Source organism: Bacillus sp. JJ783, assembly GCF_036963225.1.
GTDB lineage: Bacteria > Bacillota > Bacilli > Bacillales > Bacillaceae_G > Bacillus_A > Bacillus_A cereus_U.
Window position 1 is genome coordinate 1 of record NZ_JBALMG010000086.1, and the last position, 56,626, is coordinate 56,626.

Sequence of the window (56,626 nt, forward strand, 5' to 3'; positions counted from 1 at the left end):
ATACAAACAATAAAAAGTCTTATTTCATTAGTAGCACCTATAATTTAAATATTAATTATACAAGACTCATCACTTTCGTCTTTGCAATTAAATCATGGAAGCCACAATTATCTTTGCGGAATAACATCATATATACATTGCATATTAATGGAACTCCAAGTAATAATATGCTTGGTAATAATAATACCAAAAATCGTATTATTAATGTTTGTAACGTTAGTTTTTCACTTGTTAACGAGATTATTTTTGTTCTTGTTACCTTTTTACCAAGTGTAGAACCGTTCCAAAGAAAAGGTAACACAATAAAATTTATAGCCATTAATACGAAAACAAGTGTAAGGTCATATCTATAGTCACCTAAACTTATATTAAAACGATTGAAAATAGCACTATAGTTCCCGGTAATAATAGCTACTACTGCACCGTACGTAACTGAGATTAAAAACATGTCAATAAGGGAAGCACCTATGCGATTCATTACAAGCGCTGGACGATGCATCTTTAACTTCATTTTGTGTCGACTCCTTCATATCCTTCTTTACCCGTTTCATCGTACCACTTCTAAAAAACATTGTAAACTGGCGTTTCGCTTACTTTTCTTGTACAATGTGTTACAACAGCATTGTAAAGGAGGTTCCCATATTGAAAAGATGGATAATCCTATTTGCCGCACTCTTATTAACAGGTTGTACAGGCAATACAAACCATTTAACTTATACAATTAACGATGAATATGAACTCATACATACTTCTGGAGATGCATTTGAACTTTTCCCCTCTCAGGATGCTGTATATGCTACACAATACATCCCTGCAAAAATTACAGAAATTGCTTGGGACGATAAATACATTATCACAAAACAAATTGAGGAAAAATCAGATCCAAATAATCCTGACGCAGCAATTACAAATAAAAAAAGTGAACATTATTGGATTATCGATGTAAAGCATAATAAACGATTCGGTCCTTATAATGAAAAACAATTTAACGAGCAAAAAGATGCTTTTAAAATTACAGTACCTTTCCAAAGTGTAGATTCATATGTGAAAGAGCTAAAAAAACAGTCAGCATAACTTTTTATGCTGACTGTTTTCGTTTAAGTACACACCTTACTTAGAAAATGAGATATTGAAAGTTTGTGGCTCTTTAACAGCTTCATGAGTATCTCCCACTGCTAAATCATCTGTTGTAAACTTAATATCCTTTACCTTCTCTTTTCCATCATCGAGTATTAAACCGATAATTCCTTCTCGTGTCTCACCAGGCTTATAATCTTCCCTTGATACACTCTTTGTGCCTACAAGTGTGTCTTCTTCATATAAAAAGTTTTGAGTCGCTACATTAAAATGCTGTTTGTCATTAATAATAACATCATTCATAGAGAAGAATTGCATGTTCTTATTTCCACTATTCTCTACCTTATATGTAATTTCAACATACCGAATCGTATCGCTAATCTCTGTTCCACTTAACGATGCATATAATTCAGCGTCTTCTTGACTCACTTTATCTCCTAATCTACGCTTTACTTCTTCAGGAGTTAATGCAGTATACACTTTCAATGTATTTTTTGCATCTTTGCTCATTTGTGATAATGAGATAACTTTAACGTCTTGTACGTGAATTTTCATTGGGGCTACTTCAAATGTCTGATTCACAGAATGAATCTGTTCTAATTCAAATGTCCCCCACCCTTTTTCTTTCACTTTTTGTCCTACTTTTTTAAGCTCACGCCCACCATACTCTTTTGTTTCTGGAATAGATTCTTTCTTCTTAGGTTCTGCCTTCTTTTCTTCTTGATGGAAGCAACCACTTAACATAAGAAGAAAACTACATAAAACAAAAATACTTTTCCATGCTTTCATCATTTAATTTCTCCTAACACTATCATTCATTAAAATATATTAGTCCCTTGATTTGTAAACTATAGAAACAATAAGAAGTCCACAAAACGAACTTGTCAGTCCAGATACTATTATACCTCCTATTTGGAAAATATGAAAATAGGGATCTAATAAGGCGTGCACGATAAATATAATGGCCGCCACAATGATAGCTGAAGCCCAATATTTCTTTTTTTCCGAAGTTAAACTAGTATCTTGATCAGTTTCCCTCCTATATTTCCATAGTACATATATTAGTAATAGTAGACCAAAACATGTACTCCCATGCTGTAAAAATTTATACATCGGAATACTATATACTTCTTGCTGTAACAGCGGCATTTTCATAACAAAATAGCCTGTCTTATGGGTAAAAGCATCCCAAACGACATGCGTCACCATACCGAATAAAGCAGAATAGCAAAATACAAAAAAATCTTTCCAAGTATAAAGCCCCCACTTCTCATCTACTACATATTTATAGTAACTAGCAAAAGGCTTAGGTAAATGGGTTATAAATGGTCCTTTTAAAATACGATGATATGCATATGCTAATAAAAAAACGAGTGGTAAATTCAAATATAAGAAACCAGCCCATGTATGGCCAATAATACCGTATGGCCTAAAATGTAAAAAATATTCAAAATCAGGTGCCATACTACCTAATATAAGAGCCGTCACTGAAATATAACTAGAATGTTTCTTAGCAAAAGGGAGAACAGCTGCTGGATGCGCAAATGTAAACGGCATATTTTAACTGCTACAAAAAATATAGACAAATGTATATTCTTAGAGTATTCCTGCTTCTACGTGTCCTGTCTCGCCAATCACTCGCTACTACAGTTTGCTGTAACACTCCACAGGCGTAAATTCCGATGTAGCCCACCGTACATATATACAATCTATTCACGTTAGTATTGTATATTTTTTTGCTTGTAAAAGATTGATTGACGCGTTCAAATCTCTATCCATTACATTTCCACAGTCACATATATATACTCGGTCAGATAGCTTTACATTCGCTTTCTTTTGACCGCAACATGAACATAGCTTTGAAGATGGATAGAACCTGCCTACTTGACGTAGTTCAATTCCATATTCCTCACATTTCGTCAATAACCATGTTTTAAATGTATAAAAGCACTGCTTAGTAACTGCTTTAGATAGATGTTTATTCTTCATCATACCTTTCACATTCAAATCTTCCACTGTAATAAACGTTGGTTTGGTTTTCGCCACATCATTTACAATAGACTTTACATACGCTAATCGAATATTTGCTAGCCTGGCATGTAGTTTTTGCACTCTAAGAATATTTTTATCTATATTCGCTCTTTTTTTAGTAACAGGTTGTTCACCTCTCTTTTTTATATTTTCAAATTTACGCGATAAAGAACGTTGCTCACGTCTTAACCGTTTTTCTATTTTTTTTACTTGTATTGTTTTGTTGATGTTTTCATGAACGATACCGTCGCTACGTATAGCGAAATCCTTCACCCCTAAATCAATACCTAAACCTGTTTGATTGAGAGGTGGCTTCTTTTCTGTTTCTTCCAATTCGCAAAGCACAGATACAAAATATCTTCCTGCTCTTTTACCTATCGTTCCACTTTTTACAATCGCGTTTTTGGGGATATACCCATATTCTTTTAACCTCATCCAACCAATCGTTGGGACTTTTACTCTATGTCTTTCTACTGTCCAATCTGTTTTGTTGTTTTTAGGAAAATAGCATTTCACATCTTGATTCTTCTTTTTCTTATAACATGGAAATCCAGATAAACCCTTAAAAAATCTTTTAAAAGCTTTATCTCCATTCATAATTGCCTGTTTTACCGCTTTACTAGATACCTTTTTAATCCATTGGCTACATTCTTTTGTATAGACATTGTTTAGCCATTTAGAAAAATCATATCCACTCAAAAACTTTCCCTCTGATTCATACATCTCTTTGTTTTTGGAGAGGTACAGATTGTAAACGTACCTACACACTCCAATTGTTTGATTAATCTTGGTTATTTGTTCATTTGTCGGTTTTATCTCTATAAAATATGCTCTTCTCATATCTCTTTATCCCTCGACATTTTTTATATTTTCTCAATCATATATCTCACGACTACATACATGAATGATAGATAGCAAATCTTGAACAAGTTCTTCTTGTGGAGAGCGTTTTTCATTTTTTTTGATTTCGATAAACAGTTAAAATAAAACACCTGGATTATCCCATCTTTCCAATGTTTCAATAGACATATGAATCATCCCCAAAAATTCTTTCAACATATACAAGTTCATAATTACATTTTAATACATATGTCTATGATGGTTTACTTTTTTGATTACTGTTTAATACTCCTCTTCCTATTTCCAATAGAATACATATTATCATAACGATATGAACAATCTCTATGCAATATTTATTTTCACATTGGAATATGATAGTTTAAATGTTATAATCCACATGAAATATTCAGAAAATAAGGGAGGATCACGTGTCGTTAACACTTGTCTTTTTTCTTGTTCTGTTTACCTTGTTTTTAAGTACATACATTGTCTTCTTTCTATGGAAGCACTTGAAAATTATAAAATATATGCCTGCTCTCTTTAGCTTTATGAGCGTTCTTTTCATTTTTATATGGAAGAGAATGACTTTCGGCTGGGAAGGTCTCGGTTTTGGCATGCTTCAATATACATTATTATTCGCAAGTTGTCTTACACTTGTATTCGCTGCTTTTTTAGAAACAAAATCCCTTATGAATTGAGGTTTATATATTGATTGACGTACCCTTTTTAAAAAGTGTCACATTAAAAAAAGAAGATATCCCTAGCTTTTCCGCATATCCTTACTGTTTACCCGCCATTCGAACATTACAATCGCTCCTTTTCCATCCAAATGTAACATTCATTATTGGAGAAAATGGAACGGGTAAATCAACATTACTCGAAGCGATTGCAGTTGCTTTAGGTTTTAATGCAGAAGGTGGAACGAAGAACTTCCATTTTAACACGTACGATTCACACTCATCTTTACATAAATACATTCGAATTTCAAAAAGTTTTAATACCCCAAAAGACGGCTTTTTTCTACGTGCTGAATCATTTTATAACGTTGCTTCTTACATTGATGAAATAGATGCTATAAAATCTTATGGTGGTATCTCACTACACAAACAATCACACGGCGAATCATTCTTCTCATTATTTATGAACCGCTTTTCAGGACAAGGTTTATACATTTTAGATGAGCCTGAGGCAGCTTTATCACCGATGAGGCAACTTTCAATGCTCATTCGCATGCACGAGCTAGCTGAACAAGGTTCACAATTTGTTATCGCAACGCATTCTCCCATTTTAATGGCTTATCCTGAATCTACTATATACTCTTTAACCCAAGAAGGGATTCACGAATCGACATTAGAAGAAACAGAGCATTATCAAACGACGAAACTTTTCTTTGAAAATCGCGATCGATTATTTCATCACTTATTTGAGTCATAAAAAAGAGGCAGCAATCGCTGCCTCTTTTTTATAATGCTTCTATAAATAAAGCTACTCCAATACCGCCTCCAACGCATAGAGAGGCAATACCTTTCTCTAATCCACGTCTTTTTAATTCGTGAATTAAACTCACCGTAATACGAGCTCCTGTACAACCGATTGGATGTCCAAGTCCTACACCACTACCGTTTACATTCACTTTCTCACGGTCTAACCCTAACTCTTTCTCTACAGCAAGGTATTGTGCAGCGAAAGCTTCATTGATTTCAAGTAAATCTGCATCTTCTAATGACCAATCTACTTTTTCTAACCCTTTGCGAATTGCTGGTGCTGGTCCAATACCCATAATTTTCGGATCTACACCTGCTACTGAATATCCAACAATTCGAGCTAACGGTTGTAAACCTTTTTCTTTCGCCTTTTCTTCACTCATTAATACTAAAACGGCACTTCCGTCATTAAGACCAGATGAATTCCCTGCAGTTACTGATCCATCTTTACGGAAAGCTGGTTTTAATCCTGCTAACTTTTCAGCTGTAATATCTGCACGTGGATGTTCATCCTTCGAAAATACAACTTCTTTTCTACGTTCTTTTATCGAAATAGGAACAATTTGATCGTCAAAGTATCCAGACTCAATCGCTTGCAACGCTAATGTGTGGCTACGAAGCGCAACTTCATCTTGTTCCTCTCTTGTAATTTCATATTGTTCAACTAAATTTTCCGCTGTTTCACCCATCATAATATGGTGAATCGGATCTTCTAAAACTTCCCACACCGTATCACGAATTTCTCCGTGCTGTAGACGTTGTCCCCAGCGGTGTTGTTTTAATGCATAAGGGCTTGAGCTCATTGCCTCTACTCCACCTGCAACAACAATATCACTTACACCTAATTGAATTTGCATTGCAGCAGACATAATTGCTTGCATACCTGAAGAACATTGACGTTGAATTGTATAACCAGTAACTGTATCAGGAAATCCTGCCGCTAATGCAGCTGTTCTTGCCGTATTTGCTTCATCAGTTCTTTGAATACAATGACCTAAAATTACTTCATCAACTTCATGTGGCTCTACTCCGCCTCTTTTTACAGCTTCCTGAAGTACAGGAACAGCTAATTCTACTGGTGTTATATTTTTTAGTGCTCCTCCGAAAGTTCCAATTGGTGAACGAACTGCAGCTGTAATGACAACATTATGCATTTTGTACTTGCCCCTCTCTTATGTAACCTAGTAAGTTTTTAGGTGAAATTCCATAAGTTGTATGTCTACAATTATCATACTATAAACATACCAAAAAATCAAAATATTTAATATAATAAAAATAGAAGGAATTAACCTTCTATTCTGTCAATGCATATAAGAATTTTTGTAATATCTTCTCTGTCGTTTCATTCAATTTCGGTAACTTGTCTACTGGAAAATATTGAAGTTGTAACCCTTCATGATCGAGCTTTAATTCTCCGCTTACATGATGTGCCTGATATAGATGAATCACATTAAAAATTTCATCTCCATTTGGATAACGGAAATAAACTTCCTTTCCTGAAAGAACACCAAGAAATTGCATTATTTTTGCACTTAGCCCCGTCTCCTCGAATAATTCTCTACGAGCAGTTTCTTCTGTCGTTTCTCCCAGTTCCATTGCCCCGCCAGGCACACCCCAATCATATGTATCTGAACGATATTGAAGCAATACTTCTTGATTATCATTTAATATAATAATTGCTGATCCTACTAAAATAAGTGGTCTCGTACCAACTACTTTGCGTAACTCTTCAATATACCCCAATATGTAAACTCCCCTTTCCTCACCCTTCCTTATCATAACAAAATTCTCTTCCTTTTGTTGCTGTAATTTTCAATAAAAAAAGGAAGCTTCCGCTTCCTTTTTTTACCGTTATCCCGCTATTTGCGGGCAGTAAGACCCCTACCTCAAAATTCAGCGAAAATAAAGAAGTTAGGTGGGGGTCGGGCTGCCCGTAAAAGCCCGATTGGTGAGGGCTAATAATCAGCGGAGGATGAAAAACCACCCCACTGATTAAAGTTTCACTTTATTTCTTAAAGCTTTCGTATTTTACAGCTTCAAAAGCTTCTTCAATTTCCTCATTGCTATAATGGACATATGTAAAACGCCCTAATTCTACTAATCTAGCTATTTCTTGTAACGCTTTATGCTGATCATATGTTTCTTCAATTGTAATATGTACATAAAACTTCATTAATGGATGTTCATATAAAGGTTCTCCCACCTCTACAAATACACCTTCAACCCCTTGCACAACTCTTACATAGCTCGCAAATTGATACAGAGCTTCTCTGTCTGAAACGATTTTTAATGTATACATATATTCTCCCCCTTTTCTTTACTATATCAAAAAGATGACCATACTACGTTATAGAACTATGAAATTTTTTCGACTTGTAGTCTATATATTCGTGTAATAAACAAGGCGTTTATCCATACATAGGACCTTTTCCCCACATATATTATAGAAAGAATTTTTTCATTTGAGGTGTTCCTTATGGATTCATACATTAACATATGTGTTTGCATTACTCCAGGCGCCGATATTTCTGACGACCGTATTGCAAAAGATTTAGCAGTTGCAGAATCAATTTGGCATCCCATTACATTTCAAATTAAAGAAGTAATTGTACTAAACGAGCTTTTCCGTTTTTCTAATCGGGAAATTAGTTATAAAAACTCCATTCAAAGTCAGGAAAAATTATCATCCTTTTTTCAAACTTGTGTTAACGAAGCTCCTGAATGTGACCTTTATATTTGTTATATTGGCAGTGATTATTTCAAAGAAACCGCAGTAATCGCTTGCGCTTACTCTCTAGCGAAACAACAACAACTTACTGGTTACATCGTTCTAACAAACTCAGCTGCTCCAATGAAAAATATATACACCCTCGCTCACGAAATTGGTCATATTTTATTCACAAGACGAATTCATGGAAAACTTACGCACGCAGATCCCCACTCTCCAACCGGTTCTGAACATCACCATTCACCATCGAACCTTATGTACCCTATAGTCCCTAGCCCTAATAAAGTTCACATCAATTCATTATTAACAAATGAACAAAAAGCGCTCTCTTTACAAAGTCCCTTATTACAAAGAAAAAAACAGTAACGATATTGTTACTGTTCAAAACAATATATTCCAATCAACAAACCAAATACCGGCTGCGAGAAATAAAAACATACAACTAAAAGTAAATGTAATCCCTCTAAAAATCCCAATATAATATTTCTTTGGAAATACTTTTTTGCATATCCAAAGCAGCCCTTTTCCTATTAAACCGAAAAACAAAACATATCCTGATGTATCATCTAATAAAGTATTAAAATATTCATCATGTATTCTTTTGGTGAAAGCAGTATAGATCCCTAAAATTGCTAATCCTAGAAACATAATAGTTAATATACATATAAATATATTTTGCACATTTGTACCCCACTTAATAGAAAATTCCGTTTGCTAATTATTTGCTCGTTACTTTCGTATCGTACAGCTAGTTTATACTTTTTCTCTCTTCAATTTTTAAATACCATCGCATTAATCCATATATACTTCCATACATAAGTAAAATCTTTGCAATTCCCCAAAATACATTTCTTTCTTCTAAGTCTTTAAATATAAACATAATTGCCAAAGGAACAATTAGCACCAAAACGCCCATCCAACCAAGAACATACACTTCTCCAATGAAAAGTAATAAAAAGATACTTGCTGCTAATATATATGTTTGTATTGTCGACAATTGCAAAATAGGTGTACCGTACCATTTATCAATAAACATCAATAATACTAATAATAAGATAGGAACCATTACTATTACGTAAATAATCCCAAACTCTACAAACTTATTTTTAAAAGAAGACATTCTAAAGGCAACAATTGTTCCAATAATCGTAATGATTAAGACGATAGGATAGCCAATTAACTGTATATTTGTTAGCGTAAATTGCTGATTCGGATTATTAAACAAAATATGTGTTAATATCCAGTACCCGCCAACCCCAATTATCATCGCAAGAATACTCTTTATAATCCCGCTTTTATCCTTCTCCATTTCTTTCGCCAATTCTTCCGCATACGCTTTTGGCGAATCACCAAATATGTCACTTACCGTCTTTCCCTCTTGCTCACCTTCTATTAAATGCAGTTCTGCATCCTCTAGAAAAGTATCCACATCTTCTTCTTTAATTCCCTTCGTTATTAAATACACTTTCGTATCGATTAAAAACTTTCCCCCTTCTTTAGAAACCTTCATTATTATCCCTCCCTTATTTAACAGTTTCTCTTCTATTCGCCTTCATCATAATTTCAAGGAAAATTAAAATAAATAAACTTCCATACAAGCATACAATTTGAAATAACATTGGCATAAGATCTTCCGATGTAAATGTTTTAAACACTAACATAATAGAAAGCGGAATAATTAAATATAAGTTTTTAAACCATCCTTCAAAATATATATTTATAGCTACCGTGAGGATAAAGATCCCTCCAGCTAATATATAACTTTGGACTAGAGTCAACGTAAACATCGTTGTAGGATATATCACATCTAATATCGTAACTGCTCCTAATAAAAACATTGGCGCGATCATGACTAAAAACCACATGGAAAACCACGTTTTTGTAAGACTTGTTACAAATGTCATTTTACGAAGCAGAAAATTAGGACCCACAACAGCTAAAATCAATGTAAAACTATAGCCAATACACTGAATAAGCGAAATCTGTAAAATCCCATTATTAACTATTAAAATAGAAGCAATAATCCAAAACGAAACGATATTCATTACCGTAAACCCAATTTGCTTCCATGTTTCCTGTCTATCCCTTTCCATCACTTTTACAAGTTCATTCGCGTATTCTTTCGGTGAACTTCCGAAAATATCTTCTACACTTTTCCCTTCACCCTCACCTTCTATTAAATGCAACTCTGCATCTTCTAAAAAGCTTTCAATATCGCTTTCTTTCACACTCTTTGCAGTTAAAAATAATCTCATATCCAATAAAAAATTTCGCGCTTCATTTGATAGCATTATTTTTTTCTCCCCTTCCCTTCAAGTAGACGCTCTACACTACTTTGCATCGCTTCCCAGCGATCCATAAATTCATCCAGTGCTTCCTCGCCTTTTTCTGTTAATGTATAATATTTTCGCTTTGGACCAGATGGAGATTCCTTCATCACACTTGTTATTAATCCTTCCTTTTGCATTCGTATTAATAACGGATAAATACTTCCCTCACTCGCCATTGTGAAACCATATTTCGCTAGTTTTTCACTCATTTCATAACCATATATTTCACCTTCAGAAATAATAGCAAGTAAGCAACCTTCTAAAATCCCTTTTAGCATTTGACTTGTCGACATATTTCAAATCCTCCCACTATCTTGTTTTACAAGATAGATAAGCGTAAGTATCTTGCTTTACAAAATAGTATAGCAGAGACTATTTTGCAAAACAAGATAGCTAAATATATTTTTCCAAATGTTTGCAGGAATTTCATTATCACCTCTCTAAATAGAGCAATAAGAGAACTTTTATTATGAAGGAGTGTTTTTCATCATGGTTACAAATCGAGTTGTCTTTTTAACAGGTGCTGCGAGCGGTATTGGTTATGAAATGGGAAGTGCTTTCGCAAAAGAAGGTGCTAAAGTTGTCATTAGTGATCGTCTTGAAGATCGTGCAAAAGAAGCTGCTGAACAATTGCAAAAAGAAGGCTATCAAGCTATCGGTTTAAAATGTGACGTTACAGCTGAAGAAGAAATTGCAGCAGCAATTTCTCAAACAGTTACTCACTTCGGTTCATTAGACGTATTAATTAACAACGCAGGCATGCAACACGTCTCACCAATTGAAGATTTTCCAACGGATAAGTTCGAACTTCTTATTAAAATTATGCAAATTGCTCCATTTATTGCAACCAAGCTTGCCTTTCCTATTATGAAGAAACAACAGTATGGACGAATTATTAATATCGCTTCTATTAACGGCCTTGTCGGATTTGCTGGAAAAGCTGCTTATAATAGTGCGAAACATGGCGTAATCGGATTAACAAAAGTGGCTGCTTTAGAGGGAGCAACTCATGGAATTACTGTAAACGCTCTTTGTCCCGGATATGTTGATACTCCCCTTGTACGAAATCAACTACAAGATTTAGCAACTACACGAAATGTACCACTTGAAAATGTTTTAGAAGATATTATTTATCCTCTTGTACCGCAGAAGCGCTTGTTGCAAGTACAAGAAATTGCAGATTATGCTATGTTTTTAGCAAGTGAAAAGGCAAAAGGCATAACTGGTCAAGCTGTTGTTATCGATGGTGGATATACTGCTCAATAAAGTGAAACTTTAATCAGTGGGGGTTTTGTTCATCCCCCACTGATTATTAGCCTTCACCAATCGGACTTTTACGGGCAGTTAATGCGGGATAAAAAATAAAGTTTGCTCACGAAGAGCAAACTTTATTTTACTTTCTATCGCGAGGATCTTCCTACTTTAGTAATTGTTTAGGGAGTTTCTCAATTGCAACAATCACTCCGTCTAATTTACTTTCAATGCGATGTAGTAAATATAGCGTTACAACAATTGGAAACCCCACATTACCTATCATCCTGATCCACTCTTCCATCTTTCTCTCCTCCCTTCATTACATAAATAAGAGGAAAAGAGAATCTTAGGCATAAAAAAACAAGCTATTTGTGATTAGCTTGTTTTTTCAAATAATGACGTAATTTCTTGCTTATATTCTCCACGTAAAATACCTTTCTCAGTTATAATTCCTGTAATTAATTCATGCGGTGTTACGTCAAATGCAGGGTTAAATACAGGCGTTCCAAGTGGCGCCACTTGTTTCCCAAAAATTTTCGTAACTTCTGTTTCATCTCTTTCTTCAATGACAATTTCAGCACCTGTTTGTTTCGTAGTATCAAATGTAGATAACGGTGCTGCAACGTAAAATGGGATACCGAAATACTTTGCTAATATAGCTAAATTTAATGTTCCTATTTTATTAGCAGTATCACCGTTTTCAACGATTCGATCTGCCCCTACGATAATCGCATTAATTTCTTTCGTTCGAATTGCATGTGCTGCAGTATTATCCGTAATAAGCGTTACATCAATGTCTGCTTGCTTCAATTCCCATGTCGTTAAACGACCACCTTGTAAAACCGGTCTCGTTTCACACGCATAAGCATGTAAACGTACACCCTTCTCTTTCCCAATATAAAATGGGGCTAATGCTGTTCCATATCTAGCAGTTGCAATACTTCCAGCGTTACAAATTGTTAAAATTTTATCACCGTCTTTAAAACATGTTAAAGCATGTTCTCCAATACTTCGGCACACCACTTCATCCTCTTGCTGAATACGAAGTGCTTCCTCTTCTAATATTTTTTGTGCTTCTTTTATTGTAGAAATCCCTCGTATAGCTTCTCTCATGCGATCAATTGCCCAAAATAAATTGACTGCCGTCGGACGTGATGTCCCTAAATAGTTACAATCTCTATTAAACTTCTTTTGAAATTCATCGATATTTGTAGCATCGTATTTCTTTGCCGCAAGCGCCAAACCAAACGCAGCTACAATTCCAATTGCAGGTGCTCCGCGTACTTCTAACATAATGATACTTTTCCATACCTCTTCAATAGTCGTTAACGTTTTGTATTCTGTACTATGAGGCAGCTTTGTTTGATTTAATACCGCAATTGCATCACCTTTCCAACTTACAGACCTCGGAACAGTTACAATTGTACTCATGCTTTTATGCCTCCTGAAATTGTATGTTGAAATAATGTTCGGAACAGTTGTATATCTGCGCTCTTTGATTCATATTTTAATAGTTCTTTCCCTAAATAAAGTGCTTGTTTTTTAGCTTGAATTCTTCTTTCTTTATCTGATATTTCATCTAAATCTGCCACGTGTGCTAGACCAATTGTTCTACGAATAAGTTCACATCCGGCAAACCCGACGGCATCAGTAAAGATATTTTGCAAAATAATTGGTAACCATTGTTTTTCTTTCGTATATGCTTCTACACCTTCTCCAATCCATAACTTCGTAAAAGTTTCTACAAAATAACTCCATGTCTTTTCTATATGGAAAAATAGTACACTTCTCTTTTCTTCTTCTCTAGATAAAGCATTTAATAATAGATTTGCAATAAATTGACCGATATCAAATCCAAATGGACCGTACGTTGCAAATTCTGGATCAATCACTTTCGTTTCAGAAGGTGATGAAAAAATACTACCAGTATGTAAATCACCATGAATAAGCGCTTCTTTTCTCGTTAAAAACTTATATTTATATTGTGCTACTTTTAGTTTTAAAGTTTTATCACTCCAAAGTTCATCAATCACTGACTGTAAATCTGACTCATAATCATTCGTATCGTAATGTCCAAACGGATCTGTAAACACTAAATCTTCTGTGATTTTACTAAGATCTGGATTAACAAATTCACTATCTAACACTCTTTTCTCTTCTGAACGTACGCCGAAATCTGAAGTGTAAAATAAAACATGTGCTAGAAAGCGACCAATATGCTGGGATAAAAGAGGATACTCTTCTCCGTCTATTAATCCTTTTCTTGTAATCGTTAGCCTTGATAAATCTTCTATTACTGTCAATGCCAACTCCTCATCATGACTGTATACTTCTGGAACGTATTCCGGTACATACTTCGCGAAAATTTGTAGTGCTTTACTTTCAATCGTTGCTCTTTTTATTGACAATGGCCAGCTCTCACCAACTACTTTTGCATATGGAAGTGCTTGTTTTAATATAATTGTCTTCTCTCCATCATCTAATTTGAATACGTAATTTAAATTGCCATCTCCAATTTCATGGCAGATTACATTCGCTTTCTTATCAAAGTATCCATGTTCTTTTGCGTAGTGTACAGCTGTTACTTCTGTTAATGAATAATATCCCATCGTCTTCTCCCCCTTTTAATTCAGAGGTTTTTCTAGCACAGAAAAACCTCTTCCCACAAAGAAAGAGGTTTGAAGTTTATCTTCTCCCCTCTTATCTGCCAGAAAGTTTACTTTCTGCTGGAATTAGCACCGTGCCTTTTGACGTCATAAACGCCCCATTTCACAATGGTATTGCGGTCGGTTGCTGGGCTTCATCGGGCCAAATCCCTCCACCTGCTCTTGATAAGAGTTTTATAATTTTTTGAATTTTTAACTTTATGATGAAGACTATACCAAGAATAAAAATCACTTGTCAACATTTTATTTGTATAATTCTGGACGACGATCTGCAAAAACTGGAATTCCTTTGCGAACCTCTTTAATTTTCTCGAATTTAAGCTCTCCAAATAAAATAGATTCCTCTTCATTTGCCTCTACTACAACTTCACCCCACGGATCGACAATTAAAGAATGACCTGCAAACTCATTATTTGGATCCTTTCCCGCCCTATTACATGCTACAACATAACACTGGTTTTCAACTGCTCTCGCCTGTAAAAGCAAACGCCAATGCGCTAAACGTACTAATGGCCATTCTGCTACAACAAATAAAACTTTTGCACCTTTAGCAGTATGAACACGCATCCACTCCGGAAAACGAATATCATAGCAAATTGTGCCAGCGCACTCTACATCATCTAGCTTAAATTCACCTGTCTCATTACCAGCTACTAAATATTTATGTTCATCCATAAGCTGAAATAAATGTACTTTACTATATTCATTGACTAGATTCCCTTCATTGTTTACAACATACATTGTATTTGTAACACCTTGCTCTGTTTGCTTCGCTATGGAACCACCAACAATATGTACACCATATTGTTTCGACCATTCTTTCAACTTTTCTTTCGTTTCCAATCCATCCCTATCTGCAATTTCAGAAAGTCTTGTTAAATCATATCCTGTTGTCCATAATTCTGGTAAGACGATAACATCTGGTCTTTCCTTCATCGCTTCGCTTATTTTATTTTTAGCGTTCTCAATATTTTTTTCTACATCACCAAAGACAATATCCATTTGAATACATGCGACTTTCATTTTGTCCGCCCCATTCCTAATTTTTTCTTTACAAAATACTGGAAAGATTATATCATTTGTCACTAGAATTGTAACAACTTTCAAAAGAGGTGAAAAGTATGAAAAATTTCCAACCTTCCGAAGTAGTAACATCATTGCCGACACAATTTTTCGCTTCACTTGTTGCAAAAGTTAACAAAGTCGTTGCAGCTGGTCACGATGTTATTAATCTAGGTCAAGGTAATCCAGATCAACCAACACCACAGCATATCGTAAAAGCTTTACAAGATGCTGCTGAAAAGGCCATTCATCATAAATATCCGCCATTTCGCGGACATGAAAGCTTAAAAGAAGCCGTGGCAACATTCTATCAACGTGAATATGATGTAGTAGTAAATCCAAAAACTGAAGTTGCTATTTTGTTTGGTGGAAAGGCTGGATTAGTAGAATTACCAATTTGTTTTACAAACCCTGGTGATACCATTCTCGTTCCAGATCCAGGCTATCCAGATTATTTATCCGGAGTTGCTTTAGCAAAAGCGCACTTTGAAACAATGCCGCTTATTGCAGAAAATAATTTTTTACCAGATTATACAAAAATTGATGACTCTATTGCCAAGAAATCCAAGTTAATGTTTTTAAACTATCCTAATAATCCTACCGGTGCTACTGCATCAAAAGAATTCTTTGATGAAACCATTCATTTTGCTAGTAAACATAATATATTAGTTGTTCATGATTTTGCTTACGGTGCTATCGGATTTGATGGTCAAAAGCCTGTTAGTTTCTTGCAAGCAGACGGCGCCAAAGATACAGGAATTGAAATTTACACTTTATCAAAAACTTTCAATATGGCTGGCTGGCGTATTGCTTTTGCAGTGGGGAATGAAAGTGTCATCGAAACAATTAACCTATTGCAAGATCATATGTATGTTAGTATTTTTGGTGCAGTTCAAGATGCTGCCCGCGAAGCACTATTAGGCTCGCAGTCTTGTGTGGTAGAACTTGTTAATAGTTATGAATCTCGGAGAAACGCTCTTATTTCAGCTTGTCACTCAATTGGTTGGAATGTAGATATTCCAACAGGATCATTCTTTGCATGGCTTCCTGTACCAGAAGGATATACATCTGAGCAATTTTCTGATATTTTGCTAGAAAAAGCACACGTTGCAGTTGCTCCTGGTGTTGGATTTGGTGAGCACGGCGAAGGGTATGTCCGTGTTGGTCTCTTGCATACAGAAGATAGATTACGAGAAGCTATTAATCGAATTGATAAATTAAATTTTTTCAAAAAGTAATTGACAACATGAAAAATATCTGACAAAATTCAGTTATCTTAAAAATTTAAACATTTCTAAATACTTCTTATCAAGAGCAGGTGGAGGGACGAGCCCGACGAAACCCGGCAACCGATCTACAATTGTAGACACGGTGCTAATTCTCGCAGCGTTACGCTGACAGATAAGGAGCTGGTTGTAAAAAAACCTCTCCTTAGCTGAGAGGTTTTTTTATTTAACTAGGAGGTTTTAACAATGAGCGGAATTATAGCGACATATTTAATCCACGATGATTCTCACAACTTAGAAAAGAAAGCGGAACAAATTGCAATTGGTTTAACAATTGGCTCTTGGACTCATTTGCCACACTTATTGCAAGAACAATTAAAACAGCATAAAGGCAACGTCATTCATATTGAAGCGTTAGACGAACAAGAACATATTAACTCTTACCTTGGCAAAAAAGTATCACGTGGACTCATTAAAATTCATTATCCATCGCTGAACTTTAGCCCCGACTTACCAGCCATTTTGACAACAACATTTGGAAAACTTTCGTTAGATGGAGAAATTAAACTAATTGATTTAACATTCTCAGACGAATTAAAGAAACATTTTCCTGGACCAAAATTTGGAATCGAAGGCATTCGAAACCTGTTACAAGTTCAAGATCGCCCTCTTCTAATGAGTATTTTCAAAGGGATGATAGGACGGAATATTGGATATTTAAAAACTCAACTACGCGATCAGGCAATTGGAGGCGTAGATATTGTAAAAGATGATGAAATTTTATTCGAAAACTCATTAACACCACTTACAAAAAGAATTGAATCTGGGAAAGAAGTTTTACAATCTGTATACGAAACTTACGGACATAAAACTTTATACGCAGTAAATTTAACAGGGCGAACTTATGATTTAAAAGAGAACGCGAAACGTGCGGTGGTAGCTGGAGCAGACATTCTTTTATTTAATGTATTTTCTTATGGATTAGATGTACTGCAATCACTTGTAGAAGACGATGAAATTCCAATTCCTATTATGGCACACCCTGCTGTAAGTGGCGCATATTCGTCATCGAAACTATACGGGTTCTCTTCTCCATTACTACTTGGAAAATTACTACGTTACGCTGGTGCTGATTTCTCTTTATTCCCATCACCATACGGCAACGTTGCATTAGAAAAAGAGGAAGCTCTTCTCATTACAGAAGCATTAACTGAGGAAGACCACTATTTCAAGAAAAGTTTTTCTGTTCCATCTGCTGGAATTCATCCTGGTTTCGTTCCCTTTATTCTACGAGATTTTGGTAAGGATGTTGTTATTAATGCCGGCGGCGGGATTCATGGGCATCCAAATGGAGCTCAAGGTGGTGGCAAAGCTTTCCGTGCTGCAATTGAAGCTACTTTACAAGGTAAACCACTCCATGAGGTGGATGAAATAAATTTGCATAGCGCACTACAAATATGGGGAAATCCTTCTCATGAGGTGAAATTATGAGCATTCAAGTATTTTGTGATTTCGATGGTACGATTACAAATAACGATAATATCATGTCCATTATGGAAAAATTCGCACCACCAGAAGCAGAGGAAATAAAGCAAAAAATTTTATCGCAAGAACTTTCTATTCAAGAAGGTGTTTCTCAATTATTTCGATTAATACCTATTAATCTACACGATGATATTATTCAGTTTTTACAAGAAACTGCTGAAATCCGTACAGGTTTTCATGAATTCATACAATTCATTAATGAAAATAACATTTCCTTTTACGTTATATCAGGTGGAATGGATTTCTTCGTCTATCCACTCTTACAAGAAATAATCCCTAAAGAACAAATTTATTGTAATGCAACTGACTTTTCAGGAGAATTTGTTGAAGTTAAATGGCCGCACCCTTGTGACGAGCAATGTCAGCATAGTTGCGGTCTCTGTAAATCATCATTAATTCGGAAACTAAGCTCTAAAGATGATTTTCATATTGTGATAGGAGATTCCATTACTGATTTACAAGCAGCAAAACAAGCAGATAAAGTATTTGCCCGTGACTTCCTTATTACAAAATGTGAAGAAAATCATATTGCTTATACATCCTTTAACACATTTCACGATATTCAAGTCGAATTACAACATTTGTTGGAGGTGAAATCATGAAACAACTTTTTCGTCAATGGTATGACTTAAGTGAAATAAAAAAAGAATTAACAACTCGGAATTGGTTTCCAGCAACAAGTGGAAATATTTCTATAAAAGTCAGTCATGATCCCCTTACTTTTCTTATTACAGCAAGTGGCAAAGATAAAACAAAAACCACTCCAGATGATTTTCTATTAGTAAATCATCAAGGAGTTCCCGTTTTAGAAACTGAGTTACGCCCTTCAGCAGAAACAATATTGCATACACATATTTATAACAGTACGAATGCTGGGTGCGTACTTCATGTTCATACAACTGATAATAATGTCATCACAAATTTGTATAGCGATAAAGTCACCCTTCAAAATCAAGAGATTATTAAAGCTCTTGATATTTGGGAAGAAGGTGCAACGATTAACATTCCTATTATAGAAAATGATGCTCATATCCCAACGCTTGGAGAGAAATTTCGAAAGCATATACAAGGAGATTCAGGAGCAGTATTAATTCGAAACCATGGCATTACCGTATGGGGCCGTGATAGCTTTGATGCAAAAAAAAGATTAGAAGCTTATGAGTTTTTATTCCAATTTCATATAAAATTATTATCAATTCAAGGAGGCGTTTCTAATGGCGCAAATTCGTATTCATGAGGAAAATACTCGTATTGAGAATGAAGTAGAAGTATCAAACTTTCTACAAGGAGAAGATGTTTTATATGAGAAATGGAATATTTCTAAACTTCCTACTCATTTAAAAGAAAATTACTCCTTAACAGATGAAAATAAAGCTGAAATATTAACGTTGTTTTCAAAAGAAATTGCGGATGTTTCAGAGCGCAGAGGTTATAAAGCATATGATGTGATTTCACTTTCAAATAGCACACCTAACCTTGACGAGTTATTAATTAATTTTCAAAAAGAACACCATCATACTGACGATGAAGTTCGCTTTATTGTCAGCGGTCATGGCATCTTCGCTATTGAAGGAAAAGATGGTCGATTCTTTGACGTTGAACTTGAGCCTGGTGATCTTATATCTGTACCTGAAAATGCAAGACACTATTTTACTTTACAAGATGATCGCCAAGTTGTAGCTATTCGTATTTTTGTTACAACAGAAGGTTGGGTTCCAATTTATTAAGGTAGCTAGTTGAATAAAAGAACTTGGAACCCCTTTTCCAACCTTTTATTCACTCTACATATATACATCCTCCTATGGAACAGGCTTATTTCATAACATTGAAGTAAGCCTGATTTTTTATTTATTAAAATGATTTGTCCCTTTCGTTTGTTTAAATCAAATATCTCGAATCGTAATTTCACTTTATCAAGTACATTTCGGAATACTTTTTGAACATTTATTGAACTTTTTTTGAATTTTTTCTGAAAATTCTGTTTTGTGTATGATATACTACAACTAATAAGAAGGAAAATAATATTGCAAACAGAGGGGGATAATCATGAGTTTACTTATCGCACTTATACTAGGAGTTATATGCGGAGCTATTCCTGTCATTTTAGGAGCTATTATGGAAGAATTAGAAGTTGGTGTTTTAGGTTTTGCTGCATCGTGTGTAAGCGCTTTATTTTTCGGTTTATATGGTGCTATTCCTGTTGCTATTCTGTGCGCATTTTATATACTACGCCATGCTCGCGCGAAACAGTTGGGTCCTAATCACATTGCACAAGTTATTCCATTCCCAATTGAAAGATGCCGTCGCGCTTCCAGCCTATAGATTATCCAACTTAAATATTATGCCTGCCTAAATAAATAAAAAGTCCTCAAATGAGGACTTTTTATTTATTTTCTTCTAGAAATTGAAACAATTCTTGCAAATGAAGTGCATCTTCGCTATAGCTAACGGATACATGACATGTCCCTTCAATCTCAGCATGCATATAAAGGGCAATTCCATCCCGATCATATTTCAATGCCATATAAAACTCCATTTCCTCTAACATCTTTTTCGAGGTTCGGATAACATAATGCCCTTTCTCATCTCTTCCATATTCAAAATTTGGTTCAAAATCGTATTTTTGTTTAAAAGCTTCTTTTTGCTTATCATTAATCTGTACACAAGTTGCTCGCTGCACAGCATCAATCATTTCGTCAAACTTTTGGAGATCCATTTCATTTACCCCCTTATATACTTTTTGTATAATACTTGTGTTCCGCTATTCTCTTTTCCATCTACGATTAGCTCTTCATACAATTCCTTCGCTAGGGTTAAACCCGGTACTGGTAATTGTAATTTTTCAGCTTCATCTAAAGCAATCTTCATATCTTTCATAAAATGCTTTACATAAAAGCCAGGTTCAAAATCTCCTTTTAACATTCGAGGAGCTAAATTACTTAATGACCAGCTACCTGCAGCTCCTGTCGAAATACTCTCTAATACTTTATCTGCATTAAGTCCAGCCTTTTTCGCATACGCTACCGCTTCACATACTCCTATCATGTTAGAAGCAATTGCAATTTGATTGCACATTTTTGTATGTTGTCCACTCCCAGCAGGGCCTTGCAACTGAATATTTGTTCCTAGTTTTTCAAATAGAGGTAAGCAAATATCATATATTCTGTTCTCTCCACCGACCATAATTGCTAGTCTAGCTTCTTTAGCTCCAACATCCCCTCCAGATACTGGTGCATCTAATGTATATATATTCTTGCTTTTCGCAACTTCATTAATACGTTTTGCCAATGTTGGTGTCGATGTTGTAAAGTCAATTGCTATCGTACCTTCATTTGCATGTTCTAAAATTCCATCTATCCCAAAGTACACTTCTTCTACATCATGAGGATAACCAACCATCGTCATAACAACATCAACTTGCTTTACTAACGCTTTCGGTGTATCACACCAAGTCGCACCCTCTCGCACTAAAGAATCCGCTTTTTCCTTCGTTCTATTATATACATATACTTTATAACCACTTTGCATTAAATGGTTAACCATACTTTTTCCCATCACACCAATACCAATAAAACCTATTGATAAATTTTTATTTTCCATCTTCTCATCCCCTTTGTTCTAATAAATCATTTACCATCTTCCGAAATTCCTTATTAAAATCATCATCCAAACTATTCTTCACATTTGAAAATAAAATAACAAACGTTCCTTTTTCTTTATTGAAATTATTAAACGTATTCCAACCAGATAGTACACCATGGTTATGGAAAAAATCAGGATATATGTAAAAGCTAAATGCATATTTTCTTTCTTGTGAAGGTGTAAACATCGCTTGTATACTTTGTTCAGAAAGAAGCTTGCCATTTATAATCGCTTCATCTAATTTCTTCATATCTCCTACTGTCGTATACATCTCACCAGAGCCATATAACCAGTCCATCCCTAATTTTTGCGCTGGTACAAGTTCTTGATCTTTCTTCACATAACCCTTCGTGAAGTTTTTATCTCCAGGCACCATATTTCCCATACCTGATTCATGCATCTCTGCCTTTGTAAATATATTTTCTTTTATATAATCTCCTAAAGGCTTTTTCGTTATATTTTCTATAATATAAGCGAGCACCATATAATTATAATCCGTATACTTCCAACCTGTTCCTGGTGGAAAATCTAACTTTTGACTTCCAATCCAATTTATTAAATTTATACGTGAAGCTACATTAACCTTTCCTTTCCCATTTTCCGGTAAACCAGATGTATGTGTTAATAAGTGATATAACGTGATGCTTTTATCTGCTGGAAATGAAGGAATATATTTATTTACATTATCTTGGATATTTAACTTCCCTTGTTCTTGTAACTGTAGAATGGATGTAGCAACAACTGTTTTCGTAATAGAACCGATACGATATTTTGTTTGAGGTGTATTTTCTATTTTATTTTGAACATCAGCATATCCATATCCTTTATTCAATATAACATGCTCTTTATCTGTCACCAAAACTGTCCCATTAAATTGCTTTCCTACTAAATACTGATCTAACTTTTGAGATATACTAGCATAATCAATTTTTTGTACTTCTTCTATATTATCTTGTACCTCTGACTCAATAGCAGGCGTTACCTTTGTTGTTAATACTGCTTGTTCCTTTGGATCTGGACTATAGAGAAAATAGTATACTCCGCCGCAAACTACAGCAGACAGTGAAACCATAGCCATTATTTTTTTTATCATATTGTTCCTCCGTCGTTACTTCATTTAAAATGGTCCCCCATATTCTATTATCAGGTAATAAAAAAAAATCGCAACAATTTGTTGCGAAAAATCACATTTTTTCTTTCCTATATATACATACTTGATTTTTCCCATTTTTTTTTGCTTCATATAATGCAATATCCGCTCTTTGCATTAATTCTTCTTTAGTAATCCCATTCTCATGTAACGCAACTCCAAAACTCGCTGTTAACTTTGAAATTCCAGAGAATTGCTTTGTTTCAATAAAAAATCGTAATGACTCCGCAACTTGAAACGCTTCTTTTTCTACCGTATTTGTCACTAATATTATAAATTCCTCTCCTCCCCACCTTGCAAATATATGTTGATTTTCAACTTTAGATTTCATAAGATCTGCTAGTTGTACTAGTGCTAAATCGCCAAAATCATGACCATATGTGTCATTTACTGATTTAAAATTATCTATATCAAACAAAATAAGTGCTATTTTTTCATCGTTACGTACTACATTCTCCCACTCTTTCTCCAATATTTGTTGGAATTTCAAACGATTATATATTTCTGTCAATGAATCTATCATTGCAAGTCTTTCTTGCTCTTGATAGATTTCATCTAATTCTGTAATCTCTGTACATTTTACTATAAATCGTGATAAGTCTTCTGGTAATGGTGTCGCACGTAATAGAAAAGTAAACTCTTCTCCTTCATAATTGTACATTTTAATTCTTCTTCCATTTGATAAAGTATCATCCAACCATGTTATATCGTGATTCGTCGAATAGTATCCGTTCTCTCTAATAAGATGTTCTGCAAACACTAAATGTTGTTCACGATACGTAAATAAATTATCATATCCGAAGAATTGTAAAAAATTCGTATTACAATCAACAATCTCATCATCTTCTACTATAAATAATAAATCATTTTGAAAATCAAACATCGTTTGAAGCAATTCTTGTTGTAAACCTACTTGCCGCACTAAAGAAAGTTGATATAAACTCTTATTCACTTCCTCTAGTACCACTTGTGGGGTTACTGGCGCTATAACAATATTACGTATTCCTAACATGAGTAAATCTGCAAACTCACTGTTTATCTGTTGATCCCAAATGATAATGAATGTACTCCGTGAATCATATATATTCTTTATATATTTTATTTGATCAACATCTGTTACATACATAATTACAATATGCGGTCTAGTTCTATGAAACAATATTTCTCCTTCTTCAAAACTATTTGCTATAAACATACACTTTGGATGGACATTTTCTATCGTTTGTTGATGTGTACATCCATCTTCTATATAAAGGACATTCAACTGAAGATCTTGTAATACATTTTGGAAAACAGTATTCTCTAATAAAAAATGTAGTATGTTCATCACTAGTCTTCACTCACTTCATATATCTTGTTTTACTGAATTCCTCACAATCATTTTATAAAAGATTGTTCTCAAAAAAATTCGATTAGTGAGGGATACATATTAACAAGCTAATTGAGAATGTTATCTTCGCCTTTTTACTCAATAAATTCCTTTTTTAGTGTATGATTGTAGGAATTGTATCGTTTGTATGAATGCCCTCCTTAGCACTTAAAACTTGACAATTAAAATAAAGTTATTATATTCTTAAATTCAATAACTTACAAAATGTAAGTAGAATATATTACATGTATTTTAAATTAAGCTGATATGTAATTTGGAGGATATATAATGACAAACAGTGACTTTTTTAACGTTTTATATGAACGCACATCTACACGTGCATTCAACCCCGAAAAAGAAATTTCATCTACAGAATTACACGAAATTTTAAAAGCAGCTGCTCAAGCACCTTCTGCTTGGAACCTGCAACACTGGAAATTCCTTGTTTTCCAAGGCAAAGATGTACAAAAAAGATTACATCCAATTGCTTATAACCAACAACAAATTCTTGATGCTTCTGCAGTAGTCGCTATTTTAGGTGATTTAGAAGCTTATAAAAACGTTGAACCCGTTTATGGTCCAATCGTAGAACAAGGATTTATGAAAGAAGAAGCAAAAGAACGCTTAGCTAAAAACATTGAATCTGCATATGCTCGTGAGCAATTCCCAAGAGATGCTGCCTTTTCAAATGCTGCTTTAGCAGCAATGCAACTTATGCTTGCTGCTAAAGCAACTGGCTGGGATACTTGCGCAATTGGTGGTTTCAACCCACAAGCACTAATGGAAGAATTTAATGTTTCATCTCGTTACGTACCAATTATGCTTATTACAATTGGTGAATCAACTTTAAAAGGTCACCCTGCACCACGCATGAGCGTAGAACAAGTAAGTGAATGGGCGAAATAATAAAAACGAAGGTAATTTCATTACCTTCGTTTTTTTATATTCTGTCACACATCCGTAATATTACAATGTATTATTCGACATCTATACATAGAGAAATCGTAATTTTCATGCTATCCCCATAAACAAATATGGCGTTTTGTGTCGAAATTTGTTAAAGTACCGAAATATAACCGTGTATTTTTGTTACAATTGTGATACAATGATAACAAATAGATAACAAGAGAGGGATTTTCATTGAGTTCATACGGAAGCTTTATCGCACTTTTAAGTTACATAGTAACTGTACTACTGCTATATTTTATTGGCGATGCTGCAAACATATCAGTGTTACAATTCCCAAAAGAAGAAGCGTTACAATTAGAAACAGAAAAACATACTGTACGATCCATTGCACCACTACTCTTAGCTCTTCCTGTATATATCATCGTTTTATATAAAAGCAAAAAAGTGTAAAGGCTACCTATTTCATTCATTTCGGTGGTCTTTACATTTTTTTGTGATATTTCCCCTATTTTAAACATCATTCCATACTAAACACCCATCTAGTCATTTAAAATGAGAAAATCCCCTAGAAAAATTTCCATTATCTGTCCAGTCACCGACTGCCAAACTTACATAGATTATAAGTGTGAAGGGGGTGATGAGGATTATGTTTGGATCATTTGGATGCTGTGATAACTTTAGAGACTGTCATCATCGTGAAAGAGAGTGTGACCATCGCGACCATCGCGAGAAAGAGAAAGAGGTAAAACCACAACAAACAGCTGTATGTAACGTACTTGCTAGCATTTCAGTTGGAACAGAGCTTTCTCTTTTAAGCATTAGAGGTAACGGAACATTCAACAATGTAATTTTTGAAGGTTTCGCTAACGGCGTTGCTCTTTTCTCTGCTTTAGCTCGTAATAACAAAGACGACAAAGATAACGATAAAGACGATAAGAACAATCAAAATCGAAATACTTTTACTGGCATTTTACGTGTTTGCCCAACTGATATCGTTGCAATCGCTATCTAATTCTGTTCTTTATCCTCAATAGCCGCAAAATAAGATTTACTTTTCTCATAGAAAAAACCTGAGATCGATTCCGAATCGTCTCAGGTTTTTTTACTATTATATGCTTTTAACTAATTCAACAACTTCTTCAGCAGTTGACATTGTTAATGCTTTTTCTGCTAATGTTTCCATTTCTGCTTTTGACAACTTGCTTAGTTGTGTTCTTGCAGGAAGAATAGATGTTGCACTCATACTGAACTCATCTAAACCTAAGCCTAATAATAATGGGATAGCAAGTGAATCTCCCGCCATCTCACCACACATACCAGCCCATTTGCCCTCTTTATGAGCAGCATCGATAACCATTTTTACAAGACGTAAAATAGATGGGTTATATGGTTGGTATAAGTAAGCTACTTGTTCGTTCATACGATCTGCAGCCATTGTGTATTGGATTAAGTCATTTGTTCCGATAGAGAAGAAATCAACTTCTTTTGCGAACTGATCTGCTAATACTGCTGAAGCTGGAATTTCAACCATCATACCAACTTCAATAGAATCAGAAATAGTTGTACCCGCTTGAACAAGTCTTTCTTTCTCTTCTAATAAGATTGCTTTCGCTTGACGGAACTCATCAAGAGTTGCAATCATTGGGAACATAATTTTTAAGTTACCGTATACGCTAGCACGAAGTAATGCACGAAGTTGTGTACGGAACACATCTTGCTCATCAAGACATAAGCGAATTGCACGGTATCCTAAGAATGGGTTCATTTCTTTTGGTAAATGTAAGTATGGAAGCTCTTTATCTCCACCGATGTCAAGTGTACGAACAACGACTGGTTGATCTTCTTTTACACCTTCAAGAACTGCTTTATACGCTCCGAACTGCTCTTCTTCTGTTGGAAGATTGTCACGGCCCATGTATAAGAATTCTGTACGGTATAAACCAACACCTTCTCCGCCATTATCGATAATACCTTGTACATCATTTGGTGTTCCGATATTAGCAACAAGCTCAACGTGATGTCCATCACTTGTTACAGTTGCTTGGTCTTTTAATTTTGCCCATACAGCTTTTTGCTCTTCAAATTTCGCTTTCTTTTCTTCAAAAGAACGAAGAGTTTCTTCAGATGGGTTTACAATTACTTCTCCATCTAAACCGTCAATGATTACGATATCGCCGTTTTGGATTTTCTCCATAACAACCTTCGTACCAACAACAGCTGGAATTTCCATAGAACGAGCCATAATTGCAGAGTGAGATGTACGTCCACCGATATCAGTTGTGAAACCTTTTGCATACTTACGGTTTAACTGAGCTGTATCAGATGGTGTTAAATCTTCAGCAATGATGATTACTTCTTCAGAAATTGTACCAGGGTTTGAGAAGTTAATTCCTAGTAAATGTGCAAGAACACGTTTTGTTACGTCGCGAATATCCGCAGCACGTTCTTTCATGTATTCGTTATCCATGTTTTCAAACATAGAAATAAACATTGATGCAACTTCATCCATTGCAAATTCAGCATTTACTTTTTCGCTATTTACTTTATCTTTTACTGGATTTACTAATTCCGGATCATTTAATACTAATAAATGTGCTTCAAAGATAGCAGCTTTATCAGCACCTAGCTCAGCAAAAGCGTGGTCCTTAATAGCTTCTAGTTCAGATTTTGCTTTCTCAAGCGCAGCGTCTAAGCGTGCAATTTCAGCAGCTTCGTTTGTAATTGATTTCTTTTCAATGTTAAATTCAGGATTCTCAAGTCTGAAAGCCTTTGCAATAGCAATCCCACTTGATGCAGCGATCCCTTGGATATTAAGAGTCATTATTCTCCTAATCCTTCGTTTTTCATAGTTTCTTCGATAGCTGCTAGTGCTTGAGCTGCATCATCACCATTTGCAGTGACCTTAATTTCCGCGCCTTGTTGAATTCCTAAAGACATAACACCCATGATTGATTTTAAGTTAACGTTTTTTCCGTTATACTCTAAGTTAATGTCAGAACCGAATTTGCTTGCAGTGTTTACAAGTAGAGTTGCTGGACGAGCATGAATTCCTGAGTCGCTAGTTACTTTAAAGATTTTTTCCATGATAATTTATCTCCTTTAAATACAGTATTTTTTTAGTTGTATAGACGTGAGTACTACATCATCTATTGTATATAATAGGCGATGTTCGGTCAACCACATCGCCTATTATAATTATAAACATTTTGCGTCAAATTCCTACTGAATGTCAATAATAGCGTTTTCGCCCTTCTTAACATTTCCATCTTTTTTCAATTCGACTTGTTGCCCTTGTTGTAAATTCGTAAAGACGATTGGTGTAATAATAGATGGTGCATTTTCTTTTACAAATGCAAGATCTACTTTTAATAATGGTTGTCCTTGCTTCACTTTATCACCTTGTGCTACAAGTGCTTCAAAGCCTTCACCATTTAATTTTACAGTATCAATACCGAAGTGGATTAAAATTTCTTTTCCGCCTTCAGACTGAATACCAATCGCATGTTTTGTAGGGAATACATTTACAATCTCACCATTAACCGGAGAAACTACTGTTCCTTCTGTTGGCTCAATCGCAAATCCATCTCCCATCATTTTTCCTGAGAATACTTGGTCAGGTACTTCTGTAATCGGTAAGATTTTTCCTTCAATTGGTGAAACGATTGTTTCATTTTCATCAACCTGTTGAGGAGCTTCTTCCGCTTTTACAGGCGCTTCTTTTTCAACATGAGGTGTACGACCTGACATAATATCATGAATTTGTGATTTTAATGTGTCAGATTTCGGTCCGAAAATAGCTTGAATGTTATTTCCAACTTCAAGTACACCGGCTGCTCCAAGCTCTTTTAAGCGGTCTTTATTTACATTTTTTTGTTCGTTAACTTGAACGCGTAAACGAGTAATACAAGCATCTAACGAAGCAATGTTTTCTTTACCACCAAGTGCTACTAATACTTCACGTGGAAGTTCTCCTGCTTCTGTTTTCCCTGCGCCTTCATTAGCATTCGCTACTTCACGACCAGGTGTTTTTAAGTTCCATTTACGAATTGCGAAACGGAATCCGAAGTAGTAAATAACTGCTAGTACAAGACCAACAATAATTACCCACCACCATGCCGTACGACCTGGTAGTACACCGAATAATATGAAGTCAATTAAACCACCAGAGAATGTCATACCAATTTTAACACCTAAAATTTGCATTGTCATAAATGATAGACCAGCGAATACTGCATGGATTCCGAATAATACTGGTGCTACGAATAAGAATGAAAATTCAAGCGGTTCTGTAATACCTGTTAAGAAAGATGTTAATGCAGCAGATCCTAAAATACCAGCTGCTAATTTTTTATTTTCTGGACGTGCTTCATGGTACATTGCTAAAGCTGCTGCTGGAAGACCGAACATCATGAACGGATACTTACCAGTTGTAAATGTACCAGCTGTTAATTCTACGCCGTCTTTTAACTGTGCCATAAAGATTTTTTGGTCACCACGGATTAATTCGCCAGCTGCATTTGTATACTGACCGAATTCGAACCAGAACGGTGAATAGAAAATATGATGTAATCCAAATGGAATTAATGAACGTTCGATTAAACCGAATATAAATGCTGCTATCGTTCTATTTGCATCAATCATTTGATGTGAGAACGTATTTAAGCCACCCTGAATGTATGGCCAAATGAAGCACATGATAATACCTACTACTAAAGAGAATGTTGCAGTTGCGATCGGTACGAAACGCTTACCTGCAAAGAAACCTAAGTATGATGGTAATTCAATGTTGAAGTATTTATTATAACAATATGCCGCTACTATCCCGACGATAATACCACCAAACACTCCTGTTTGCAGCGTTGGAATTCCTAATACGTTTGCATATGCTGGATCTGAAAATCCAATTTTCACTGGATCTGTTCCAGTGCTTGTTACTTTCACTAGTTTATCTACTTCTAAGAACACACTCATCGTTTTGTTCATAATTAAGTAGCCGACGAACGCTGCTAAACCAGCTACTCCGTCTCCACCAGCTAAACCGATTGCTACCCCAACTGCGAATAATAGCGCAAGGTTAGCGAAAATAATATCACCCGATTGTTCCATAATTTTTGCAACCATTACGAACCAATCTGCTTTTAAAGCAGGGATAACATTTGTTAGTTGTGGATTTTGAAATGCATTACCAAATCCAAGTAAAATACCTGCTGCCGGTAAAATCGCTACTGGAAGCATAAGCGCTTTTCCGACTTTTTGAAGAACACCAAAGATCTTCTTAAACATGGAAACCCTTCCTCTCTTATCTATATTGATACTTTTCGACAAACGCCAAAAAGGCATGAGGAAAAAAAAGATAGAACGATAGCTATACAAAGGGTAGTATGTCCCTTTCTTTAGCTTACATTCCCAACTTTTCTCCACTCATGCCTGATCGAATCAGTAACACGTGTCAAAAATAGGATTACGTATAAGTTCACTATAATTAAAGCAAACGTTTTCGTTATTTACCTTAATGTGTTTGTCGAATTTTGTATAACTTTGCAATAGTTATTATACATAACTATTGTAAGCGATTCAATCATTTTTTTTAACGTTTTCATTTTAGACAAAAATATATGTCTTTTTACACATGTTCTGCTTTCACTAATCGTTGTAAATGCATCGTTAAATAAATACTCTCCGCTTCATAAACAGGAAGTTGTAATTCGTTCTGCATTACTTTGACTAGCTTCCATGCCAAATTGTAACAAACTGGATATTCTAATTTTAATAAATCAGCAAAACTTTGTGCTTCTTCTACCTTTTCTCCTTTTTTCACCCGTTCAATAGCATATTGCAAATGACGAATAAGGCGTAAATAATGAATGCTTTCTTGGTCTAATGTAATTTGTAGGTTTATTTCAATTAAAGACACAAGTTGTGCAATAAGACGGGAATTTTGATTAACAGAAGATAAATCAGAATTTGTAAGCGAGCTGTAAATATGGAGTGCGATAAAGCCAACTTCTCCTTCTGGCAATATAATTTGCAAACGAGAATTTAAAAGTTGCACAACTCCTTCAGCAATTTCATATTCCTCTGGATATAGCATTTTCGTTTCAACTAAAAAAGGATTATCTATTGTAAGTCCTTGTTTTAGCCTTTTAATTGCAAAAGAAATATGATCTGTTAAAGCGATATGAATATGTTCATTTAATGGAGACTCCGCTTTTTCTTGAATGTATAACATAATATCATTCATCAATTCAATTAGCTTTTCACTCACATGTGGCACTAAAAGTTTGTATTGTTCTCGATCACGTTCATTTTTTAAAACAAACATTTTCTCAATTTGTTCTTGCTCCAACACATCTTCAGCCTTTTTTCCAAATCCAATTCCTTTACCGATCACTACTACTTCCTCGTGTTCAGGATGGCTAGCAATAATGACATTATTATTTAAAACTTTTTTAATTTCTAGATAATTACTCATATAACACCACCCTCGTACTTAAATAGCCTACTTTTATGTTACAGAATATTCTTCTTTGTCGTCAATGTAAAACATCTACCATTTGATAAAAATTCATTTTTTAGACATGTTTGTATATGGTGCGTATAATGTAAGAGCAACTGTACATAGAAAGGAGATAGCAACATGATTAAAATGTTTGTAAGTGATATCGACGGTACAATGATGCAACATGGAGGTCTAATTGATGAACAAGATATTGTAGCACTTCGCAGTCTTGCTGAGCAAAATGTTATTCTTTGTTTCGCTTCCGGGCGACTTGATAATGAAATCGCCGACTTAATGAAGGCTGTAAATACAAATTTCCATCGCATTAGTGTGAACGGTGTTTTCGTATATACACAAGAAAATAAACAACTATTATCTGCAACATTCGATTCCAGTATTCTACCTGATTTGTTAGCAATGACAAATGAAGACCCTTATTTCCGTTATGTAAGTGATGAGCATAATTACTATATTGAAGAAAAGACACCTTTTATTCATGAACTCGAAAAACAAATAACAATGACTTCTGTTGAAGAACCAAATTTATTACAGAAAATCGATGATACAATTTTTCCAAATAAAATTTCTATCGGTGGAACAAAGGAAAACTTACAACTCCTTCAAAAAAAGATTGATGAAAAATTCCATGGAAAAGTTAGTACTTTCATTTCAGCTGAACAATGTTTAGATGTAATGCCACCAAATATTAGTAAAGGTTCTGCTATTTCTGTTTTATTACAAGAGTTTCAAATACAACCAGAGGAGGTTGCGTGCATAGGGGATTCTTACAATGATATTCCAATGTTTTCTTTAACTCCTCATAGTTTTGCTATGTCTCAAGCTGATGACGCGGTAAAAGAGCACGCTCACTATGTAGTAGATGCTGTCAAAGATGCCGTTAACCAAGTACTTGTTTATAATGAAGAAGCAAATAAAAATACGACTCGATCCTTATAAGGATGAGTCGTGTTTTTATTTCTTTACATGTTGAAAACATCAAAGTTCACTGTACTTCACAAACTGAAATATATTACTTGTTACGTGCGATGTTCGTAATAAACTTGTAACGATCCCCACGATAAATACATTTCACATACTCTAACGGTAACTCACCTTCTGAATATGACCATTGACGCATTACAAGTACAGGCGCCTTTTTAGGAATATGCAGATGTTCAGCTTCATTATCCGTTGCAATTGAAGCTTCAATTGATTGAGTAGCGCGAACAAGCTTAAAGCCCAGTTTTTTCTCTAAATGTTCATATAAAGATTGTTGCAATATTTCTTCGTTAATATCTTTCACAAGAGTTGGCGACAAATATGTCGTCTCAAATGCAATCGGTTCGTCATCAGCTAAGCGCGTACGCCTCACTTCATAAACCGATTCTCCCTCTTGTATTCTCAGCCGGTCTGCTATTTTAGCAGTAGCTGGAACTAGGCGGAAACTTAATAACTGGCTGCTCGGTTTCATACCACGAGAAATCATATCTTCTGTGAATCCCGTCATTCCTTGCAACTTTTGCTCCACTTTCGGAAGTTGGACGAACGTTCCAATCCCACGTTTCCGGTATAAATAACCTTGTTCCACTAAGTTATTAATCGCCTGTCTGATTGTCATACGACTCACTTCGAACTTATCACAAAGTTCATTCTCAGATGGAATTTTATCTCCCGGCTTCCATTCGCCTTCCTCAATTAGCTGTTTCACCCACTCTTGAATCTGATAATAGATCGGAAATGGTGAATACTTGTCGATGTTCATCAGCAATCGCCTCACTGCATAAAGATAGAGCTTCTGGATCTGCGATTACGGTTACATTCGGATGACGTTGTAAAACTGTCGCAGGACACGCCTCACTATATTCACCTTGCAATAATTCTTTAATAGCTTCTGCCTTTTTAGATCCCATAGCAACAAGTAGAATTTGTTTTGCTTTCATAATACTTCCAATTCCCATTGTAATCGCATGAGTCGGCACATCTTCTTCATTTTCAAAGAAGCGAAGGTTTGCTTGGCGTGTAGATTCTGTTAATTCTACAATGTTAGTTGGAGAATTAAATGGTGTTCCTGGCTCATTAAATCCGATGTGACCGTTTTCACCGATTCCAAGAATCTGTAAGTCAACTGGGTTAGCTACTAGAATGCCTTCATAACGCTTGCACTCTTCCTCTAAATCACTTGCCATCCCATTCGGTACATAAGTTTGTTTAAATGGAAGATGATCAAACAACTGTTCTTGCATGAAATAGTGATAGCTGTTTTTATCTTCGTGTGGTAAATTTACGTACTCATCTAAGTTTACAGTGGTTGCATGACTTGTATCAAGTTTATTTTTTCGCATTTCTGCATAAATACCTAATGGAGAGCTTCCTGTAGCCATTCCTAAAGTTGGATTTTCTTTTGATTTTACAACCTCTTTAATTAACTTATAACCTGCTTCTGCTAATTCTTCTGGAGTTTTTACAACAAGAATATTCATCTAATTACTTCCCTTCCTTCATATGAATTCCTAAACGAACCGTATCATATACATGTAATTCTTCAGTCATAACAACAAAGTCTGCATCTTTACCTGCCGCTAACGCGCCTTTATTATTTAATCCAAACTCTTCTGCTTGGTTAACTGATGTCATCAACACTGCATCCTCGATTGAACATCCTGTAAATTCAATTACATTTCGGAAAGCTTGATCCATTTTCAAAATACTACCAGCTAACGTTCCATCTTCTAATCGGGCACTGCCATCTTTTACATGTACTGGCTGTCCGCCAAGCTCATATAATCCTTCTTCAAGACCTTTTGCACGCATTGCATCTGTAATGACACTTACTTTTTTCGGTCCTTTTAATTTATATGCTAATTTCACCATATCAGGGTGAATGTGAATACCATCTGTAATTACTTCAACCATTACATCTGGATTTAATAACACATGACCAACAACTCCTGGTTCACGATGATGTAATCCACGCATTTGATTGTATAAATGTGTTGCATGTGTAATTTTTCTATTTTTCAGTTGTGCATCAATCGCATCTGTATGCCCCATTGTGCCAACAACACCTGTTTCAGCAAGATACTGTTCAAACTCTAACGCACCTTCTTCTTCCGGTGCATATGTTACTAATTTAATTAGATTACCGCTTGCTTCCTGCCATTGTTTAAATTGCTCGATACTCGCAGGAACAATATGTTCAAGCGGTTGTGCACCCGCACGTTTTTTTGAAACATATGGTCCTTCTAAGTGAATATATTCGAAATGTGCTCCTTTATCTTTCGCTTCCTTCGCAGCACTTAGCGCCGCTTTAATCGCTTCTGGAGCTTGTGTCATTGTTGTTGGGAAGTAAGTTGTAACTCCTTCTTTTAACATTTCTTTACCAAGAGTTACTAATCCATCGCTATTTGCATCCATCGCATCAATATCGTATCCACCATGAATATGAACATCAATCATACCTGGAATCACAGTCTTTCCTGCCGCATCTAACACAGTTTCATTTTCTTGTGATACATATTGAGCCATCAAACCAATTTCTTTAACTGTTTCTGCGTAACGAATAAATCCGTTTTCCACTACTTCTTTACCTGTATAAATTTTGGCATTGATGACAACTTGCGTTTTCATTTTCATCGATCCTTTCCCATGAAATACCTACTTATTATTATTACCTTATTCGCCTAATCCCATCTTAATATACACACAAGTAGTTGTCTATACATTCTAATGAAATTTCCTCTTCGTTCAGCGAAAAAAGGAAATTGATTTCTTTTTCATTATAATATATATTATCCATTTTTTCCAAAATGGATAATAACCTCTTATATAATTAGTTACTTAAGTAATGGCATAAGACCGCTTGCCCCCATAGTAATATGTTCACCATCTGTTTCTATTTCTACAGTTCGCTTGTTTGTTCCGTATATCATTATACCACGCTGTTTTAATCGTCTTACTACACTTTGATGAGGATGCCCATACGGATTTCTACTCCCGTACGAAAGAATAGCGAATTGTGGATCTACTTTTTTTAAGAATGTTTCACTCGTTGAAGTATACGAGCCATGATGCCCAACTTTTAATACATCTGCATGTACATCAAATTGCTTTAATATTTCATTTTCCGTCCGTATATCAGCATCACCCATTAATAAAAAGTCCGCTTTACCATATCGAATCTTTAACACAATTGAGGACTCGTTATTCTCGTCTTTTGATTTACCATTGTTCAATACTTGTATAGAAACATGTGGATCTAGCGGTATGTATTGTCCTTCCTTCACTGAAATGAAAGGAATGCCTCTTTTTTTAATGTTATTCCGATACGTATGATAAGTAAATGAACTATATGTTTTCCCACTATCTAATACGAGTGAAACTGGCATTTGTTCTACAATTGGAATAAGCCCCCCTATATGGTCCATATCAGGATGAGTACTTACAATCACATCTAAATGATTAATTCCTTTTTCAATTAGTTTTTGAATAATAACCTCTCCCGCTTCATAAGGGCCCCCATCTATTAACATCGTTTGACCATTTGGCAATGTAATAAGTGTCGCATCACCTTGTCCAACTTTTAAAAAACTCACTTTCATTTTACCGAAATGTTGCCGCTGCATATGTATAGAAGACGTAGTATGAATAGACATCATATATCTTTTAGCCGATGCGCTGTTTAACGAAAAACATAATAAAACAGAAACCAACAATAGAATACTCCGTACACCCTTCATAGCTCGTCTCCTTTTTTCATTTAGTATGGCACGCTCTGTAATTGATATACAAAAAAAGCTTAGCAAAATGCTAAGCTTTTATTTTGATAATTCCTGTAAAGAGCCAAAGAATAAATCTGCTTCATTCATTTGTTCATTTTCTTCCGAAAGAGGTGGTAAATCATCTAACGTTTTCAATCCAAACGTATCTAAAAACTCTTTCGTCGTTCCGTATAAAATAGGGCGCCCTGGTCCTTCCGCTCTTCCCGTTTCTTTTATAAGTAAGTGTGAAACTAACGTTTGTAATGCCTTGTCTGTTTTCACGCCTCGAATCTCTTCCATTTCTGTCCTTGTAATCGGTTGACGGTACGCAACGATTGCCAACGTTTCAAGAGCTGCTTGAGACAGTGACGCCGTTGTTGGGGTATCTATTAATTTTTGATAGTATGCAGCATGTTCTTTCTTTGTTGCAAAACGATACACTTTTGCATATTGCACAATTTGCAGACCGCGATTCGATCCTTCACATTCTTTTTGCATTTCCTCTATACTGTTTATTACTTCTTCCACTTCAACTTCCAGAACTTTAGCTATCTGTTCCGGATAAATCCCTTCGTCACCTGCAACAAATAAAAGCCCTTCAATAATCGCCTTTTGTTCTTTTCTATCCATTTTACGAACTCCTTCCTCCTATTTCCCATAAAAAATACACATAAAAAAACCGAATCACAGTAAATGCGTTCGGTTCAATATTTCTTCTCTCGTTCCAAACGATACATTAAAACCTAACATGAGATAAAATATTTCTATCCCATCTTCACTTGCTGGCTCTATAAGGATTTATTAGAGCTTGATACGAAAATTTCATCAAAATTATGTTCTTGCTCAATTATGATTTGTTGATTTTTCATTAGCTCAAGAACCGCTAAAAATGTTACAACCATTATTTCACGTTCTTCATCAGCAAACAAATCATAAAAACTTTGACGACCGCCTCTTACTTCTAACTGCTGTAGAATATCCGTCATTCGCTGTGCAATTGGGATTTCTTGGCGAGTAATTCGCGTTGTTACGGGGGTCTTTGCTTTTTTACGACGCATTAGCTTTTGAAATGCCGCTAACATATCATATAACGTAACATCAAGAGGTAAGCTTGTCTCCTCTTCTTGTTGAAATGATGTAAAATCAATTGGCGGACGTGTATATAGCTGTGCTCTTTCTTGTTCTCTTTCTTTTAACTCAGTAGCAACTTGCTTATATTTCTTATATTCAATTAACCTCTCCATCAATTCTTGACGAGGGTCATCTATAAAGTCTTCACCGTTATCAGGTACATCTTCTTCTTGTTTCGGTAACAACATTTTACTTTTAATTTGTAATAACGTTGCAGCCATTACTAAATACTCACTGGCAACATCTAATTGTAATTCTTTCATCGTATGGACATAAGATAGATATTGCTCTGTAATTTCCGCTACAGGAATATTATATATATCAATTTCGTAACGATGTATTAAGTGTAACAATAGATCTAAAGGCCCTTCAAAAGCCTCTACTTTAAAATTATACTGCACAAAGCATCCCACCACATTTTTTCTATAACACCATAAGTATAGAGCATACTCATGTTCTATCCAACCTTTTTAAGAAATTTAATTAAAAATAGACCTATGCCCATGTCATAATGCCCACCGCTTCATATGATAACAATGTAGTAAGAACAATGTAGGAGGTCAAAAAACTATGGGTCACGTTGATTGTGGTTTTAGCGGTGGGTTCGCATTACTTGTTGTACTGTTCATTTTACTAATCATTGTAGGAGCAGCTTGCTTCTGCTAATAGGAAGCAAGAAAGCGACTAGGGATACTTCCCTAGTCGCTTATTGTTAATATTTCTATGATAAACTGTACATATAACCGTTAGACAGGAGCGAAAAAAAATGTATCCTACCGAGTACATACAATTTTTAATTCATTTTCACGGAGACTGTGATTATTTTGAATGTCATGAAATATTAGAAGAGTATTGGAAATTAAAACCTAGAGGAGAACGCGACACTTACTTAGTCGGTCTCATTCAAATTGCTGTTTCCTTATACCATCACAGACGATCCAACTGGAATGGCGCAGAGAAGATGATAAAAAGCGCAATAGCACTTTTAGAAAAGAACAGTGTGCCGTTACATCAATTAGGAATAGATCATAAACAACTTATATTCTTATTAAATGAAAGGTTACAATCTATCCACAAAAAGGAATTTTTCGCGCCGTTATTTTTACCATTATTAGACGCATCGTTAGAAAAACAATGCATACAGTTATGTAAGAAACAAAACCTCTCTTGGAAAGATGTGAATTTCATTCCTGGTGAATATATCATAAATAAGCACACATTGCGTGATCGAACAGAAGTCATTTCTGAACGACACGAACAACTACAAAAAAGAAAGCAGAGATAATAAACTACTTATCCCTGCTTTCATGAATGTATATTTTGTTCAAGCTCTTTACACTTTTTGCAAAAACTTGCTGTTTGCTCATTTCCGCAAATTGTAAACTCAAGAAATTTACTCTTAAGCTCTTGAACCATCTTCGTCCCAATCCCCATATGACGGTGAGACGGATTCACGCTCAAATGCTGAATTTCCAATACCTGATCTTCTTTTTTTATAATCCCCATTATCCCAACAAAATCTTCATTTTGTTTCCACAAATACAATTGCCAATCCTCTTTCGCTTCATACTCTTTCATTGTCAATTGTAATGTTTTTACATCTTTTTCAGTTGGCATAAATGAAAGAAGCCCCATTGCAATTTTTTCATAACTTTTTTTAAAACGAATTAACATAACCCTTATCCCTTCTTACAAAAGTTACAAACTATTTATCCCATCAATCACTCTTTTCATATCACATTCATTCTACAATATTTTTACCAGAGTGAGAAGAGGCTGAAACAACTTGATAATCATACAAAGCGTTAAGAAGAAAGTCAAATATATGTTTCCACGCTATTTCTCTCTATTACACCGCTCAAAAAAGAGACAATACTGTATAGGAACTAAAAGGAGAATCCCTTTCTCATTACATTTCAATTATTAACCACTTTTGAACAAATTAGTTCTACCAAAAGCAATATGTTAAGAGAAATCCATTTATTGAAGCATATAATTCGTACTCCATTCTATGTATTTTGTTAAAAGTGTGTTCTTATGAACAATATATTTTAACGCTAGTAGTCGTCCTATTTGTGTCATATACTTTAAAATATATACCGATTCCTGTTTATAGAAAATAAAAAAAGAGAGCAAAATCGCTCTCTTTTTCTCATAACTTACTCTTCCCAAACTTTAACTTCTTTCATTACATCACCTTGACGCATGTTTAATACTGTTTCAATACCGCTTGTTGCTTTACCGAATACAGTATGTACGCCATCTAAATGCGGTTGTGGCTCATGAACAACAAAAAATTGGCTACCACCTGTATTACGGCCAGCATGTGCCATAGAAAGTGATCCAACAAGGTGTCTATGAGGATTTCCATCAGTCTCACATGGAATAGAGTAACCTGGGCCACCTGCACCTGTGCCTGTTGGGTCTCCACCTTGGCTTACGAAGCCAGGAATAACGCGGTGGAATGTCACACCATCATAAAATCCTTGCTCTGCTAATTTTTTAAAGTTTTCTACTGTTTTTGGTGCCTCTTCTGGGAAAAATTCTAAATCGATTTTTTCGCCATTTTCCATTAATATGTATCCTAAAGTTTTCATATGTATATGTCTCCTTTCAACTATCTCAGCACTATATTACCATATTCATGACGAGAAACAAAAAGAATCCGACAATCTGCATACTTCTTTTTCGAAATGTGGAAAAAGCTAGGTGACAAATTTTAAAAATATACTATAATAACTGTGTTGCCCGAAAATTTCAGAAAGAGAAAGGGAGCGATTTTTCGTGAAAGCGAAATTACTAGCTCTGCTATTAGCTGTAGCCGTATTTATTATGCCAACAGCTTCATTTGCAGACATCATTGAGGGAGAATCAATTGTTACACTAGGAGAAAACTTATCTGAACAACAGAAACAAGAGCTGTTAAAAGAAATGAAAGCACCAAAAGATGCTACAATCATCACTGTGTCTAATGCGGAAGAACATAAATTTCTAGAAGGAATTGTTCCAAAAGCACAAATTGGTACAAGAGCAATTTCCTCTTCTATGATTACATACACAAAACCAGGGTCAGGTCTCATTGTACGCTCAAAAAACATTAATTCGATAACAGATGCAATGTACACAAATGCACTTATTACAGCAGGTGTGAAAGATGCAGAGATTCAAATTACTGCACCATTTAAAGTTTCCGGAACTGCTGCTTTAACAGGTTTAATGAAGGCCTATGAAACAACATCGAACAAAGAAATTCCAGAAGATGTTAAAAAAGTAGCCAATGAAGAAATGGTACAAACAGCAAAACTTGGTGATAAAATCGGTGAAGAAAAAGCAGTTCAACTTGTTGCAAAAATTAAAGAAGAAATTGCAAAAGAACAGCCAAAAACAACTGAAGATTTACGTTCATTAATTAAAAAAATTGCTGATCAACTTGGCATTACATTAACAGATGAACAGTTGGATAACTTAGTATCGTTATTTGATAAAATGAAAAATCTTAATATCGATTGGAACCAAGTTGGTAGCCAATTAGATAAAGCAAAAGACCATGTGTCTGCCTTCTTAGGTTCTGAAGAAGGGCAAAGTTTCCTAGATAAAGTAAAAGATTTCTTCTCTAGTATCATTGATTTCGTTAAATCTTTATTCAAGTAAAAAAGAAGCTCGCCAGTGACGAGCTTCTTTTTTATACAAGTAACGGTAATTTCATAATAGCTTCTTCAACCGAACGAACAACATGATTTGCTTTCTCCTTCACATACGGATGAGCATGATGGAGGCTGAAGGAGTGCGGGGTTACTTCAAACATAGAAATATCATTGAAAGAATCTCCAATACACGCAACTTCATTTGCTTCAATTTGTAAATGTTCCATTAATCGCTTCAGAGCGCTTCCTTTACTTACACCTCTTGGCATAATGTCAACATATCGCTTACCCGATATAAAGACTTCCGCTTCGCTATGAAATGTATCTCTCAACTCTTGATCTAATGCTACAATTTTTTCTTCTTCGCCAAAAACAAATAATTTCGCAGGATGTACAGTCTTCCCAAATTCCTCTTCTAATTCTTCGATTTCAGCAATATGCACTCCCATATACTCTTCAAAAGTATGGTGATGTTCATTCTTCCTTTTTGTATATCGCTGCTCATTTGCACAAACAATATCTGCTAGTCCCTTTTTATGTATATATCGATATATTTCCTGGGCAACCCCATCTTCAAAACTCGATTCATGAAATACCTTTCCATCCGGTAGTATCATTGTCGCTCCATTTAAACTAGTTGTGTAATACGGGAACGAAAACCTTTTTACCGCCTCATCAATTCGGTGAGTAAAACGGCCAGAGGCAAAACAAATATTTGTCCCTTTTTCAGCTAGCCAACAAAGCGCTCGTTCATCTTCTTTTTGCATATGATTCACATTGTAAACGAGCGTATCATCTAAATCACTTACAAATAGTTTAATCATGTCCTCTTCCCCTCTCATACACAATATCTACTCTAATTGTACAAAAAAAATGTTTGATTTTTGTTAAAAAAACAATAAATTTTCAATAAAAAATAAGCAGGAGCATAATCCCGCTTATTTTTGTCTTCGCACATTTTGAGGTCTTACAATACTTGGACGAACCTTTAAACTAGACATAGTTGGACGAAGTAAAATTTTCGTTAACGCGCCCCAATCAAACGGTAAAAACGGCCATAAATACGGTGTTTGCAAGCTTCTTATAGATGTTAAAAATAGAATTAATATCGTCATTCCAATGACAAATCCCATTTCATGAAATATGCCTGTTAAAATAATTACAAACAATTTCCCTATCTTATTCCCAAGCCCTAGTTCATAACTCGGCGTAGCATATGCACCGATCATAGAAACTGCTACGTACAAAATAACTTCTGGTACAAACAAACCTACATCAATTGCAATTTGACCAATTAATATAGCTGAAATTAATCCTGCTGCAGAAGACAATGATGTCGGTGTATGAATGGCAGCCATCCTTAAAAATTCGAGTCCGATTTCCGCCATCAAAATTTGTAGTAAAATCGGTAAATGCGTCATTTTATTCGGTCCAATGAAAGCAAGACTTTCCGGTAAAAGAGTTGGATCAAAAACAAAAACTAACCAAAATGGCAGTAAGAACAGCGAAAATATAACACCTAAAAAACGTACCCAGCGTAAAAATGTACCTACAGCTGGATTTTGTCTAAACTCTTCTGCATGCTGCAAATGGTGGAAATATGTTGTTGGAGTGATCATAGCACTTGGCGATGTATCAACGAGCACTAACACATGTCCTTCTAACAGATGATTTGCTGCTACATCTGGTCTTTCTGTGTATCGGATAAGCGGGAATGGATTATAACCTTGTTTGACTACAAATTCTTCTACTGTTTTATCCGCCATCGTAATCCCATCTACTTCAATACTATTTAATTCTTGTTTTATAATCTTCACTAAATCCGGATTTGCAACATCTTGTACGTATGTAATACAAATATCCGTTTGCGATCTATCCCCTACTCGAATCATTTCATTTCGAAGACGTGGATCGCGTATTCTTCTACGAATTAAAGCTGTATTTACAACGATATTTTCAACAAAGCCATCCCTTGCACCGCGCACTACCTTTTCTGTATCTGGTTCTGTCGGTGTCCGGCCCGGATAACTACGAACATCTATTGCGAACGCTTCCGTTTCACCTTCCACAAATATAACAATGAGCCCCGATAATACTTGGAGCATTACCTCATCCATCGTTTTTACTTTACTTACTTGTTGATGAATTAAACGATTCTCTAAAAGCTTTACTGTATCTTCTTCTACATCCCTTATTTCATTTGTATCCACCGCTTCTTCTAAAATAGGGATAATATAATTCGTATCACAAAGTCCATTTACAAATAACACACCAATTTCTTTATTTAAAATTTGAAATTTACGAATACCAACATCGTATGTAACACCCAGTCCAACTGTTTGCTTTAAGTAATTTTCATTATCACTTAAAAAAGATGAAATCGGGATATTCACTTTTTTAGGCTTCGTCATAAAACCCACTCCTTTCCAAAATTAATTGAATCGCTTTTCTAGTAATAGGTGATCCTCTCTCCCATTCATCATTTCCGCACATCTTGCCAATATCACCGACCCCCACTATGACAGGAACATTCAGACCATCTAAACAATAAATCGTATCCCCACTAATCCTGCCAACTTCACCATCTGGGAGTCCAAATTTATCAACGCCATATTCTGTCAAATTCCCATTTCGATCTACACTTACATCTACACGCGCCCATTCCCAATGATGTGTATTAGATGCTACCGCTAAAATACCCAGTACATCAACTTGTTTATGTGTTGCGACATACTTTAACGCCTTTTCACCAGATCCTTCTCCTATAAATCCGCTGTCATCAAACATGACAAATACAGGGTCATATGGCGTTTGCATAATAAGCTCAACAACTTTCTTCCCTGTCAATTTGGTCGGATTACTTTGCGATGCCGAAATACACCTTCCCCCAAATTCCTTTGTTAACAGCTCAATTGTCCGCTTTGCATATTCATCTCCATCTGTGACCAAAACAACCCTTCGTCTCATTTGATTTATCCTTTCGGTTTACATATAAGTGCAACAAAAAATGAAAATACTATCGCTGCTGAAATCCCCGCAGACGTTAAGCTAAACATACCGATTCCAATTCCTAAATATCCATGTTTTTCTGCCGCATGCATTGCCCCATGCAATAGTGAGTGTCCAAAACTTGTAATAGGGACCGTTGCCCCAGCACCTGCAAATTTTATAAGCTTATCGTACAATCCGAATCCGTCTAAAATAGCTCCGGCGACTACAAAAGTTGCCATTAAATGTGCCGGTGTTAACTTTGCGAAATCCAGCAACACTTGTCCAATTACACAAATAGCTCCTCCTACAAGAAATGCGTATATAAAATCCACAATTCACTCTCCTTTAACGCTTTCAAACACAACACCATGCGCAATCGTTGGAATCGTTTCCTTCTGTTGCATCATCATGGGGCTTAATAAAGCTCCAGTTGCAACGACAAAAATTCTTTGTAAATTCCCTTTTTGCATTTCACGCAATAAATGGCCGTATGTTACAACAGCTGAACAAGCACAACCACTGCCCCCTGCAAACACTTCTTCTTGATTTGAATTGTAAATCATTAATCCACAATCATTATATACATTCCCCAAATCATACCCTTCCTCAAGTAAAAGTTGTTTCGCAATTGGTGTCCCAACAGCTGATAAATCACCAGTAACAATAAGATCATAATCAGCTGCACTTCTTCTCAAATCTTCAAAATGCTGTTGAATTGTATGAGCAGCAGCTGGTGCCATCGCTGATCCCATATCTAAAGGATTAGCAATTCCTAAATCCTGTACTTTGCCGATTGTTGCTGCTGTTATTTTAATTGCACTCTCCTCATTGCTAATTAATATTGACCCTGCTCCGGTAACAGTTGAGTTTGCTGTCCCTGGCTTTTGTCCTCCGTATTCTGTTGGGTAACGAAATTGTCTTTCAGCCGTCGCATTATGACTACTTACTGTAGCTAAAATACGATTCGCAAATCCACCATCTATAAAAGCTGATCCAACAGCCAAAGTTTCCATTGACGTCGCACAAGCGCTGAACATCCCTAAAAAAGGAATACCATACTCACGAGCAACGTAATTTGCTGTCACTGTTTGGTTTAATAAATCTCCCGCTAAAAAGAAATCAATTTGTGATTTTTTTATATTCCCTTTTTGCATCGCTTGTTGAATTGAGTCTGACATTAACCTTCGTTCAGCAAGTTCCCAGTTTTCCTCTCCGCAATGTAAGTCAGAATATGAAATATCAAAATCCTTTCCAAGAGGGCCTTCAGCTTCTTTCGGACCGACAGCAGTACCAGTTGCATTCACGAAGATATCATTTTGAAATACCCACGTTTGTTTTCCTGTCAATCTCATATCTGTCCCTCCTTTAAGACATTAAAATTTGAAATGTATATCTTATTAACCCGATAACGTATGCACCGACGACTCCAAATACAATGACACTTCCTGCAAGCTTAAACATGTTAGTAGCGATTCCTAGAACAATCCCTTCACTCCTATGTTCTAGTGCCGCACTCGCCATAGAATTCGCAAATCCAGTAACTGGTACTGCTGATCCCGCTCCAGAAAACTGCCCGATTTTATCATATACACCACACCCTGTTAAAATCACTGATAGTAAAACAAGAGTTGCAACTGTCGGATTTCCTGCCTCTTGTTCACTAAAGTGAAAATAATGTATATAAAATTTCATCAATATTTCTCCGACTGTACAAATGAGCCCACCTACAAGAAATGCCTTCGCACAATTTAGCAAATAGTTTGGCTTTGGATGGTACTCCTTCACTTTATTTATGTAATCATCTTTCAGTTTTCGCCTTGTCATATATATTGCCTCCTACTTTACGAAATAAATCCAGTGAAACAATGAGCCTATTACTTTTCCAAGTACAAGAGCAACGAGTAAAACAACAATTTTCCCCTCTACCCCTACCCGTTTCGCTAAAATAGGTAAAACATTTAATACTTCTGTTAATGCCGCAGCTAGCATTCCAATGAATGTGCCACAAAATAAGCCTATTATTACGAGCCAATATTGCGACGTTTGAAATGTAATATTTTTCAAACTACACCAAGCCCCTGTTAAAGTACCTGCAATGACCGCCCACTCAAAATATTGAATATGCTTTCCACTTCTCGTTAATTGAGCTAAGCGCGGGATAATACCGAGAACAGCTAAAAATGCAACATATCCACTCCCTACAGCAATCCCTCCAGCTAAACCAATTAATACAACAAATGCACACTCAATCATCAGCAATCTGTTTCGTATTATCCCTATTTTCATGAACGATTACGTATTGATCGAGTGACTGCTGATATTGAAACATCTCAACTTCTAATGGGCTTGGCTCTTCATTAATGCGCTTTTGAAATACATGATTAAAAAATAAAATCATGCCTAACCCAAGACCTAGTGAATATGGAATTTGAAATAAAAGCGGTTGCTCCTTAAATTCTCCAGTAATCATGTAATATAACCGTTGGTGTACTTGTTGCATACTTACATCTTCATGGAAATAAATGATTGCAAGGGCCGCTCCAATGAAAAGTAACAACCATACAAGTCCGAAGAAAACCGGATGCACTTTCTTTTTTTCGTATATAATTTCAACAAGAGTTTGTCCAGATCCAAGTAAATTAATTTGTATATGTGCTATCTTTTGTTGAATAATTTCAATCACTTTCATAACATCAATTACAACATGTGTTTTATCATGCGCTGTTATTTTGTAGACTATCTCATTCTGTAACGACTCAACTACAAAAGAATCTCCGGCAAGTTGAGCAACATCGCTCAGCTTTACTTCATACGTAGGAGACACTTTTAAGCGATTGCGCATTTTAATATAAATCGTTTGTTCCAATTTTCATTCACCCCTTCACTCTTCCTCGTAGTTGTAGTATGGTTATTGGAATTTTTTCTAATACAATTTTTTCATAAAAAAACATCTGTACCGTTTCGGTACAGATGTTTTTCAGCTACGCCTTTTTCTTAAATAAATTTGCAATACTTAATGCAAGTCCTCCCCAAATGACTACTATACCTATAACCATCATCATAATCGCTGATCCGCTCATCATGAAACACCTCGGTCCTTCCATTCTTTTTCAAGCTGGGCAGAGTCTGAATGTATTTGTGCATTCCATTTCTTCAGACTAATGACTAGTGCAACTATAAGAAACGCTGCCGCTATCGACCAACCGTACGTTACAATAAAAAAAATCGAATAGATAGCTATTCATCTATTCGATCTTTCATCTGTTTTAATATTTTCTTTTCAAGTCTTGAAACTTGTACTTGCGAAATGCCTATGCGCTCCGCTACTTCTGATTGGGTTTGGTCTTTATAATAGCGCAAATACACAATTAGCCGTTCTCGTTCATCAAGTTCTCTAATTGCTTCTTTTAAAGCAATTTTATCAAACCATTTCGTTTCCGATTGATCTGCAATTTGATCTAAAATAGTAATTGGGTCTCCATCGTTTTCATACACAGTTTCATGTATCGACGAAGGAGCACGACTCGCTTCTTGCGCCAGAACAACTTCTTCCGGCGTTAGTTCAAGAGCCTCTGCTACCTCATTAATCGTTGGAGCCCTTCCAAATTCTTTCGAAAGCTCGTCTCTCATCTTTCGAACTTTGTTTCCTGTTTCTTTTAAAGATCTACTTACTTTCACTGATCCATCGTCACGTAAAAATCGTTGTATTTCACCGATAATCATTGGAACTGCATATGTTGAAAATTTCACGTCGAAAGATAAATCAAATTTATCTACCGATTTTAAGAGTCCAATACATCCAATTTGAAATAAATCGTCTGGTTCGTATCCTCGATTAAGAAATCGCTGCACAACCGACCATACGAGACGCATATTACTTTGAACGATTGTATCTCTCGCTTGTTGATCTCCATCTTGACTCTTTTGAATTAACGCTTTTAGCTCGTGGTCCTTTAACTGAGGTTTCTTCTTCTCATTTCTGACCTCTATGTCCATTGGCTATTCTCCTTAATTGCATAGAGCGTTACTATTTGATAAGTATTTTGTCAAATGGATTGTTGTCCCGAAAGATTCGTTTGAAATAACTTCTACTTCATCCATAAAATTTTCCATGATAGTAAATCCCATTCCGGAACGCTCTAATTCAGGTTTAGTTGTAAAAAGGGGTTGTCTTGCTTCATCTAAGTTAAAGATACCAATCCCTTCATCTCGAATCGTGAGTTTCACCATCGCTTCTTCCAAAATCACTGAAATATAAACAACACCTTCTGCATTTCCTTCATACCCATGAATAATTGCATTTGTAACCGCTTCTGACACAACTGTTTTAATCTCTGTTAGTTCTTCCATCGTCGGGTCTAATTGCGCAATAAAAGCAGCTACCGTAACACGAGCAAATGATTCATTCTGACTTAACGCTGAAAATTGAAGGTTCATTTCATTTCTCATCTATGCCACCCCCAACGTCGCGAGCGCATGCGCTTCACTTTCTTCTAAACGAACAATTTTGAATAGACCTGACATTTCAAATAAACGTTTAACAGGCGGTGAAATTGCACAGACAACCATCTCTCCACCTAATCCCTTTACATGTTTATATCGGCCTAATATAACGCCTAAACCTGAACTATCCATAAATGTTAAGTTCTCTAGGCTCAAAACAATATGATGAACACCATGTGTCTCAATCATATCTGTTACTTTCGTTCGCAACTCTTCAGCAGTATGATGATCTAATTCACCCTCTAGCCTCACACATAAGACGTCACGTTTTACTTCTAAATGCATGGAAAGACTCACACGATTTCCTCCTTATGCTCAAACTTTACTCTTTAACATAAGATTTTCGTGATATAAAACAAGAATCCTTCCTACTGACAAAAGAAGAACTATTTCGTCATAAAGTGAAACCTTTCAGCAATTATCCCCGTAAATACGAACAGAAAAGCGGCAAAATTTTCACCGCTATTTTGATGTTGAAAACATCCCAAAGCTTCGTTTAAATAACTCCCACCAGCTCGCTGCCTCAACATCTTCTTTCGCTACAATTGTTTGTTTTAATAAAACATCTTTATCTCTTTTAATAACAAGTGTGCCAAGTGCATCACCTTTTTTAATCGGTGCCTTCACTTTCTTTTCAGCAATCACTTCTTGTTTAACTTTGTCCATATTTTCGCCCTTCTTCATAAGAAGAGACACATTGTCTGACGCAACTAAATCTACTTTTTCTTCCTTACCTTTTCCTACTTGTACAGTCTTAATTTTTTCGCCACGTGTATACAATTTTTTTGTCATATATTGACCAAATGCATAGTCAAGTAGCTTCGTTACTTGATTGTTCCGTTCTTTTGAAGTAGGTGCTCCCATAACAACTGAAATGACACGCATTCCATTTTTTTCAGCTGATGCTGTTAAACAATATTTCGCTTCCGTCGTAAAGCCCGTTTTCACTCCATCTACTCCAGGATAAAAACGTACTAGCTTATTCGTATTAACGAGCCAAAATTTCTTATCCGTATTTTCACGTAAATAGTCTTCATATTTACCTGTATATTTTCGAATAAGTGGATACTTCATCAATTCTTTCGCCATAATAGCCATATCATTCGCTGTGGAATAATGATCTTTCGCCGGGAGACCTGTCGGATTTTGAAAATGTGTATTTTTCAGTCCTAAATCTTTCGCTTTTTTGTTCATCATATTTACGAATCCTTCTTCTGAACCAGCGATATGCTCGGCCACTGCAACAGATGCATCATTTCCAGATGCAATTGCAATGCCCTTTAACATTTCATTTACAGTCATCTCTTCCCCAGGTTCTAGAAAGATTTGTGACCCACCCATTGAAGCTGCGTGTTCACTCGCTCTCACTTTATCTGTCAGTTTTAATTTTCCTTTTTCAACTTGTTCCATAATTAAAAGCATTGTCATAATCTTTGTCATACTAGCAGGTGGTAACTTTTCATTCGGATTTTTATCAAACAAAACTTTACCTGTATCTTGCTCAATTACGATCGCTGACGACGCTTGTTCCGCTAACTTCGGCGCGGTCTCTTCTGTTTTCTCCTGCTTCGTTTTCTCAGATTGCGCAAAACTAACTGAAGTACCAGAAAGCAATAACATGAAACAAACAAGTATTCCAAAAACTCGCTTCATGACTAACCCTCCATTCTATATCAAACCTATTTTTTCCAATTTATTCATTTTTAATACCATATTTTTCTATTATTTTCAGTTGACAAATAAATTCATTGCTTATATTGTATTAAGTGTATTACACACAGTAGTACACTTAATACTCATCAGGAAGGAGACATTGCTCTTGCATATTCAAATTAATCCAAGAAGCAACACTCCGATATGGGAACAAATTGTTCAAAATATAAAAGAGCTCGTACTAAAAAATATGTTAGCTCCAAGTGATAAGCTTCCTTCTGTACGCGAGCTCGCTTCTTTGCTCGTTATAAATCCAAATACAGTAAGTAAAGCTTATCAAGAATTAGAGCGACAAGAGATTATTGAAACATTACGAGGAAAAGGAACATTTGTAGCCCAATCGATTACCCCAACATTAGACGAAAGGAAAATCGCTATGGTTGAAAAGCAGTTTCATCAATTATTACTAGAAGCCTCTTATCTTGGGATTACGAAAGATAAAATTCACGATTGGATAGATTCATACTATAAAGAGATTGGAGGAAATACGGATGCTGAAAGTGACAAACTTGAAGAAAACAATTGATAACCAAACGATTTTAGACGATGTTTCTTTCACATTACAAAAAGGTAGTATCGTCGGATTACTCGGAAGAAACGGCGCGGGGAAAACAACTTTATTACGAACGATGGTCGGCATTTTAGACCCAGATACAGGAACTGTTACATATGAGGATACGGATGTTCATAAGCATCCTGAAATTAAACAAAAGGTTGTATACGTTCCAGACTCTACTAACATATTAAACGGTTATACAGTGAAAGAAATCGTTAAGTTTTATAAAACCGTTTATACAGCATTTGATGAACAATATTTCTATGGATTATTAGAGCGGTTCAACTTACCAAATAAACGAATTCGTAGTTATTCAAAAGGAATGAAAGCACTGCTTGCCATCATTTTAGCTTTCGCTGCAAAAGCAGAATATATCATTTTAGATGAGCCAACAAACGGGCTCGATCCTATCGTTAAAAGACAAATTCTACAATTTCTCGTCGAGGAAGTTGCGGAGAAAGAAGTTACAATTTTCATCTCAACTCATCATTTAGATGAGGTTGAGAAAATAGCGGATACAATTATTATGTTAAAGGGACGTACCGTAGCTTCTATTACGTCACTAGACGATGCAAAATCACAATTCGCTAAAATACAAGTTGCTTATGAACGATCATTACCTCAAAAACTAGAAAACTTAAGCAATATTAAAATATTAAACCAAACCGGAAAAGTATATACGATTTTAATCGAAGGCAATGTAGCTACAACTCTTGAGAAGTTTTATAAAGAGCAACCAATACTCATTGAAGAATTAACAATGTCACTGGAAGATGTCTTTGTTACAACACTTGAGGAGGATGGGTATGTTTCATAAGGCGTTGTGGATGTGGAATTGGAAGCGCGGGAAATATGCTGCTTTACTATTTTTCTTGAGTACGCTTTATTATTTATCTTTCAAATACTATAGAGAAGCTCAACTACAACTTGCTAAGTATTATGACTTGAAAGAAAAAGGAACATTCGATTATAGTTACACATTTTGGTCAAATGATAATAGCCTTTGGTTAACTATTCTTATTATTTCTTTAGCGTGTCTATTAATAGGATGGGAACGTAGCAATCAATCTATTACTTTACTTATGGGAATGCCTTTTAAACGAAAAGATGTTTTCTTATCTAAATGGGCTTTCGGTTCATTCTGTATTGTATGCTCATTTCTTATAAATTGGGTTCTTATGTATTTTATTTATAGAGCTACAATTCATTTTGATTATCAATCATTTGGACCATTTCATCGATACTTTCTGTATGCAATCGTTTCATATGTCGCAGTATATACAGCTGCTTTATGTATAGGTACTTTTACTGGAGGTATCGTTTCACAAGTCGTTTTTTGTATTCCTTCGTTACTAATGGGGCTTACCTTTATTTCATTACTACACAATTTTACAATTAATTCTCTAGATATTACATATAAGAAAGACCGACACTTATATGTAAGTCTTTCAGAAATTAATGCAAAAGCAAATATCGTTGCACCGATAAATTACTTTTCTATTAATTACTACTATAATCCGGAAAAAGATAAGGAAGCACCCGATTCATCGCTTTTAAAAGGTCCAGAGTTCCATAGTTATTATTCAGCTAAATCGATGCTAGTTCCTATTTTTTATACAATCTTCTATTTACTAATTGGCTCATATTTATACAAGCGGTCACCAATTGAAAATAGTCAAAGAATATTTATTTCCAAAAAACATTTACGAATATGGATATGGGGAACGACAATCTATTTCGCCTTACTAAGTAGCTATAAATTACCTTTATTTAATTTCTTATTTAATCAGTATACCGGTATGTGTTTCGCCGGAATTGTCACTTATTTCGTACTAAAGCGCCTTACAAATTATAAAGTCTTTTAAAGGAGAGATCCTATGTTTCAAAAAGCATTATGGCTACGGACGTACCAACAAAGTAAATATATAGTCTGGTTATTTTGGTTCGTTAGCTTCTACAATTTGTCATACAAATACTATATGGCAGCTATTGAACAACAACACTTTCTAACGATGCCAAAAGAAGACAACTATACATATCACTACCAGTTTGGTTTATCACTAATGGATCCTGTTATATTCCAAGGTGTTGCACTTATCATTTTAGCTTGTACGTTAATCGGATGGGAAAGACAAAATAACTCCATTGATTTTCTTTGGTCTATGCCTTTTAAACGCTCACACTTTTTTATGACGAAATGGTTGTTTGGTATTTGTAACATTGTAGCAGTTGTCAGTATAAACTGGGGTCTATTTGCTATTATGAAAAAGATAACTTTTCATAATAAATATCAAGTATTTTCCCCATTCCATTCTTATTATATATATATGTTAATTGTATTAATCGCTATTTATACACTTGCATTATGTATTGGAACAATTACAGGGCATATTATCTCGCAGGGACTTCTCACTGCAGCTATATTCATGTTTCCATTGTTACTTCCATCTCTAGTCTCAGGAGTCATCGCTGTTCACTCAAATATAGACTTTCATGAGAACAGTAATAATATGAACCATTTCTTAGAAAACATACGTATTTCTGGTCCAGCAGAAGATTTTCGTATTAGATTTGATTATGATCCACATAGTGCCTATACCGATCCAGATGGAGTGCGTCATAATGAACCAAACTTTACAAAAATCCCTTCAGCAAAATTATTGATTGCACCTATCACATATATCATTATTTTATTACCACTCGGTATATATTTATATGTTCGTTCAGTCAATGAGCTAAATGGAAACTTCCTCCTATATCCGAAGTTACAAAAAATAATTATGAGCATTGGTATTTTCGTTATAGGAATAGTTGGTGGTTTAGTCTTAAGGGGAGACAAATCATTACTTAATTTTTACATTGGATTTTTTGGGGCAAGCATAATTAGCTATTTTCTTCTATCCAAACTATTGAAATGGAAGTTCTCTTGGAACGCTAAATAAACTCATCATTATCACAATTTTGTACTGGAGGGATTACATGTTTCATAAAGCTTTATGGCTCCATCATTACAAGCAAAGTAAGTACATTCTTTTACTCTTTGCTTGTAGTAGTTTTTGGTTTTTACCTATTAGCTACTTTAATGATTTACAGGTTCAACCAAACGAAGATGGCTATTTCTACTATAGTTTAAACGGGGATACTCTTATCATCCCCTTCATTCCAATTTTCATATTACTCGCCTGTTCATTAATCAGTTGGAAAAGACAAAATCAAACAGACTATCTGTTATTTGCAATGCCATTCACGAGAAAAGAGCTTTTTCTTTCTAAGTGGCTGTTCGGGACAATCGCAATTCTATTCATAATGAGTCTTAATGGCATCTTAATTTATTTCATCCTAAAGATTAATCTTTTTAGCCAATACCAATCTTTCGGGCCAATGGGTACATTATTATGTTATGTTACCATTACATGGATTGCGATTTTTACAATAGCTATTTTTATCGGAACAATTGCTGGCAATGTCATTTCGCATAGTATATTAAGCTTAATTTTCATTATATTACCATCTGGAATAGGCATGTTACTGTTTCATTTTGCTTGGATTCACACAAATGTATCTACAACTGAATTTTTCCTTAAGAAAGCGAATTATGCATCATATATAGAGAATATTGAAGTTTTTGCACCTACTAATAATACTTATATATCTTATACATTTAATCCAGAAGTAAAGGAAGTAGACATTAATAATTTAAAAGAATCCGTTAAGGAGCAGCATCAATTCCAGCCCATCTGGAAGCTTATCACTCCGATTCTATATATTCTCATTCTTTTACCATTAGGAGTATTTTTGTATAATCGGACTCCTAATGAAAATAACGGTAAAATATTATTATTCACTAAACTACATCGACTATTTATACCTTGTGTTACAATATGTTTTGCTCTATTAGGAGGCCGAATAACAGGTGGAAAAAACGATCCGCTATTAAGTTATTACGCTGGGTTCATAATAATAGGACTATTTGGCTATGTAATACTTCACTATTTGATAAATAAAAAATTTTTACTTCATACGAAATAACCTCCTTCAAAAGGAGGTTATTTCACATTTTCTCTCCTATCCCCATACACCATCTCTTCTTTCATTCCAAACCCATCACCATTTTGCACAATTTGCTCTGTCGGTGCGACTACACTTTCAGCAATTTTCCATTCGCCGCGCTCTTTCATAAATACTTGTAGAAAATAGTTCATGCCATTTAATTGATACGCATTTTCTTTTTTTACATTATAGTGTACCGCAATGTAGTGCACTTGAATATTTTCTTTCCCTGCTTTTGATACGTATTGCGATAATCTTGGAATGTACATTGATGCTTTCTTAAATGGTAAGTGCTTCGCTTTAACGAGCGATGAACTTGTTACATTACGCAGAGTGTCCTGATTACGAACATTATCGCTATGGTGAAATAATACTGCGTTTTGCATAGAACGAACCCATAATTTCGAATACAAGACGGTATTATCGTTTTCAATGTACTTCACTTCTTTTTGCACCACTTGGATAGGGGTATCGGCGTACATGAATGTATGAAAGCAGAAGAAACTTCCAAGTAAAATGGTAAGTGCAGCAATATATTTCATAATCTTTCCTCCGATCTGTTTAATTAAAGTATCGGAGTTTCAAAATATTTTTATTCAAAAGAAAAAGGATAGGAAAGCTCTCGCTTCCTATCCTCATTTATTATAATACGCGGCCAAATAGTTCTAAAATCATTTCTATCTCTTGGTCGCTCCAACCTTTAAATTTCTCTTTATAATATTCTTTACGCACAGCTTCAAGCTTTTCAGTTACTTCTCGTCCGTTTTCAGTAATTTCTAAATATACGATACGACGGTCCGAATTTGAACGTTTTCTTTCAACAAACCCTTTTCGCACGAGACGATCTGTTACAGCTGTAATATGACTGGAGGTTACGTTTACTTCACTCGCAATTTGCGAAGCCATCTGTGGACTTTTTAAAAATAACGCACGTAATACAGAGAATTCATTATATGGCATATGCTCTGAAAAACGTGTATTAATATCATTTTGTAATAAACGTATCATCTTTCGAAATGATGCAGATAAATCTAAAATCAGTGTTTCTCTATTTTCGTTCACTAGCCTCGTCCCTTTTTTATCATATTTACACATATTATAATCTATAAATACCTATATTGTATATGCTTTCTTCTCACAACATTCTCATTTATGTAACTTTTTTCATACGATTTTCTTTTTTGTTCACACATATACATGTAAAAAAGGATGGTGAGCATAAATGCAAGGTGGAATGAATCCGTATTTACATAATATCCGTACGACAAATACTGGTAAAGAAGCTACTATTACTGTACAAGGAGAAGGTATTATAAAGGCAAAACCAAATGTTGTCATATTAACACTGGGCATTCGAACAGATAGTAAAAATGTAAAACAAGCGCAAGAAGAAAATGCAGTGCAATCGAAACAATTGCTTGATGCACTCAAACAGCTAGGTATTGCCGATAAAGATATAGAAACCATTT

At 35.3% G+C, this 56,626-nt stretch carries 70 protein-coding genes and 2 riboswitches (1 of these 72 cut by a window edge); of the genes, 24 read left to right on the forward strand and 46 right to left on the reverse strand.

Translation table 11 applies throughout. The features are described from left to right. Positions 1-55 precede the first annotated feature (55 nt). A complete protein-coding gene (locus tag V7038_RS18040) occupies positions 56-511 on the reverse strand; it encodes an RDD family protein (RefSeq protein WP_002014800.1) in 456 nt (151 codons plus the stop codon). Positions 512-642: 131 nt separating this feature from the next. Between V7038_RS18040 and V7038_RS18045 the strand changes: the two genes are divergently transcribed. After that, the gene (locus V7038_RS18045; protein ID WP_002033805.1) at positions 643-1,074 is read left to right on the forward strand and encodes a DUF3997 domain-containing protein; all 432 of its coding nucleotides are present in this window, start codon (positions 643-645) and stop codon (positions 1,072-1,074) included. 36 nt (positions 1,075-1,110) lie between these two features. On the opposite strand, the gene V7038_RS18050 is transcribed toward V7038_RS18045, so the two are convergent. From V7038_RS18050 to V7038_RS18060, 3 genes are all read right to left on the reverse strand, one after another. After that, complete coding sequence (locus V7038_RS18050; RefSeq protein WP_016106063.1) at positions 1,111-1,869, reverse strand: hypothetical protein; 759 nt, start codon at positions 1,867-1,869, stop codon at positions 1,111-1,113. A gap of 36 nt (positions 1,870-1,905) precedes the next feature. Next, positions 1,906-2,634, reverse strand: a complete 729-nt coding sequence (locus V7038_RS18055; protein ID WP_070139914.1) for a DUF4184 family protein — start codon at positions 2,632-2,634, stop codon at positions 1,906-1,908. A 156-nt stretch (positions 2,635-2,790) separates the two neighbouring features. Next, positions 2,791-3,948 (reverse strand): RNA-guided endonuclease InsQ/TnpB family protein, encoded by a 1,158-nt coding sequence (locus tag V7038_RS18060; protein WP_016106065.1) that lies wholly within the window; start codon positions 3,946-3,948, stop codon positions 2,791-2,793. A 428-nt stretch (positions 3,949-4,376) separates the two neighbouring features. On the opposite strand from V7038_RS18060, the gene V7038_RS18070 reads away from it, so the two are divergent. Both V7038_RS18070 and V7038_RS18075 read left to right on the forward strand, forming a co-directional pair. Next, positions 4,377-4,646 carry a hypothetical protein gene (locus tag V7038_RS18070; protein WP_070139916.1) on the forward strand — a complete coding sequence of 90 codons (270 nt, stop codon included), beginning with the start codon at positions 4,377-4,379 and terminating at the stop codon, positions 4,644-4,646. Between the two features lie 10 nt (positions 4,647-4,656). After that, positions 4,657-5,382 (forward strand): AAA family ATPase, encoded by a 726-nt coding sequence (locus V7038_RS18075; protein WP_070170544.1) that lies wholly within the window; start codon positions 4,657-4,659, stop codon positions 5,380-5,382. 28 nt (positions 5,383-5,410) lie between these two features. Here the strand turns inward: V7038_RS18075 and V7038_RS18080 are convergent, their stop codons facing one another. From V7038_RS18080 to V7038_RS18090, 3 genes are all read right to left on the reverse strand, one after another. Beyond that, entirely contained in the window at positions 5,411-6,586 is a 1,176-nt protein-coding gene (locus V7038_RS18080) for an acetyl-CoA C-acetyltransferase (RefSeq protein WP_002199469.1), read from the reverse strand. A gap of 139 nt (positions 6,587-6,725) precedes the next feature. Further along, positions 6,726-7,175, reverse strand: a complete 450-nt coding sequence (locus tag V7038_RS18085) for an NUDIX hydrolase (protein ID WP_002145954.1) — start codon at positions 7,173-7,175, stop codon at positions 6,726-6,728. Positions 7,176-7,437: 262 nt separating this feature from the next. Next, on the reverse strand, positions 7,438-7,731 hold the full coding sequence (locus V7038_RS18090; protein WP_070139918.1) for a DUF3928 family protein: 294 nt from the start codon (positions 7,729-7,731) through the stop codon (positions 7,438-7,440). 177 nt (positions 7,732-7,908) lie between these two features. On the opposite strand from V7038_RS18090, the gene V7038_RS18095 reads away from it, so the two are divergent. Next, the gene (locus tag V7038_RS18095; RefSeq protein ID WP_002199468.1) at positions 7,909-8,526 is read left to right on the forward strand and encodes an ImmA/IrrE family metallo-endopeptidase; all 618 of its coding nucleotides are present in this window, start codon (positions 7,909-7,911) and stop codon (positions 8,524-8,526) included. 15 nt (positions 8,527-8,541) lie between these two features. On the opposite strand, the gene V7038_RS18100 is transcribed toward V7038_RS18095, so the two are convergent. From V7038_RS18100 to V7038_RS18115, 4 genes are all read right to left on the reverse strand, one after another. Continuing rightward, complete coding sequence (locus tag V7038_RS18100; protein ID WP_070139919.1) at positions 8,542-8,841, reverse strand: DNA-binding protein; 300 nt, start codon at positions 8,839-8,841, stop codon at positions 8,542-8,544. A 67-nt stretch (positions 8,842-8,908) separates the two neighbouring features. Further along, positions 8,909-9,670 carry a DUF1129 domain-containing protein gene (locus V7038_RS18105; protein WP_070139920.1) on the reverse strand — a complete coding sequence of 254 codons (762 nt, stop codon included), beginning with the start codon at positions 9,668-9,670 and terminating at the stop codon, positions 8,909-8,911. A 13-nt stretch (positions 9,671-9,683) separates the two neighbouring features. Further along, positions 9,684-10,451 (reverse strand): DUF1129 domain-containing protein, encoded by a 768-nt coding sequence (locus tag V7038_RS18110; RefSeq protein WP_002111567.1) that lies wholly within the window; start codon positions 10,449-10,451, stop codon positions 9,684-9,686. After that, positions 10,451-10,783: a PadR family transcriptional regulator gene (locus V7038_RS18115; protein WP_002111568.1), complete on the reverse strand. Its 333-nt coding sequence runs from the start codon at positions 10,781-10,783 to the stop codon at positions 10,451-10,453. The genes V7038_RS18110 and V7038_RS18115 overlap by 1 nt, the downstream gene beginning before the upstream one ends. 196 nt (positions 10,784-10,979) lie before the next feature. Here V7038_RS18115 and V7038_RS18120 point away from each other — a divergent pair, with 196 nt between their 5' ends. After that, entirely contained in the window at positions 10,980-11,756 is a 777-nt protein-coding gene (locus V7038_RS18120) for a 3-hydroxybutyrate dehydrogenase (RefSeq protein WP_002111569.1), read from the forward strand. A gap of 151 nt (positions 11,757-11,907) precedes the next feature. Here the strand turns inward: V7038_RS18120 and V7038_RS18125 are convergent, their stop codons facing one another. The 4 genes from V7038_RS18125 to V7038_RS18140 all read right to left on the reverse strand — a co-directional run bounded on the left by V7038_RS18125 (position 11,908) and on the right by V7038_RS18140 (position 15,517). Next, positions 11,908-12,045 (reverse strand): YvrJ family protein, encoded by a 138-nt coding sequence (locus V7038_RS18125; RefSeq protein WP_000393342.1) that lies wholly within the window; start codon positions 12,043-12,045, stop codon positions 11,908-11,910. Positions 12,046-12,119: 74 nt separating this feature from the next. Next, entirely contained in the window at positions 12,120-13,175 is a 1,056-nt protein-coding gene (gene mtnA, locus V7038_RS18130; protein WP_335471223.1) for an S-methyl-5-thioribose-1-phosphate isomerase, read from the reverse strand. Further along, positions 13,172-14,353 (reverse strand): S-methyl-5-thioribose kinase, encoded by a 1,182-nt coding sequence (gene mtnK / locus V7038_RS18135; protein ID WP_335471226.1) that lies wholly within the window; start codon positions 14,351-14,353, stop codon positions 13,172-13,174. Before mtnK ends, mtnA begins: the two co-directional genes overlap by 4 nt. Positions 14,354-14,441: 88 nt before the next feature. Then, positions 14,442-14,582: riboswitch (SAM riboswitch) on the reverse strand. Positions 14,583-14,653: 71 nt separating this feature from the next. Continuing rightward, complete coding sequence (locus V7038_RS18140; RefSeq protein WP_070170550.1) at positions 14,654-15,517, reverse strand: carbon-nitrogen family hydrolase; 864 nt, start codon at positions 15,515-15,517, stop codon at positions 14,654-14,656. A 14-nt stretch (positions 15,518-15,531) separates the two neighbouring features. On the opposite strand from V7038_RS18140, the gene V7038_RS18145 reads away from it, so the two are divergent. From V7038_RS18145 to V7038_RS18170, 6 genes are all read left to right on the forward strand, one after another. Continuing rightward, on the forward strand, positions 15,532-16,710 hold the full coding sequence (locus V7038_RS18145; protein WP_002111576.1) for a pyridoxal phosphate-dependent aminotransferase: 1,179 nt from the start codon (positions 15,532-15,534) through the stop codon (positions 16,708-16,710). 64 nt (positions 16,711-16,774) lie between these two features. Next, positions 16,775-16,880, forward strand: a riboswitch (SAM riboswitch). Positions 16,881-16,944: 64 nt separating this feature from the next. After that, positions 16,945-18,189: a 2,3-diketo-5-methylthiopentyl-1-phosphate enolase gene (gene mtnW, locus V7038_RS18150; RefSeq protein WP_002111577.1), complete on the forward strand. Its 1,245-nt coding sequence runs from the start codon at positions 16,945-16,947 to the stop codon at positions 18,187-18,189. After that, the gene (locus V7038_RS18155) at positions 18,186-18,845 is read left to right on the forward strand and encodes a 2-hydroxy-3-keto-5-methylthiopentenyl-1-phosphate phosphatase (protein WP_002111579.1); all 660 of its coding nucleotides are present in this window, start codon (positions 18,186-18,188) and stop codon (positions 18,843-18,845) included. The genes mtnW and V7038_RS18155 overlap by 4 nt, the downstream gene beginning before the upstream one ends. Next, entirely contained in the window at positions 18,842-19,480 is a 639-nt protein-coding gene (locus V7038_RS18160; RefSeq protein ID WP_002111581.1) for a methylthioribulose 1-phosphate dehydratase, read from the forward strand. The genes V7038_RS18155 and V7038_RS18160 overlap by 4 nt, the downstream gene beginning before the upstream one ends. Continuing rightward, entirely contained in the window at positions 19,458-19,970 is a 513-nt protein-coding gene (locus V7038_RS18165; RefSeq protein WP_002111583.1) for a 1,2-dihydroxy-3-keto-5-methylthiopentene dioxygenase, read from the forward strand. Before V7038_RS18160 ends, V7038_RS18165 begins: the two co-directional genes overlap by 23 nt. A 319-nt stretch (positions 19,971-20,289) precedes the next feature. Further along, complete coding sequence (locus V7038_RS18170) at positions 20,290-20,565, forward strand: hypothetical protein (protein WP_002111585.1); 276 nt, start codon at positions 20,290-20,292, stop codon at positions 20,563-20,565. Positions 20,566-20,626: 61 nt separating this feature from the next. Here the strand turns inward: V7038_RS18170 and V7038_RS18175 are convergent, their stop codons facing one another. The 4 genes from V7038_RS18175 to V7038_RS18190 form a co-directional block, all read right to left on the reverse strand. Further along, on the reverse strand, positions 20,627-20,959 hold the full coding sequence (locus tag V7038_RS18175) for a DUF3909 family protein (RefSeq protein WP_002111588.1): 333 nt from the start codon (positions 20,957-20,959) through the stop codon (positions 20,627-20,629). 5 nt (positions 20,960-20,964) lie between these two features. Then, the gene (locus V7038_RS18180; RefSeq protein WP_002111590.1) at positions 20,965-21,843 is read right to left on the reverse strand and encodes an NAD(P)-dependent oxidoreductase; all 879 of its coding nucleotides are present in this window, start codon (positions 21,841-21,843) and stop codon (positions 20,965-20,967) included. A 4-nt stretch (positions 21,844-21,847) separates the two neighbouring features. Further along, positions 21,848-22,978: a serine hydrolase domain-containing protein gene (locus tag V7038_RS18185; protein ID WP_002111591.1), complete on the reverse strand. Its 1,131-nt coding sequence runs from the start codon at positions 22,976-22,978 to the stop codon at positions 21,848-21,850. Between the two features lie 91 nt (positions 22,979-23,069). Further along, the gene (locus tag V7038_RS18190; protein ID WP_002111593.1) at positions 23,070-24,362 is read right to left on the reverse strand and encodes a GGDEF domain-containing protein; all 1,293 of its coding nucleotides are present in this window, start codon (positions 24,360-24,362) and stop codon (positions 23,070-23,072) included. Positions 24,363-24,692: 330 nt separating this feature from the next. On the opposite strand from V7038_RS18190, the gene V7038_RS18195 reads away from it, so the two are divergent. From V7038_RS18195 to V7038_RS18205, 3 genes are all read left to right on the forward strand, one after another. After that, positions 24,693-25,310, forward strand: coding sequence for a nitroreductase family protein (locus V7038_RS18195; protein ID WP_002111595.1), 618 nt, complete (start codon positions 24,693-24,695; stop codon positions 25,308-25,310). Positions 25,311-25,544: 234 nt separating this feature from the next. After that, on the forward strand, positions 25,545-25,763 hold the full coding sequence (locus V7038_RS18200) for a hypothetical protein (RefSeq protein ID WP_002111597.1): 219 nt from the start codon (positions 25,545-25,547) through the stop codon (positions 25,761-25,763). A gap of 196 nt (positions 25,764-25,959) precedes the next feature. Next, positions 25,960-26,325 (forward strand): DUF3915 domain-containing protein, encoded by a 366-nt coding sequence (locus V7038_RS18205; RefSeq protein ID WP_002033917.1) that lies wholly within the window; start codon positions 25,960-25,962, stop codon positions 26,323-26,325. 96 nt (positions 26,326-26,421) lie between these two features. Here the strand turns inward: V7038_RS18205 and ptsP are convergent, their stop codons facing one another. From ptsP to glcT, 4 genes are all read right to left on the reverse strand, one after another. Next, positions 26,422-28,134 (reverse strand): phosphoenolpyruvate--protein phosphotransferase, encoded by a 1,713-nt coding sequence (ptsP, locus tag V7038_RS18210; RefSeq protein WP_002111598.1) that lies wholly within the window; start codon positions 28,132-28,134, stop codon positions 26,422-26,424. Further along, the gene (gene ptsH, locus V7038_RS18215; RefSeq protein WP_002033915.1) at positions 28,134-28,397 is read right to left on the reverse strand and encodes a phosphocarrier protein HPr; all 264 of its coding nucleotides are present in this window, start codon (positions 28,395-28,397) and stop codon (positions 28,134-28,136) included. Before ptsH ends, ptsP begins: the two co-directional genes overlap by 1 nt. 135 nt (positions 28,398-28,532) lie before the next feature. After that, the gene (gene ptsG / locus V7038_RS18220) at positions 28,533-30,596 is read right to left on the reverse strand and encodes a PTS glucose transporter subunit IIABC (RefSeq protein WP_002111599.1); all 2,064 of its coding nucleotides are present in this window, start codon (positions 30,594-30,596) and stop codon (positions 28,533-28,535) included. A gap of 340 nt (positions 30,597-30,936) precedes the next feature. Continuing rightward, the gene (gene glcT, locus V7038_RS18225) at positions 30,937-31,785 is read right to left on the reverse strand and encodes a glucose PTS transporter transcription antiterminator GlcT (protein ID WP_002199447.1); all 849 of its coding nucleotides are present in this window, start codon (positions 31,783-31,785) and stop codon (positions 30,937-30,939) included. A gap of 165 nt (positions 31,786-31,950) precedes the next feature. Between glcT and V7038_RS18230 the strand changes: the two genes are divergently transcribed. After that, entirely contained in the window at positions 31,951-32,769 is an 819-nt protein-coding gene (locus V7038_RS18230) for a Cof-type HAD-IIB family hydrolase (RefSeq protein WP_002111601.1), read from the forward strand. Positions 32,770-32,842: 73 nt separating this feature from the next. Here the strand turns inward: V7038_RS18230 and phnF are convergent, their stop codons facing one another. From phnF to V7038_RS18260, 6 genes are all read right to left on the reverse strand, one after another. Next, positions 32,843-33,574, reverse strand: a complete 732-nt coding sequence (gene phnF, locus V7038_RS18235) for a phosphonate metabolism transcriptional regulator PhnF (RefSeq protein ID WP_078172874.1) — start codon at positions 33,572-33,574, stop codon at positions 32,843-32,845. After that, a complete protein-coding gene (gene nagB / locus V7038_RS18240; protein ID WP_002033913.1) occupies positions 33,504-34,292 on the reverse strand; it encodes a glucosamine-6-phosphate deaminase in 789 nt (262 codons plus the stop codon). The genes phnF and nagB overlap by 71 nt, the downstream gene beginning before the upstream one ends. Before the next feature lie 4 nt (positions 34,293-34,296). Beyond that, positions 34,297-35,439 carry an N-acetylglucosamine-6-phosphate deacetylase gene (gene nagA, locus V7038_RS18245; protein WP_335471289.1) on the reverse strand — a complete coding sequence of 381 codons (1,143 nt, stop codon included), beginning with the start codon at positions 35,437-35,439 and terminating at the stop codon, positions 34,297-34,299. A 206-nt stretch (positions 35,440-35,645) separates the two neighbouring features. After that, on the reverse strand, positions 35,646-36,548 hold the full coding sequence (locus tag V7038_RS18250) for a ComEC/Rec2 family competence protein (protein ID WP_002145925.1): 903 nt from the start codon (positions 36,546-36,548) through the stop codon (positions 35,646-35,648). 78 nt (positions 36,549-36,626) lie between these two features. Then, positions 36,627-37,199, reverse strand: a complete 573-nt coding sequence (scpB, locus tag V7038_RS18255) for an SMC-Scp complex subunit ScpB (RefSeq protein ID WP_002111604.1) — start codon at positions 37,197-37,199, stop codon at positions 36,627-36,629. 158 nt (positions 37,200-37,357) lie between these two features. Beyond that, positions 37,358-38,101, reverse strand: a complete 744-nt coding sequence (locus tag V7038_RS18260; RefSeq protein ID WP_002111606.1) for a segregation/condensation protein A — start codon at positions 38,099-38,101, stop codon at positions 37,358-37,360. 169 nt (positions 38,102-38,270) lie between these two features. Between V7038_RS18260 and V7038_RS18265 the strand changes: the two genes are divergently transcribed. Together V7038_RS18265 and V7038_RS18270 are read left to right on the forward strand one after the other, a co-directional pair. Beyond that, on the forward strand, positions 38,271-38,366 hold the full coding sequence (locus V7038_RS18265) for a YjcZ family sporulation protein (RefSeq protein WP_000510194.1): 96 nt from the start codon (positions 38,271-38,273) through the stop codon (positions 38,364-38,366). A gap of 100 nt (positions 38,367-38,466) precedes the next feature. Next, positions 38,467-38,985, forward strand: a complete 519-nt coding sequence (locus tag V7038_RS18270; protein WP_002111607.1) for a DUF309 domain-containing protein — start codon at positions 38,467-38,469, stop codon at positions 38,983-38,985. Positions 38,986-39,005: 20 nt separating this feature from the next. Here V7038_RS18270 and ribT read toward each other — a convergent pair whose 3' ends face one another. Together ribT and V7038_RS18280 are read right to left on the reverse strand one after the other, a co-directional pair. Continuing rightward, on the reverse strand, positions 39,006-39,374 hold the full coding sequence (gene ribT / locus V7038_RS18275) for a GNAT family N-acetyltransferase RibT (protein ID WP_000908403.1): 369 nt from the start codon (positions 39,372-39,374) through the stop codon (positions 39,006-39,008). 485 nt (positions 39,375-39,859) lie between these two features. After that, positions 39,860-40,297, reverse strand: a complete 438-nt coding sequence (locus tag V7038_RS18280) for a peptidylprolyl isomerase (protein WP_000853785.1) — start codon at positions 40,295-40,297, stop codon at positions 39,860-39,862. Positions 40,298-40,484: 187 nt separating this feature from the next. Here V7038_RS18280 and V7038_RS18285 point away from each other — a divergent pair, with 187 nt between their 5' ends. Continuing rightward, entirely contained in the window at positions 40,485-41,351 is an 867-nt protein-coding gene (locus V7038_RS18285; RefSeq protein ID WP_002111608.1) for a DUF1002 domain-containing protein, read from the forward strand. A gap of 31 nt (positions 41,352-41,382) precedes the next feature. Here the strand turns inward: V7038_RS18285 and V7038_RS18290 are convergent, their stop codons facing one another. The 13 genes from V7038_RS18290 to dacF all read right to left on the reverse strand — a co-directional run bounded on the left by V7038_RS18290 (position 41,383) and on the right by dacF (position 50,491). Then, complete coding sequence (locus tag V7038_RS18290) at positions 41,383-42,186, reverse strand: Cof-type HAD-IIB family hydrolase (RefSeq protein WP_033714022.1); 804 nt, start codon at positions 42,184-42,186, stop codon at positions 41,383-41,385. Between the two features lie 96 nt (positions 42,187-42,282). Continuing rightward, positions 42,283-43,755, reverse strand: a complete 1,473-nt coding sequence (gene spoVAF / locus V7038_RS18295; protein WP_002111610.1) for a spore germination protein SpoVAF — start codon at positions 43,753-43,755, stop codon at positions 42,283-42,285. Next, on the reverse strand, positions 43,742-44,311 hold the full coding sequence (locus tag V7038_RS18300) for a stage V sporulation protein AE (protein ID WP_002111611.1): 570 nt from the start codon (positions 44,309-44,311) through the stop codon (positions 43,742-43,744). The genes spoVAF and V7038_RS18300 overlap by 14 nt, the downstream gene beginning before the upstream one ends. Before the next feature lie 5 nt (positions 44,312-44,316). Continuing rightward, a complete protein-coding gene (gene spoVAE, locus V7038_RS18305) occupies positions 44,317-44,667 on the reverse strand; it encodes a stage V sporulation protein AE (RefSeq protein ID WP_002111612.1) in 351 nt (116 codons plus the stop codon). Between the two features lie 3 nt (positions 44,668-44,670). Then, positions 44,671-45,687, reverse strand: coding sequence for a stage V sporulation protein AD (spoVAD, locus tag V7038_RS18310; protein ID WP_002111613.1), 1,017 nt, complete (start codon positions 45,685-45,687; stop codon positions 44,671-44,673). A 13-nt stretch (positions 45,688-45,700) separates the two neighbouring features. Next, complete coding sequence (gene spoVAC, locus V7038_RS18315; RefSeq protein ID WP_002111614.1) at positions 45,701-46,159, reverse strand: stage V sporulation protein AC; 459 nt, start codon at positions 46,157-46,159, stop codon at positions 45,701-45,703. A gap of 12 nt (positions 46,160-46,171) precedes the next feature. Beyond that, entirely contained in the window at positions 46,172-46,588 is a 417-nt protein-coding gene (gene spoVAB, locus V7038_RS18320) for a stage V sporulation protein SpoVAB (protein WP_002111616.1), read from the reverse strand. Further along, complete coding sequence (locus V7038_RS18325; RefSeq protein ID WP_002199440.1) at positions 46,581-47,201, reverse strand: stage V sporulation protein AA; 621 nt, start codon at positions 47,199-47,201, stop codon at positions 46,581-46,583. The genes spoVAB and V7038_RS18325 overlap by 8 nt, the downstream gene beginning before the upstream one ends. 115 nt (positions 47,202-47,316) lie before the next feature. Then, on the reverse strand, positions 47,317-47,415 hold the full coding sequence (locus V7038_RS18330; RefSeq protein WP_000016826.1) for a methionine/alanine import family NSS transporter small subunit: 99 nt from the start codon (positions 47,413-47,415) through the stop codon (positions 47,317-47,319). Positions 47,416-47,572: 157 nt separating this feature from the next. After that, positions 47,573-48,331 carry an RNA polymerase sporulation sigma factor SigF gene (gene sigF / locus V7038_RS18335; RefSeq protein WP_002111619.1) on the reverse strand — a complete coding sequence of 253 codons (759 nt, stop codon included), beginning with the start codon at positions 48,329-48,331 and terminating at the stop codon, positions 47,573-47,575. Between the two features lie 12 nt (positions 48,332-48,343). Continuing rightward, complete coding sequence (gene spoIIAB, locus V7038_RS18340; RefSeq protein ID WP_001243400.1) at positions 48,344-48,784, reverse strand: anti-sigma F factor; 441 nt, start codon at positions 48,782-48,784, stop codon at positions 48,344-48,346. After that, positions 48,785-49,135 (reverse strand): anti-sigma F factor antagonist, encoded by a 351-nt coding sequence (spoIIAA, locus tag V7038_RS18345; RefSeq protein ID WP_002088460.1) that lies wholly within the window; start codon positions 49,133-49,135, stop codon positions 48,785-48,787. 165 nt (positions 49,136-49,300) lie between these two features. Next, entirely contained in the window at positions 49,301-50,491 is a 1,191-nt protein-coding gene (gene dacF / locus V7038_RS18350; RefSeq protein WP_002111620.1) for a serine-type D-Ala-D-Ala carboxypeptidase DacF, read from the reverse strand. Between the two features lie 166 nt (positions 50,492-50,657). Here dacF and V7038_RS18355 point away from each other — a divergent pair, with 166 nt between their 5' ends. Genes V7038_RS18355 through V7038_RS18375 form a run of 5 tightly spaced genes read left to right on the forward strand, consistent with a single transcriptional unit; the run spans position 50,658 to position 55,136 of the window. Beyond that, positions 50,658-51,077 (forward strand): GntR family transcriptional regulator, encoded by a 420-nt coding sequence (locus V7038_RS18355; protein WP_335471242.1) that lies wholly within the window; start codon positions 50,658-50,660, stop codon positions 51,075-51,077. Beyond that, positions 51,043-51,924, forward strand: coding sequence for an ABC transporter ATP-binding protein (locus V7038_RS18360; protein WP_335471245.1), 882 nt, complete (start codon positions 51,043-51,045; stop codon positions 51,922-51,924). Before V7038_RS18355 ends, V7038_RS18360 begins: the two co-directional genes overlap by 35 nt. Then, positions 51,914-52,972 carry an ABC transporter permease gene (locus V7038_RS18365; RefSeq protein ID WP_335471248.1) on the forward strand — a complete coding sequence of 353 codons (1,059 nt, stop codon included), beginning with the start codon at positions 51,914-51,916 and terminating at the stop codon, positions 52,970-52,972. The genes V7038_RS18360 and V7038_RS18365 overlap by 11 nt, the downstream gene beginning before the upstream one ends. A 12-nt stretch (positions 52,973-52,984) precedes the next feature. Further along, positions 52,985-54,049 carry an ABC transporter permease subunit gene (locus V7038_RS18370; RefSeq protein WP_335471250.1) on the forward strand — a complete coding sequence of 355 codons (1,065 nt, stop codon included), beginning with the start codon at positions 52,985-52,987 and terminating at the stop codon, positions 54,047-54,049. Between the two features lie 37 nt (positions 54,050-54,086). Continuing rightward, positions 54,087-55,136: an ABC-2 transporter permease gene (locus V7038_RS18375; protein WP_002185016.1), complete on the forward strand. Its 1,050-nt coding sequence runs from the start codon at positions 54,087-54,089 to the stop codon at positions 55,134-55,136. Positions 55,137-55,153: 17 nt separating this feature from the next. Here V7038_RS18375 and V7038_RS18380 read toward each other — a convergent pair whose 3' ends face one another. Both V7038_RS18380 and V7038_RS18385 read right to left on the reverse strand, forming a co-directional pair. Then, positions 55,154-55,699: a hypothetical protein gene (locus V7038_RS18380; RefSeq protein ID WP_002111626.1), complete on the reverse strand. Its 546-nt coding sequence runs from the start codon at positions 55,697-55,699 to the stop codon at positions 55,154-55,156. Positions 55,700-55,799: 100 nt separating this feature from the next. Next, positions 55,800-56,219 carry a MarR family winged helix-turn-helix transcriptional regulator gene (locus tag V7038_RS18385; RefSeq protein ID WP_199659735.1) on the reverse strand — a complete coding sequence of 140 codons (420 nt, stop codon included), beginning with the start codon at positions 56,217-56,219 and terminating at the stop codon, positions 55,800-55,802. A gap of 160 nt (positions 56,220-56,379) precedes the next feature. Here V7038_RS18385 and V7038_RS18390 point away from each other — a divergent pair, with 160 nt between their 5' ends. Further along, positions 56,380-56,626, forward strand: the start of a protein-coding gene (locus V7038_RS18390; RefSeq protein WP_002111627.1) for an SIMPL domain-containing protein. 425 nt of this gene lie beyond the right edge of the window; 247 of the gene's 672 nt are visible here — the first part of the coding sequence; it begins with the start codon at positions 56,380-56,382; the stop codon falls past the right edge of the window.

Excerpts from the sequence above, each read along its gene's own strand:
- V7038_RS18095 (WP_002199468.1), top strand. The coding sequence starts at position 7,909 with ATGGATTCATACATTAACATATGTGTTTGCATTACTCCAGGCGCCGAT.
- V7038_RS18090 (WP_070139918.1), bottom strand. The coding sequence starts at position 7,731 with ATGTATACATTAAAAATCGTTTCAGACAGAGAAGCTCTGTATCAATTT.
- V7038_RS18290 (WP_033714022.1), bottom strand. The coding sequence starts at position 42,186 with ATGAGAGGGGAAGAGGACATGATTAAACTATTTGTAAGTGATTTAGAT.
- V7038_RS18330 (WP_000016826.1), bottom strand. The coding sequence starts at position 47,415 with ATGAGCGGATCAGCGATTATGATGATGGTTATAGGTATAGTAGTCATT.
- V7038_RS18365 (WP_335471248.1), top strand. The coding sequence starts at position 51,914 with ATGTTTCATAAGGCGTTGTGGATGTGGAATTGGAAGCGCGGGAAATAT.
- V7038_RS18110 (WP_002111567.1), bottom strand. The coding sequence starts at position 10,451 with ATGCTATCAAATGAAGCGCGAAATTTTTTATTGGATATGAGATTATTT.
- V7038_RS18105 (WP_070139920.1), bottom strand. The coding sequence starts at position 9,670 with ATGAAGGTTTCTAAAGAAGGGGGAAAGTTTTTAATCGATACGAAAGTG.
- V7038_RS18120 (WP_002111569.1), top strand. The coding sequence starts at position 10,980 with ATGGTTACAAATCGAGTTGTCTTTTTAACAGGTGCTGCGAGCGGTATT.
- ribT (WP_000908403.1), bottom strand. The coding sequence starts at position 39,374 with ATGTTAATTCGTTTTAAAAAAAGTTATGAAAAAATTGCAATGGGGCTT.
- V7038_RS18180 (WP_002111590.1), bottom strand. The coding sequence starts at position 21,843 with ATGGAAAATAAAAATTTATCAATAGGTTTTATTGGTATTGGTGTGATG.
- V7038_RS18300 (WP_002111611.1), bottom strand. The coding sequence starts at position 44,311 with ATGAGACGAAGGGTTGTTTTGGTCACAGATGGAGATGAATATGCAAAG.
- V7038_RS18055 (WP_070139914.1), bottom strand. The coding sequence starts at position 2,634 with ATGCCGTTTACATTTGCGCATCCAGCAGCTGTTCTCCCTTTTGCTAAG.
- spoVAF (WP_002111610.1), bottom strand. The coding sequence starts at position 43,755 with ATGACGAAGCCTAAAAAAGTGAATATCCCGATTTCATCTTTTTTAAGT.
- V7038_RS18115 (WP_002111568.1), bottom strand. The coding sequence starts at position 10,783 with ATGTCGACAAGTCAAATGCTAAAAGGGATTTTAGAAGGTTGCTTACTT.
- nagA (WP_335471289.1), bottom strand. The coding sequence starts at position 35,439 with ATGAAAACGCAAGTTGTCATCAATGCCAAAATTTATACAGGTAAAGAA.
- spoVAD (WP_002111613.1), bottom strand. The coding sequence starts at position 45,687 with ATGAGATTGACAGGAAAACAAACGTGGGTATTTCAAAATGATATCTTC.
- V7038_RS18205 (WP_002033917.1), top strand. The coding sequence starts at position 25,960 with ATGTTTGGATCATTTGGATGCTGTGATAACTTTAGAGACTGTCATCAT.
- scpB (WP_002111604.1), bottom strand. The coding sequence starts at position 37,199 with ATGGATAGAAAAGAACAAAAGGCGATTATTGAAGGGCTTTTATTTGTT.
- ptsH (WP_002033915.1), bottom strand. The coding sequence starts at position 28,397 with ATGGAAAAAATCTTTAAAGTAACTAGCGACTCAGGAATTCATGCTCGT.
- V7038_RS18080 (WP_002199469.1), bottom strand. The coding sequence starts at position 6,586 with ATGCATAATGTTGTCATTACAGCTGCAGTTCGTTCACCAATTGGAACT.
- V7038_RS18040 (WP_002014800.1), bottom strand. The coding sequence starts at position 511 with ATGAAGTTAAAGATGCATCGTCCAGCGCTTGTAATGAATCGCATAGGT.
- nagB (WP_002033913.1), bottom strand. The coding sequence starts at position 34,292 with ATGAATATTCTTGTTGTAAAAACTCCAGAAGAATTAGCAGAAGCAGGT.
- V7038_RS18175 (WP_002111588.1), bottom strand. The coding sequence starts at position 20,959 with ATGGATCTCCAAAAGTTTGACGAAATGATTGATGCTGTGCAGCGAGCA.
- V7038_RS18050 (WP_016106063.1), bottom strand. The coding sequence starts at position 1,869 with ATGATGAAAGCATGGAAAAGTATTTTTGTTTTATGTAGTTTTCTTCTT.
- V7038_RS18375 (WP_002185016.1), top strand. The coding sequence starts at position 54,087 with ATGTTTCATAAAGCTTTATGGCTCCATCATTACAAGCAAAGTAAGTAC.
- V7038_RS18380 (WP_002111626.1), bottom strand. The coding sequence starts at position 55,699 with ATGAAATATATTGCTGCACTTACCATTTTACTTGGAAGTTTCTTCTGC.
- V7038_RS18125 (WP_000393342.1), bottom strand. The coding sequence starts at position 12,045 with ATGGAAGAGTGGATCAGGATGATAGGTAATGTGGGGTTTCCAATTGTT.
- V7038_RS18280 (WP_000853785.1), bottom strand. The coding sequence starts at position 40,297 with ATGAAAACTTTAGGATACATATTAATGGAAAATGGCGAAAAAATCGAT.
- V7038_RS18360 (WP_335471245.1), top strand. The coding sequence starts at position 51,043 with ATGCTGAAAGTGACAAACTTGAAGAAAACAATTGATAACCAAACGATT.
- ptsP (WP_002111598.1), bottom strand. The coding sequence starts at position 28,134 with ATGACTCTTAATATCCAAGGGATCGCTGCATCAAGTGGGATTGCTATT.
- V7038_RS18250 (WP_002145925.1), bottom strand. The coding sequence starts at position 36,548 with ATGAAGGGTGTACGGAGTATTCTATTGTTGGTTTCTGTTTTATTATGT.
- V7038_RS18155 (WP_002111579.1), top strand. The coding sequence starts at position 18,186 with ATGAGCATTCAAGTATTTTGTGATTTCGATGGTACGATTACAAATAAC.
- spoVAB (WP_002111616.1), bottom strand. The coding sequence starts at position 46,588 with ATGATTGAGTGTGCATTTGTTGTATTAATTGGTTTAGCTGGAGGGATT.
- V7038_RS18230 (WP_002111601.1), top strand. The coding sequence starts at position 31,951 with ATGATTAAAATGTTTGTAAGTGATATCGACGGTACAATGATGCAACAT.
- dacF (WP_002111620.1), bottom strand. The coding sequence starts at position 50,491 with ATGAAGCGAGTTTTTGGAATACTTGTTTGTTTCATGTTATTGCTTTCT.
- phnF (WP_078172874.1), bottom strand. The coding sequence starts at position 33,574 with ATGAACATCGACAAGTATTCACCATTTCCGATCTATTATCAGATTCAA.
- sigF (WP_002111619.1), bottom strand. The coding sequence starts at position 48,331 with ATGGACATAGAGGTCAGAAATGAGAAGAAGAAACCTCAGTTAAAGGAC.
- ptsG (WP_002111599.1), bottom strand. The coding sequence starts at position 30,596 with ATGTTTAAGAAGATCTTTGGTGTTCTTCAAAAAGTCGGAAAAGCGCTT.
- V7038_RS18185 (WP_002111591.1), bottom strand. The coding sequence starts at position 22,978 with ATGATAAAAAAAATAATGGCTATGGTTTCACTGTCTGCTGTAGTTTGC.
- spoVAC (WP_002111614.1), bottom strand. The coding sequence starts at position 46,159 with ATGACAAGGCGAAAACTGAAAGATGATTACATAAATAAAGTGAAGGAG.
- spoIIAB (WP_001243400.1), bottom strand. The coding sequence starts at position 48,784 with ATGAGAAATGAAATGAACCTTCAATTTTCAGCGTTAAGTCAGAATGAA.
- mtnW (WP_002111577.1), top strand. The coding sequence starts at position 16,945 with ATGAGCGGAATTATAGCGACATATTTAATCCACGATGATTCTCACAAC.
- mtnA (WP_335471223.1), bottom strand. The coding sequence starts at position 13,175 with ATGAGTACAATTGTAACTGTTCCGAGGTCTGTAAGTTGGAAAGGTGAT.
- V7038_RS18190 (WP_002111593.1), bottom strand. The coding sequence starts at position 24,362 with ATGAACATACTACATTTTTTATTAGAGAATACTGTTTTCCAAAATGTA.
- glcT (WP_002199447.1), bottom strand. The coding sequence starts at position 31,785 with ATGAGTAATTATCTAGAAATTAAAAAAGTTTTAAATAATAATGTCATT.
- V7038_RS18160 (WP_002111581.1), top strand. The coding sequence starts at position 18,842 with ATGAAACAACTTTTTCGTCAATGGTATGACTTAAGTGAAATAAAAAAA.
- V7038_RS18060 (WP_016106065.1), bottom strand. The coding sequence starts at position 3,948 with ATGAGAAGAGCATATTTTATAGAGATAAAACCGACAAATGAACAAATA.
- V7038_RS18195 (WP_002111595.1), top strand. The coding sequence starts at position 24,693 with ATGACAAACAGTGACTTTTTTAACGTTTTATATGAACGCACATCTACA.
- V7038_RS18270 (WP_002111607.1), top strand. The coding sequence starts at position 38,467 with ATGTATCCTACCGAGTACATACAATTTTTAATTCATTTTCACGGAGAC.
- V7038_RS18165 (WP_002111583.1), top strand. The coding sequence starts at position 19,458 with ATGGCGCAAATTCGTATTCATGAGGAAAATACTCGTATTGAGAATGAA.
- V7038_RS18145 (WP_002111576.1), top strand. The coding sequence starts at position 15,532 with ATGAAAAATTTCCAACCTTCCGAAGTAGTAACATCATTGCCGACACAA.
- mtnK (WP_335471226.1), bottom strand. The coding sequence starts at position 14,353 with ATGGGATATTATTCATTAACAGAAGTAACAGCTGTACACTACGCAAAA.
- V7038_RS18265 (WP_000510194.1), top strand. The coding sequence starts at position 38,271 with ATGGGTCACGTTGATTGTGGTTTTAGCGGTGGGTTCGCATTACTTGTT.
- V7038_RS18170 (WP_002111585.1), top strand. The coding sequence starts at position 20,290 with ATGAGTTTACTTATCGCACTTATACTAGGAGTTATATGCGGAGCTATT.
- V7038_RS18370 (WP_335471250.1), top strand. The coding sequence starts at position 52,985 with ATGTTTCAAAAAGCATTATGGCTACGGACGTACCAACAAAGTAAATAT.